This is a genomic window from Sinorhizobium sp. 22678, from assembly GCF_052044265.1.
GTDB classification, from domain to species: Bacteria; Pseudomonadota; Alphaproteobacteria; order Rhizobiales; family Rhizobiaceae; genus Sinorhizobium; species Sinorhizobium meliloti_A.
On the sequence record NZ_JBQEMS010000010.1, the window covers coordinates 225574 to 270912 of the forward strand.

Consider the following 45339-nt stretch of genomic DNA (forward strand, 5'->3'; position numbering starts at 1 on the left):
CGGATTGATCGAGGACGGCCTGGTTACGGCCGTGCACGACTGCTCCTCGGGCGGACTTGCGCTCGCCGTGGCCGAGATGGCCATCGCTTCCGGCATCGGCGCGACGATCGATACACCGCCGGAACACGACCCGATCCCGGTCTTCTACGGCGAAGACCAGGGGCGCTATGTCGTAACCGTCGCGGAGGGTTCGGCCGAGACGGTGGCCGCGCGGGCAAAAGCCGCCGGCGTTGCGCTGCCGGTGATCGGCAGGACAGGCGGAAATGCGGTGCAGCTCGGAAACGCCAGGCCCGTATCCGTCGACGAATTGCGTTCCGCACATGAGGCGTGGTTCCCCAATTACATGGGTGGCGATCTCGCACCGGACAATTGACCCGCCGGCCGGCAGACGGCCGAAACAGCATTTGCCTTCGGCCCCTGAATCGTGTTCCCTTTAGTTCATAGCGGGCGGCGGCAATGCCGCCGCGCCGCAAAATTACAAGGGAGTTGGCGTATCATGCCCATGGCACCAGGCGATATCGAAGACATGATCAAGGCCGGGATTCCCGGCGCAAAGGTCACGATTCGTGATCTGGCCGGTGACGGCGACCACTATGCCGCCGAAGTCGTGGCCGAAGCGTTTCGTGGCAAGACGCGCGTGCAGCAGCACCAGATGGTCTACAACGCCCTGAAGGGCAACATGGGCGGCATTCTGCATGCGCTCGCCCTTCAAACCAGCGCGCCGGAGTGAGGCGGAAATGGTCGACCTGATCAAGGAGCTCGTAAGCGGGGTCGTTGACAGCGCATTGAAAGAGATCCTCAAGAAAACCAGAGCGACCGGAACCGCGGCCAAACGGGCGAAACGGCGAAGCAGGAAAGCCAAGTCTGGCGGCACACTGGCTGACATCGTCGAGGCGGCCTTGCGTAAACCGGCAAAGAAGCAGGTGAGCCGTCGCCGGACCGCGGCTTCCCGGAGCAAACTGCGCCGCCGCTCGGCCTAGATCCCCTAGCCCTCGTGTCCCGCGGATAGTGGTGCGGAAGCCGAACTTTGAGGGACCATCAATAATTTTGCGATTGGGTGGTGAAAACCACGTCCATGCGTGCTATCTAGACCCCAATCGATATCCGGTCCTTGAAACCGGCGCAGGAAGGAAGACAAGATGAGCGGAATCAGCGATTTCATCGATAACGAGGTCAAGAGCAACGACGTCGTTCTTTTCATGAAGGGAACGCCGCAGTTTCCGCAGTGCGGTTTCTCCGGCCAGGTGGTGCAGATCCTGGATTACGTCGGCGTCGACTATAAGGGCATCAACGTGCTCGCCGATGCCGATCTGCGTCAGGGCATCAAGGATTATTCCAATTGGCCGACCATTCCGCAGCTTTACGTAAAGGGCGAGTTCGTCGGCGGTTGCGACATCGTGCGGGAGATGTTCCAGGCGGGCGAGTTGCAGACGCTTCTTCAGGGACAGGGTATTTCCGTCAAGGGCGCCGCCTAACACCCTCCGAACCGCATCTTTGCGATGATCGGAAAAGGCGGGTAACCGCCTTTTTTGATTCCGAAGCAATATGCCGCGCGCCTAATGTTCGATACGCTTCATGAGCGGGCGGCGAAATTCACGCCAGTCATGGGCGTCATGGACGACCGGCCGCGCGGTCTCGTACGCAGCCCTGCCCAAGGGTGCGGCCTCTTCCGCCGGCGAGTACTGCGTCCTTCTTCGATCCGACACAACAAAAGACTGAATTTATTCAGCAGATCCAAATCATTGCGAAACGTGCCACGCACTGGCTCGGCGTGGCAAAGAACCGGCTCCGGGAAAGCGGCAGCCGGCAGGATGTATGAAATGACAAGGCCCATAGACCAAGCCGCCACCCTCTCCGGGCTGACGAAAGTCCAGTTCATTGCATTGATGGCCATGCTGATGTCCATCAATGCGATCTCGATCGACATCATGTTGCCCGGGCTGCAGGAAATCGGCGCGAGCCTCGGCGTGGCCGATGAGAACCATCGGCAATACGTCATAACCGCCTACCTGCTCGGCATGGGGTTCGCGCAACTGTTCTTCGGCCCCCTGTCCGACCGCTTCGGGCGAAAGGCACCCTTGTTGGGCGGGCTGGCCCTTTACGGCGTCAGCGCTCTCGCGATCGTCTTCGTACCGACCTTCACGACACTCCTCTTCCTTCGGCTCGTCCAGGGCATAGGCGCGGCGGCAACCCGCGTCATCACCGTTTCCATCGTGCGCGATGTCTATGGCGGGCGGCAGATGGCCGAGATCATGTCGCTGGTAATGATGGTGTTCATGATCGTCCCGGTCATCGCGCCGAGCATCGGACAATTGATCATGCTCTTTTCCGAATGGCACATGATCTTCGTCGTGATCGCACTGTTCGCGGTTGCCGTAGCGCTTCCGGTCGCCTTGCGCCTTCGTGAGACTTTGGCCCCCGCCAACCGGCGCCCCTTCACGGCCTCGTCCATACTTGCGGGCTTCCGCATCGTGCTGACGAACCGGCTGGCGCTGTTCTATACGCTCGCGACGTCGGCTCTCCTTGGCGGTCTCTTCGGTTTCATCAACTCGGCGCAACAAATTCTCGTCGGCGTCTATGGCCTGGGCGTCTGGTTTCCGGCAGTATTCGCCGCTTTCGCCGGCATGATGGCGGTCGCCTCCTTTACCAATTCGCGACTTGTCCGGACGTTCGGCATGCGGGCATTGTCGCACGCCGCGCTTCTCGGCTTCACCCTGGCAAGTTTCATCTGGATGTCGGCTTCATTGATCGGGCCGCTGCCTTTGCCGGTCTTCATGCTCCTTCATGCCGCCACCATGTTCCAGTTCGGGCTGATCGCCGCCAACTTCAACGCCATGGCGATGGAACCGCTCGGCCACGTTGCCGGCACCGCCTCATCCGTTCTCGGCTTCACGCAGACGATCGGCGGCGGAATCATCGGCGCGTTCATCGGCCAGGCATTCGATAACAGCGTCACGCCCCTTGCGGTTGGCTTCTTCACGGTCGCACTCGTGGCGCTTGTCTGCGTGCTGATCGCAGAGGGCGGCAAGCTCTTCAAACCGCACAATCCGGCAGGCTAGCCGGATCGGCTCCAGGCCACCGATTTTTCCTCCCAGTCCATTTTGGATGTTTTGAACATGACTTCCGTTTCCCAACAATCTTCGCTTGGTGAACAATCATCGGGCCATGCCGATCAGGCTTCGGGCGCCGCGCGTCTCGGAATGGGCCTTGTCGAATTCATCGTCACCATTGCAGTCATGACCGCGAGCATTGCGCTCGCGATCGACAGCATGCTGCCGGCTCTGCCGAGCATCGGCCAGACGCTCAACGTTGCCAACGCCAACGATACGCAACTCGTGATCGGCGTCTTCTTCCTCGGCTTCGGCCTCTCCCAGATATTCTTCGGGAGCCTTTCGGATGCCTTCGGGCGCCGGTCCGTTCTCCTTTGCGGCCTTGCACTCTTCAGCGTGTCGATGTTCGCCGCCTCCTGGGTCGAAAGCATAGAGACGCTGCTCCTGCTCCGCTTCATCCAGGGGATCGGCGGTGCCGCCGTCCGCATCACGACCATGGCGATCGTCCGCGACTGTTTCGGCGGCCGCGACATGGCGCGCGTCATGTCCTATGTCATGATCGTCTTCATGATCGTGCCGATCGTCGCTCCGACACTTGGCCAAGTAGTGATCGCCTATGCCGACTGGCACTGGATCTTCATCCTGATCGGCGTCGTCGGCACCGCCCTGTTCGTCTGGGCGCTGACCCGGATGAAGGAGTCCCTGCCGAAGGAGGAACGTCTGCCGCTTTCGGTGGGAGCGGTCCTTTCCGGCTTCCGCACGGTGCTCACGAACCGCATCACCTGCGGCTATATGATCGGAATGACCCTGTTTACCGCCGTCATTTGCGCCTATGTCGTCAGCGTTCAGCAGGTCTTCGGCGAGGTCTACAACCTCAGTGACTGGATGCCGATCGCCTTTGCGGGCACCGCGGGCGGGATAGCGGTCGCGAACTTCGCCAACGGCTATTTCGTGCGCAGTTTCGGCATGCGACGCATCTCGCATGCCGCGATGATCCTCTTCACCCTCTTTGCTGCAACCGGTTACGTCCTGTCGCTCGCGGGCACTCCGGCCTTCGCCGTCAGCTATCTCCTGTTTTCGTTATTGCTGATGTTCTTCGCCGTCATCGCCACCAACTTCACGGCCATCAGCCTCGAGCCGATGGGACATCTGGCGGGCACGGCAACCGCCGTCACCGGTTTCGTCTCCACCACCGGCGGTGCGCTGATCGGCGGTGCCGTCGGCCAGCTCTTCAACGGCACGCTGCAGCCGCTCTTCGGCGGCTACGCCCTATTCGGCGTGCTGACCATCCTCGCAACGCTCTGGGCGGAAAATGGAAAGCTGTTCACCCATCCGGGCGACAGCGATGGGACGCACGAACACGGCGGCGGACACCTCTAGAGCACTTCCAGGAAACTGTGTAGCGGTCTTCCGTCCGGAAGTGCATCGGGTCTAACGACAGAGGCCGCCCGGAAAACCGGGCGGCCTCTGTCGTTCGAAAGCGCTTTTCAGATCAGACGGTGAAGACCTCCCGCCGCAACTCCTCCCAGCTCTCCTTGTCGGTCGCCAGAAGCAGCCCGCCGTTCGTGTGCGCGGGCAGATAACGCGAGCCGTCGAAACGGGCCGCATAGGCGCCGGCCTCTTCGGCGATCAGGGTGCCGGCAAGGTGGTCCCAAGGCATAAGCTTCTGATACATCAGGAAGTGCAGATGACCGCCGGCAAAGATTCGGTATTCATGCGCCGCGCAGCGATAGCTCGTGGCCATCCGGACCTTCGCCATATTGCCCATGACGATGCGGCGCTCGGCCTGCGCGTAAAACCCGGCCGATGCGACGCCCACCATGTTGTCGACGGTGACCCCGGCTGTGACCGACAGTCTCTCCTGCGTCCCGTCGGGCCGGCACATCCACGCGCCGGAGCCCCGCTCGGCGATGACCCAGTCGTTGCCGAGCGGATCGTAGATGATCCCTGCGACGGTCTCTCCCGCGGCAACGACGCTCGCCATCACACCGAAGAGCGGCAGGCCGGCTGCGAAATTGAAGGTGCCGTCGATCGGATCGACGACGATCGCGAGATCTGCACCGGCGAGCTTGTCGAGGAGCGCCGGATCGGCGGCGACGGATTCCTCGCCGATGAACACGGCCCCCGGCGCAATCGCGTCTATATTCGCCTTGATCAGCCTCTCGGCGGCCTCGTCGCCTTCCGTCACCAGGTCGATTGCTTCCGATTTCATCCGCACATCGCCGGAGCCAAGATTGCGAAAGCGCGGGAGGATTTCCTTTACCGCCGCTTCCTGCAGCAGGTTGGCAAGTGCGGCGATGTCGACGGAATGGCTCATTCTTTGGGCTCCGGAGAGAGGGATTGGAAGTCGAAAAGCTTGGGATCGAGCAGATGCGAGGCGTTCACGTGTCCGAGCGCGCGCAGCATCGTGTCCTTGCGGCCCGGCATGCGCCGCTCGATATCCGCAAGCATCGCCTTCATTGCGTTGCGCTCGAGCCCATCCTGCGAGCCACAGAGGTCGCAGGGAATGATCGGGAACTCCATGGCCGCGGCGAACTTCGCCAGATCGTCCTCCGCCGCATAGGCAAGCGGCCGCAGGACCATCAGATCGCCCTCGTCGTTGAGAAGCTTTGCCGGCATCGACGCCAGGCGCCCGCCATGGAAAAAGTTCATGAAAAAGGTTTCGAGGATGTCTTCCCGATGATGGCCAAGCACCAATGCGTCACAGCCCTCCTCCCGGGCGATGCGATAAAGATTGCCGCGCCGCAGCCGTGAACAGAGCGAACAATAGGTCGCGCCCGCCGGCACCTTCTCCTTCACTATGGAATAGGTGTCGCGGTATTCGATGCGGTGCTCGACGCCGATGGACCGGAGATAGTCGGGCAGGATATGCTTCGGAAAGTTCGGCTGCCCCTGATCCAGATTGCAGGCGACGATTTCGACGGGAAGCAGACCCCGCCACTGCAGGTCGATCAGCAGCGCCAGCAGGCTGTAGCTGTCCTTTCCACCCGACACGCCGACAAGCCAGCGTCTGGAGCCCTTGAGCATGCCGAAATCGTCGAGCGTCTGGCGCGCCTGCCTGAGCAGGCGCTTGCGCAGCTTGTTGAAGGAGACGGAGGACGGCATGCGCGAAAAAAGCGGATGGGCCGCACCTTCGAAGGCGGCATCATCGCCAATGACGCTGTCTGTCTCGTCCGGGGAGGATTGTGCGACTTCCATGGCGGCAATCTCGGATTGTGCAGAGCGCAGGTGGCGCTTCGTTTTCTGAAGCAGCACTTGCCCCGTCCGGCCGGGAAGATCAAGAAAAAACGGGCATGCCGGCCCCCGGCGTTTTGTGAAGGGTACAGGGGCGGCTACTTTCTGCGCGCTTACGGCCCGAACACCGACCAACCCGTACGCGCAGCCAGCATTTCGAGCGCCAGCGACCCCAGCAGCGAATTGCCGTATTCGTTGAGCCCGGGCGACCAGACGGCAATAGACGCCTTGCCCGGCGCCACCGCCATGATGCCGCCGCCGACGCCGCTCTTCCCCGGCAGACCGACGCGATAGGCAAAATCGCCGGAGCCGTCATAATGGCCGCAGGTGAGCATAAGCGCATTGATGCGCCGCGCGCGCTGGCGCGACACGACCGAGTGGCCGGTCAGCGGGTTGGTGCCGCCGGCTGCCAGAAACAGGCCGGCCTTGGCCAGCTGGCTACAGGTCATCGCGAGCGCGCAATGATGGAAATAGACGCCGAGCACGTGCTCGACCGGATGATCGAGCCGGCCGAAGGACCGCATGAAATTCGCAAGCGCGATGTTGCGGTAACCGGTCGCGGTCTCCGAGCGTGCGACTTCGTGGTCGATCACGATGTCCTCGTCATCCGCGAGATAACGAACGAAGCGAACGATCTCTCCGATCAGCTCCTTCGGCGTGTGGCCGGCGAGAATGAGGTCGCTTATCCTGATCGCGCCGGCATTGATGAAGGGGTTGCGCGGCTTACCACCCTCATGCTCGAGCTGCACGATCGAATTGAAGGCCGAGCCCGAAGGCTCGCGCCCCACCCGGTTCCAGATGTTTTCACCGTGTTTGCCCAACGCCAGCGTGAGCGTGAACACCTTGGAGATGCTCTGAATGGAGAACGGCATCTCCGCATCGCCGGCGCGATAGACCTTGCCGGCCGTTGTGACGATCGCCATGCCGAAGTGACGGGCATCGACGCGTGCCAGCTGCGGAATATAATCCGCAACCTTCCCTTCGCCGAGGCGCGGCGTCAGTTCCAGAAAGATGTCGTCGATGATCGCCTGGAGGTCTTCTTGCGGTTTCGGCTCGCGCATACGGCACTTCTCACTTCGGAAGCGGTCTCGTTCAGGACACTCCGTCCTGCGCCCGCCTCCAGTCTATGGATTCGTCCGGCAACTTCGTACAAAAAAACCGCCCGTCTCCGGGCGGCTTTCCAATTCGTTCAGGCGAGCCCTGATTAACGCGAATAAAATTCGACGACCAGGTGCGGCTCCATGACGACCGGGTACGGCACGTCCGAGAGCGCGGGAACGCGAACGAAGGTCGCGACCATCTTGTTGTGATCGGCTTCGATGTAATCAGGAACGTCACGCTCGGCGAGCTGTACGGCTTCGAGAACCGTAACGAGCTGCTTCGATTTTTCTTTGACTTCGATAACGTCGCCCGGCTTGCAGCGATAGGAACCGATGTTCACGCGAACGCCGTTGACCTTGACGTGGCCATGGTTGACGAACTGGCGCGCGGCGAAAACGGTCGGAACGAACTTGGCGCGGTAAACGATCGCGTCGAGGCGCGATTCGAGCAGGCCGACCAGGTTCTCCGGGGTGTCGCCCTTACGGCGCGATGCTTCGGCGAAGATCGCACGGAACTGCTTTTCACGGATATCGCCGTAGTAGCCCTTCAGCTTCTGCTTGGCGCGCAGCTGCACGCCGAAGTCGGAAAGCTTGGACTTGCGGCGCTGGCCGTGCTGGCCCGGGCCATATTCGCGACGGTTCACCGGGGACTTCGGACGGCCCCAGATATTTTCGCCCATACGGCGATCAATTTTGTACTTGGACGACTCGCGCTTGCTCATCGCATTTCCTTTCAAAGTGTTACACCGGTTTGCTGCCAAACCGGATCAAGGAAACACGCCCTCCTCTGAACCCATTTTAGGGGCTCTGACAGGCCTCTCACGATCACGCTGCCGGAGAAACCACGGGACATGTCAAATGAAACACCGGGCATCACTGCCCGGCGTTGAGCGGGTCTTTAAGCACTGGGCGGCGAATTGTCAACGGAATATGACAGGAACAATGGCAAATTCAGCCGCGCTTCCGAATGCAAATTCACTCGGCGGCCGCGCGCGTTGAATCGCCCGCGTCCGGGGCATTGGCGTCGCCCGGAGCCGTTTCCTTGCCGAGATCCGGGAAAGCGACGATGCGCTTGCCGGAGAAATCCGCATGCACCACGACAAGCCCCTGCTCTTCGAAATAACCGAGCAATCGCCGTGCGCGACGGGCCGAATGCGTTCCGTAGGCGCGGGCAATCATAGCGTCCGACGGACAAGGCAGCCCGCGCAGGGCCGCCTGTGCCAGCATCAGGAAGACTGCCTGCAGGTCTTCCGTCACCCGGTCGGCCAGCCCAAGCGCCGAGGCCCAATCCTCGCTTTCCGCCGTCTCGGCATCGATGCCCGATCGGGCGACGGCCATCTTGCGGCGGAATGCGCTCAAGGAGAGCGCGGGTCCGGGGACGCGGCGAATGCGGCAGCGAACGAGAAAGTCCTGGTAGAGCTCAGCATCGGGCCTGAACGCGGCTTCCGGATTTGCGACGATTTCGGCAAAGAGGCTGCCGATCAGCGCCTCCCGCTCCTCCGCCGAGATTTCCGGTTGCACCGGCTTGGCTTCCACGGGCGCTGCGGGCTCGGGCCTTGGCCGCGACAGCTCCGCGAGAATATCGCTCGCGGGGCGCGGCTGCGGCGCTGTGCGGCGGACAACCGGGCGGGTGAATTCCTCCGGGTCGGGCGTGAAGATCAGGTCCGCCACGTCCTGCGGCGCTTCGGGCAGCGGCATCAGCTTCGGGCTCATCGACCGTGCCGAGGTCTCGACCGAACCGATCGTCACCCTCAACGGCCGGCGGGAAAGCGCGGGACCGAGCGCCACGAATGAGCCGCGCTTCAGGTCGCGAAACATCTCGGCGGTGCGCCGGTCCATGCCGAGCAGATCGGCGGCGCGCAGCATATCGATGTCGAGGAAGGTGCGTCCCATCAGGAAGTTCGAGGCCTCTGCCGCCACGTTCTTGGCGAGCTTGGCGAGGCGCTGCGTGGCGATGACGCCGGCAAGCCCGCGCTTACGGCCGCGGCACATGAGATTGGTCATTGCGCCGAGCGAGACCTTGCGTATTTCCTCCGAAACGTCGCCGCCGACGGACGGTGCGAACATCTGCGCCTCGTCGACGACCACCAGAACGGGATACCAATATTCCCGGTCCGCATCGAACATTGCATTCAGAAACACGCCGGCGCTGCGCATCTGCTGCTCGACATCCAGCCCTTCGAGCGAAAGCACGCAGGAAACGCGGTACTGGCGGATGCGGGTGGCGATGCCGATGAGCTCCGCATCGGTACGCTCCCCCTCGATCACCACATGGCCGAACTTGTCGGCAAGCGTGACGAAATCGCCTTCCGGATCGATGATGCACTGCTGCACCCAAGGCGCGGATTGTTCCAGCAGACGGCGGAGCAGATGCGACTTGCCGGAGCCGGAATTGCCCTGCACGAGAAGACGCGTCGCCAGAAGCTCTTCGATATCGAGCGAGGCCGAAGTCCCTTCGGACGTCGTTCCCATGTCGATGCCGACTTTCATCCTTACCTCTTCGTGACGGGTTGATTCGCGGCCGCGGACGGGTCGCCAAAACGGGCAACACCTAGCATGGATCGCGCTCGAACGTGCCGCCGATTATGGAAACCCACAGGGAATAGTTGGCGCTCGAATGCCGCTCTCGGACATGCGCAGCAATGTCGTGCGCCGATTCAGGTGACCGCTTCGCGCCTGTCCGCAGTTGCGGCAGCGGCAACGCTCAAGCCGAAGCCTTGCATCAGACGGCGTGTCGCGAAATCGGGATTGCCCGATGTGAAGATCGCCGGGTCCTCGCCGTTCAATGGCTCGAACCCGTTCGGCAGCGGCACCAGCGAGCGAGCCCGCCTCGCGATCGCTTCGGCCGGATCCAGCCAGTCTACCGGCCAGGGCGCCAGCCGGCGGAAAACATTGGCCATGAAAGGATAGTGCGTGCAGGCCAGCACGACGATATCGGTTCTCTTTCCCTCCGCCTCCACGAAGCAGGGCGCGATCTCGGCGAGAACCGCCTCGTCACCCAATGCGTCGCCGCGAATATAGGCTTCCGCCATGCGCGCGAGGTTCTCCGAACCGACCAGTCTGACGTGACATTGCGAGGCGAAGGACTGGATGAGATCGCGGGTGTAGGCGCGCTTCACGGTTCCCGGAGTCGCAAGCACCGACACGAGGCCGGAACGGGTGCGCTCGGCCGCAGGCTTGATGGCCGGAACGGTGCCGACGAAGGTCATCTGCGGATAGGCGGCGCGCAGATCCGCGCCGACGAGCGTGAATGCCGTATTGCAGGCGATGATGCAGATTTCCGGATCATGCTCGGCAAGCAGCCCACCGAATAGAGCGATCACCCGCTCCTTCAGAGCGCCCTCCTCCCAGCCACCATAGGGAAAACCGGCATCGTCGGCGACGTAGATGAAATGCCGCTCCGGCATCAGCACGCGCGCCTCGCGCAGCACCGTCAGGCCACCGATCCCGCTGTCGAAGACGAGAATGGGCTTCAGCTCAGTCTTTGTCACCGCCGCTCTGTTCTTTCCTGCTATGCCCGGGCGGAGCTGCGGAGCCACGCGGATTTTCGCGCGTGAAACGGTCGAGCGAAGAAATGACGCCGCGCAGCACCTGGATTTCCGATTCGGTAAAGGATGGTCTGGTCAGAACCGCGCGCAGATTCTCGACCAATTTCGGCTTTTTGTCGGCGGAACGGAAATAGTTGCGCGCGTCGAGTGCCTCTTCCAGATGCTCGCAGAGCCCATGCAACTGCTCCTTCGTCGCCGGGCGCTGCTGGCTCGCCTGGAAAGATGTCTCGTCCTCGGAGGTCATGCCGGTCTTCAGCCACTCATAGGACATGAGCAGCACTGCCTGGGCGAGGTTCAGCGAAGCGAAGGCGGGATTGACCGGGAAGGTCACGATCTCGTCGGCAAGCGCGACCTCGGCATTGGTCAGTCCGGTGCGCTCGCGGCCGAAAATGATGCCGACCTTCTCGCCCTCCTTGAACCGGTGACGGAGTTCCCGGGCGGCGACGATCGGCGAGCGCACGGGTTTGAAGCCGTCGCGGTCGCGCGCGGTGGTCGCGTAGACGAAATTGAGGTCGGCGAGCGCCTCTTCGAGCGTTTCGTAAAGCTTGGCGCCGTCGATCACGTGATCGGCGCGGCTGGCGGCGGAGCGTGCCTTTTCACTCGGCCAGCCATCGCGCGGGCTGACGAGGCGCAGTTCGGACAGGCCGAAATTCGCCATGGCGCGCGCCACCATGCCGATATTCTCGCCGAGCTGGGGAAAGGCGAGAATGATCGCCGGACCTTCCGTCAAAAGTTCGCGTTCGCTGTTTGTGCCTGCCATCGCCTGTGTGCCTTCTGTTCGGCGCTTCCCTCGCATATATGGAGGCGGATTTAAAGCCCGCGCTCCTGCCCGGCGGGCCGCACGCGCGGCGAATGAAGACGCTCGAGCGAAACGGCAACCATCTCCAGTCCAAGGCCTGCGTCGTCGCGCGATACCGGCAGATGACGCTCGACCGGCGCAGCGACGCTCCGGGACCGGTAGAAATAGTCCGCTCCGGTTTCGCGCACCTTGCTTGCGAGCTTCAGATTTTCCGCGATCTGCGCCGCGAAGTCATCCGGGCTTTCCGCGGCCTGCGACATCTTTCGCGCGAATATGCGCGCCCAATAGGTGCAGCCCATGAACACCGCCAGGGTCTGGCGCACATGCCCCGGGCGGGTGACGAGCTGCCAGGAGACGCCGAGGGGTTTGGCGGCAGCGGCCAGGTCCCTGTAGGCGCGGTCGAGCGACTGTGACCGGCTGACGAGATCAAGGCCTGACGTTCCCCTCCTTGCCTCCTCCAGCAATTCGGCGAGCTTGTCGCACCAGTTTCTGATCGCCCCATCGAGCGTCGTGCGGGTCTTCGTCGGAAACACGACGAAAGCCACCGCCGCGCCGGCGATTGAGCCGACAAGGGTCTCCTCGAGACGTAGCTCCAGAAGCTGCGGCGTCAAAACGCCGAGCAGGCTGTAGGCGAGAGAGAGGACGACCGAGACGAAGAAAGTCATGCTCGCGTAGGAGACCGGGAGGAAATAGAAGGCCAGAAAGATGCAGGCCGCACCCAGGGGCAGGACTATATAGACAGTCCCGCCGATCGCGCTTGCCGCCGCAAGTCCGACGACGATGCCCGCCAATGTGCCGGCCGACCGCTGCAAAGCCTTCACTGCGGTATCACCCCGGGAGCGCGTATTGGTGAAGACGAGGAACGCAGCGAGAACCGCCCAGAACCAGCGCTCGCGTGAAAGCATCAGGCCGAACACCATTGCGATGCCCGAGGCGAGGGTAATCTGGATCGCGCTCCGTAAAGCCGGGTCGGCCATGGAAAAGCGAGCCACTGCCGCCAAGGGCACAGGAGATGGCACCGGATGCGGTTCATCGAGGTCGGCCTCCTTGAGGGCGCCCAGACTGCGATCGAGGCGATCTCGAACCGTATGAAGCCAAAGCAGAGCCCTTGCCGCCTCGAACTGCCTGACATTCGCCTCGCCCAGCGACTGCATTCCCCGTTCTATCTCGTCCGCATTTTTCGCCAGGGCTGCGTCGACAACTATCGCAGGCGGCATTGCCTGAAGGCTGAGCACGATCACGCTCTCGGCCGCAAGATGAATGTCGAAGAGCCCGATGGCGAGGTCCGCAGAGACGACGCCGGGTTCCGGCGCCGGGCGACGGTTGTCCGTCGCAATGAAGCTCTCCGCCATCAGCACGGCTTCCTTCAACCTCTCCTCCAGCGCGTGCAGCCTGCGGCGATCGGCAGCCTTGAGAATGGGCCTGCGCGCAGCCGCTGCGATCTCATGAAGGATTTCATCCACCCTCTGCTGGACGCTCGCGATCGCCCTCAGGAGATCACGGTAGCGGTCGTCCGGAAGAAGGACGGTTCGGACAAGATGCGCGGTCGCCGCCGAGATCCCGGCACCGAGAACCAGCGCCGGCAACTGATCCAGCGACGGGCGCAGATAGGCTCCGGTGAAATAGGACATGAAGGCGAACATGCCGACGGCGAACCACCGCTGACCGAAGGCGCGGCCATAGACGGCTACGAAGATGACTACGAGAAAAACGAGATCGGAAACGTGCCGGTAGCGCTCCAGCGTAGAGGCGAGCGTGACCATCGCAACGCCCGTGACGACCGCCAGAATACGCGTGACCAGTTGTTCCGAGGCCGTCCGGTCGCGAACCGCCAGACCGCCTTCGATCGAAAGCGTTATCGCAAGCCCATAGGCGGCCGGCGGCAGCGGTGTGGCGATGAAATGGAAGGCGATCAGCAGAGCGACCGAGATCACCACCGTCGCCGTTATGCGGGACGCCTGCCGCAGCCGGGAAAAGGCCGGATCATTGGCCAGCAGCCAGTCCCGGAAGCGAAGCCTGAACGTCATGGCGCCTCTGCCTGTCCGCACGCCCGCAGCGTGCAGCGTTTGTGGGATGACGACGCGCAAAAAACAGTTGAAGCACGCCGCCGCTCGATTTCTGAAATAGCCTTTCGCGCGGTCTTTTCAAAGCCGTGAGGTGACCGCCCCCCGGTCTGAAGACCGGGCGCGACCGGCCGATTCCGAGCTCGCCGCCTTGGTCCAAAGTTTCGGCCAAGCATGCTTTGCCTTGCTGGCTCACAGTGCTATAGGGCTCTGGATTTCTCCCACCGTCGGAATGCCGCACGCGGTGTTCCGCAAGCTACGAGGCATATCAATGGCAAAGATCAAGGTCGCCAATCCGGTCGTCGAACTCGACGGCGACGAGATGACCCGCATCATATGGCAGTTCATCAAGGACAAGCTGATCCATCCTTATCTCGACCTCGATCTCGAATATTACGACCTCGGCGTCGAAAACCGTGATGCAACTGACGACCAGGTGACGATCGACGCCGCAAACGCCATCAAGAAACACGGTGTCGGGGTCAAATGCGCCACGATCACGCCGGACGAAGGCCGCGTCGAGGAGTTCAAGCTGAAGAAGATGTGGAAGTCGCCGAACGGCACGATCCGCAACATCCTCGGCGGCGTCATCTTCCGCGAGCCGATCATCTGCAAGAACGTGCCGCGCCTCGTTCCCGGCTGGACCAAGCCGATCATCGTCGGCCGCCACGCCTTCGGCGATCAGTACCGCGCAACCGATTTCAAATTCCCGGGCAAGGGCAAGCTCTCGATCAAGTTCGTCGGCGAAGACGGCCAGACGATCGAGCATGACGTTTACGACGCGCCGGGCGCCGGCGTGGCACTCGCCATGTACAACCTGGACGAATCGATCACCGAATTCGCGCGCGCCTCGTTCAACTACGGCCTGCAGCGCAAGGTTCCGGTCTACCTTTCGACCAAGAACACGATCCTGAAGGCCTATGACGGCCGCTTCAAGGATATCTTCCAGAAGGTGTTCGACGAGGAATTCGCCGCCCAGTTCAAGGCCGAGAAGCTCTGGTACGAACACCGCCTGATCGACGACATGGTCGCCTCGGCGCTGAAGTGGTCCGGCGGCTATGTCTGGGCGTGCAAGAACTATGACGGCGACGTGCAGTCCGACATCGTCGCGCAGGGCTTCGGCTCGCTCGGCCTGATGACGTCGGTGCTGATGACGCCGGACGGAAAGACGGTCGAGGCGGAAGCCGCCCACGGCACGGTGACGCGCCACTACCGCCAGCACCAGAAAGGCGAAGAAACCTCGACCAACTCGATCGCCTCGATCTTCGCCTGGACCCGCGGCCTCGCCCACCGCGCCAAGCTCGACGGCAACGCCGAACTCGCGAAGTTTTCCGAAACGCTGGAGCGCGTCTGCGTCGATACGGTCGAATCGGGCTTCATGACCAAGGACTTGGCACTCCTCATCGGCCCCGACCAGCCCTGGCTGTCGACCACCGGATTCCTCGACAAGATCGACGAGAACCTCAGGAAGGCAATGGCCGCCTAAGCGGCCAGCCCGACAACCACAACTGCGAAACCCGGCCTTGTGCCGGGTTTCTTGCTTGAATGGTACGAGCAAAATGGAGCCGCATTACTTGAGCGGCAGATAGATTTCCGTAAGCAGCTCGGTCGGGGCCACCTCGCGCGGGTTGTTCAGATATTTCTCGAACATGACGCAGTCGCGGATTTCGCGGCCGGAGTTCGGAAGCCAGGTCCCATAAAGCCATCGATAGGCCTTCGGCATGTCGGCATAGGGGCCTTTGTGCCGCAGCACGGCATAGTGCCCGCCCTCGATTTTTTGGGCGTCAGCGGCGCCTCGGCCGCGTGCTCGCCGTTGACCGTCACGCAGGCGAAGGATCGGAGCTTATCCGTCTCCACGAGTTCCGGGTCATCCAGGTAGATTCCGACCATCTCCATGTCCGGCCGAAAGAGGCCGCGTGCAAAAAGGCTACCGTAAAGCGTTTCGAACGCCTCGCCGATACCCATGTAGGAACCGGAATGGGCGACACCCGCCAGGGTCAGAGGCTCTATCGTCCTCAAGTCAACATCGTACATGACAGCATTTCCTTCCGTAGAGGCGGCTTCAAAGGCCCTGTGGCTCCCCTCCTTCCTGTAGCGCGCCGGCGGAAGGCCATAGACGGCCTTGAAGGTGCGGTTGAAGGATTGAACATTCGGGTAGCCGGAGCGTCGCGCGATCGCTTCGACGGAAAGATCGGTCTGGACGAGCTCTGCCGCCGCGCGCTGCAGCCGCAATCTCTTGACGGTCGCCGCCAATGTCTCGCCATTTACCGCCCGGTAGATGCGATGCCAGTGGTGCGGCGAAAGACATGCGATCTCCGACAACCGGCCGAGATCCAGTTCTTCATCGAGATGCCCGTAGATATAGGCCGAGACGCGATGAAGCCGCCTCTCATATGTAGCCCATGCACCGCCCGTCATATCGAACCTTCCGCGCTTCGCTCGATCGCCTTCAAACCACGGATCGATTTGACAAATCCTGCTGACCTAAGTGCTGCCCGCTCCGCTTGTGCGGCAATGCGACTCAGATAGGCTGACAATGCCCGGCGCGCAGGATCCTGCAAACGTGGCGGATCTCGAAGGTTTCTCCGATGCCCGATTCTCTTATCCCGAAAACTGTCAGCGTGATCGCCGAGGGATACGGCCGCACCAGGCTGAAAGCGGACGCTCTGGCCGGCCTGACGGTCGCCATCGTCGCCTTGCCGCTTTCGATGGCCATCGCCATCGCCTCCGGCGTAACACCCGATCGCGGCCTCTATACCGCAATCGTCGGCGGCTTCCTCGTCTCACTCCTCGGCGGCAGCCGGGTCCAAATCGGCGGTCCGGCGGGTGCCTTCATCGTTCTCGTCGCCGCGACCGGTGCCCGGCACGGCATCGACGGCCTGCTGCTTGCGACTGCCATGGCTGGCATCATGCTCGTTGCGGCCGGCTACTTGCGCCTCGGACAGTACATCAAATTCATCCCCTACCCCGTCACAGTCGGCTTCACGGCAGGGATTGCCGTGATCATCTTCGCCAGCCAGTTGCGCGACCTTTTCGGCCTGACGCTTTCGGGTAGCGAACCCGGACCGATCGTCGAAAAGACCGTGGCACTCGGCCGGGCTGCCGACACGGTCAATTGGGCGGCAGTGGTGACCGCCACCCTCACGATCGGCATCATTCTCGCGCTGCGCCGATCGAGGCCGCATTGGCCCGGCATGCTGATTGCCGTTGGTGCCGCATCGGTGCTCGTCGCCGCCTTGTCTTTGCCGACGGACACGATCGGCAGCCGTTTCGGCGGTATTCCGCGCGGCCTCCCGCTTCCGACCTTGCCGCCGCTCTCCCTTGAGAAAGCCGTTGCGGTGTTTCCGGACGCGGTCTCGTTGGCTCTTCTCGGCGCGATCGAGTCACTGCTTTCGGCCGTGGTGGCCGATGGCATGACGGGACGCAGACATAGATCCAGCATGGAGTTGATTGCTCAGGGAGTCGCCAATTTAGGTTCGGCGCTCTTCGGCGGCATCTGCGTCACCGGCACCATTGCCCGCACGGCAACCAACGTTCGCGCCGGAGGCACCAGCCCCGTTTCTGGCATGCTGCATTCGGTCTTTCTCCTTCTCTTCATGCTGCTTGCCGCACCGCTCGCAAGCTATATCCCACTCGCTTCCCTCGCCGGCGTGCTTGCAGTCGTTGCCTGGAACATGATCGAGAAGCCGGCCTTCATGGCGCTCTTGCGGTCGTCCTACGGAGATGCCGTCGTGCTGCTCGCGACCTTTTTCATCGTTGTCTTTCGCGAATTGACAGAAGGGATAGTGATCGGAGTCGCGCTCGGCGCCCTCCTGTTCATCAATCGAATGGCGAAAAGCATTTCGGTCGGTGAAATGAAGTCGCTCGAGCTGCTGCAAGCGGGGAACGGCGACGAAGAGCACCCCGTCATCGGCGATGATCCCGAAACGGTGATCTATCGGATTGCAGGCGTCTTCTTCTTCGGATCGGCAGCCACCGTTGCCGCGGTGCTCGATCGGATCGCCGATCAGCGCCGCAACTTCATTCTCGATTGCTCGGAAATCCCCTTCATGGATTCTACCGCCGCGAACATCATCGAAGGGACGTTGCGCAAGGCGGAGAGGATCGGCGTGCGCGTCATTATCGTCGGTGCCAATACGCAGGTTCGTCGCGCCTTGTATCAACACCACGTGCGTCCACCGCGTGTCTTGATGCGCGCCTCGGTTCCGGCGGCACTCGACACAATCCGCAGCGAACGGCGCACATGAAAAAGGGCGCCGCAGCGCCCATTATTCGTCTTTTCGCACCACGCCGCTCACCCGGCCAACGCTACTGCGACCGCCTCGATCGCCTCCGCTGCACGTCCGCCGTCCGGACCGCCGGCCTGGGCCATGTCGGGCCGCCCGCCGCCGCCCTTGCCGCCGAGCGCAGCCGAAGCGACGCGCACCAGATCCACGGCGCTGACTTTCGAAGTGAGGTCGTCGGTGACCGCCACCACGGCGCTCGCCTTGCCGTCGCCGCTGACGCCCACGAAGGCGACCACGCCCGAACCGAGCGTCTTCTTGCCGTCGTCCGCAAGGCTCTTCAGGTCCTTCGGCTCGACGCCGGATACCACCCTGCCGAGGAACCGGACGCCGCCGATCTCGCGGGCGGCATCCCCGGAGCCGTTCTGACCGTCACCCGCGAGCGCGAGTTTCTTCTTCGCCTCGGTAAGTTCCCGTTCCAGCTTGCGGCGCTCGTCGAGCAGCGCCTCGACGCGCCCGAGGACATCCGAGGGCTGGACCTTCAGGGCAGATGCCAACGTCTTGACCCGCTCATCCTGTTCGTTGAGATAGGCTCGCGCGGCCTCACCGGTCAGCGCCTCCACCCGGCGCACGCCGGCGCCGACAGCGCTTTCCGAGACGACGCGAACGAGGCCGATATCGCCCGTAGCGGACACATGCGTACCGCCACAGAGCTCGACCGAATAGGGCCTGCCGGCTTTGGAGCCGCGAAGGCCCTGCCCCATGGACACGACCCGCACCTCGTCGCCGTATTTCTCGCCGAAGAGCGCCATGGCGCCCTCGGCGATCGCATCGTCGACGCTCATCAGCCGTGTGACGACCGGCGTGTTCTGGACGATGATCTCGTTCGCCATCTCCTCGACGATCTTCAGCTCCTCCGCCGTCATCGGCTTCGGATGCGAGACGTCGAAGCGCAAGCGCTCAGGCGCGACGAGCGAGCCCTTCTGGGCAACATGGGTACCGAGGACCTCGCGCAGCGCCTCGTGCAACAGATGCGTCGCGGAATGGTTGGCGCGCAGGCGCGCACGGCGCGCATGGTCGACCGTCAGGGCAGCCGCTTCGCCGGTCTTCACGCTGCCTTCCTCCACGGTGCAATAGTGGACGAAGAGCCCTTCGCCACGTTTCTGCGTGTCGGTCACAGTAAGCTTGCCGGTCTCGGTGGCGATGACGCCGGTGTCGCCCATCTGGCCGCCGGATTCGCCGTAGAAAGGCGTCTGGTTCAGAACCAGCTGTACGTTCTCGCCCTTGGTGGCCGCCTCGACGACGGCACCATCCCTGACGATCGCCTGAATGACCCCTTCAGCCGACTCGGTGTCGTAGCCGAGGAAGTCGGTCGCGCCGTGCTTATCCCTGAGCTCGAACCAGATGGTCTCGGTCGCGGCTTCGCCGGAGCCGGCCCAGTTGGCGCGGGCCTCGGCCTTCTGCCGCTGCATGGCGGCCGTAAATGCGTCCGTATCGACGCCGATGCCCTTGGCGCGCAGCGCGTCCTGGGTGAGGTCGAGCGGAAAACCGTAGGTGTCGTAGAGCTTGAACGCCGTCTCGCCGTTGAACTGGTCGCCTTCGGAAAGATCGGCCGAAGCCTCCGCCAAAAGGTTGAGGCCGCGCTCCAGGGTCTTGCGGAAGCGGGTTTCCTCCAGCTTCAGCGTTTCCGAGATTAGCGCTTCGGCGCGGACGAGTTCCGGGTAAGCGCGGCCCATCTGGCCCACGAGCGCCGGCAGGAGCTTCCACATCAGCGGATCCCGCGCGCCGAGCAACTGTGCGTGGCGCATGGCGCGGCGCATGATTCTGCGCAGAACGTAACCGCGGCCCTCGTTCGACGGCAGAACCCCATCGGCGATCAGGAACGCGGAGGAACGCAGATGATCGGCGATGACGCGATGGCTCGCGCGCCGGTCCCCCTCGGCCTTCACGCCGGTCGCCTCTTCGGAAGCCGCGATCAACGCGCGGAAAAGGTCGATGTCATAATTGTCGTGCTGGCCCTGGAGCACGGCGGCCACGCGCTCCAGCCCCATGCCCGTGTCGATCGAAGGCCGCGGCAGGTCGACGCGCTCTTCCTTGGTGATCTGCTCGTACTGCATGAAGACGAGGTTCCAGATCTCGATGAAGCGATCGCCGTCTTCCTCGGCCGAGCCGGGAGGTCCGCCCCAGATATGATCGCCGTGATCGTAGAATATTTCCGAGCACGGGCCGCATGGACCGGTGTCTCCCATGGCCCAGAAGTTGTCGCTCGTCGCGATGCGGATGATGCGATCGTCGCTCAGGCCGGCAATCTTCTTCCAAAGGCCGAATGCCTCGTCGTCGGTATGGTACACCGTGACGAGCAGACGCTTGGCATCGAGCCCGTATTCCTTGGTGATCAGGTTCCAGGCAAGCTCGATCGCGCGCTCCTTGAAATAGTCGCCGAAGGAGAAATTGCCGAGCATCTCGAAGAAGGTGTGGTGACGGGCGGTGTAGCCGACATTGTCGAGGTCGTTATGCTTGCCGCCGGCGCGCACGCATTTCTGCGCCGTCGCCGCGGTCGAATAGGGTCGCTGCTCGAGCCCGGTGAACACATTCTTGAACTGCACCATGCCCGCATTGGTGAACATCAATGTCGGGTCGTTGCGCGGCACGAGTGGGCTGGACGGCACGACCTCGTGACCGTACTTGCGGAAATAGTCGAGGAACATCGACCGGATTTCATTCACGCCGCTCATCTTGCGTCCTATCTGTGTACACTCCGGCGGCAACCCGATCTCTCCAGGCTGCAAGCCGCACTTTTCAACCCCGCGCTTAGGCGCGTCGCATTCAATTACGTCACGCCTCCCGCCGGCCGAGCCGTCGGAACCACAGGCTTTTATCGTCCGCATTTCATGCTGTCCAGCGGGCAGCAAAAAACCGGCCGCAGGTGACGACGGCCGGCTTCGCACGCTTGAACGAGACGGTTGCTGCCGATTACATATCGGCGGCTTCGTCGCCGTCGCTTTCCGGCCCGCCATTCTCCAGGAACCGGTCGGCTATGAGACCGGCATTCTGCCGCAGAGCCGTCTCGATTTCGCGCAACAGTTCGGGATTCTCCCGCAGGAAGAGCTTGGCGTTTTCCCGTCCCTGGCCGAGCCGCTGGCTGTTATAGGAAAACCAGGCGCCCGATTTCTCGACGATGCCCGCCTTGACGCCGAGATCGATCAATTCGCCCGTCTTCGAAACGCCTTCGCCATACATGATGTCGAACTCGACCTGCTTGAAGGGCGGTGCCATCTTGTTCTTGACGACCTTGACGCGGGTCTGGTTGCCGACGACTTCCTCGCGCTCCTTGACCGAGCCGATACGGCGAATGTCGAGGCGCACCGAGGCGTAGAACTTGAGCGCATTGCCGCCCGTCGTCGTTTCCGGCGAGCCGAACATCACGCCGATCTTCATGCGGATCTGGTTGATGAAGATCACCATGCAGTTTGACTTGGAGATCGATGCCGTAAGCTTGCGCAGCGCCTGGCTCATGAGGCGCGCCTGCATGCCCGGCAGACTGTCGCCCATCTCGCCCTCGATTTCGGCGCGCGGCACGAGTGCGGCCACCGAATCGATGACGAGAATGTCGATCGCACCCGAACGGACCAGCGTATCGGTGATTTCCAGCGCCTGCTCGCCCGTATCAGGCTGCGAAATCAGAAGATTTTCGAGATCCACCCCGAGCTTTCGCGCATAGACCGGATCGAGTGCGTGTTCGGCATCGACGAAGCCGCAGATGCCGCCCTTCTTCTGTGCCTCGGCAATGGTCTGCAGCGCCAGCGTGGTCTTGCCCGAGCTTTCCGGTCCATAGATCTCGATGATGCGGCCTTTCGGCAGGCCGCCGATGCCGAGCGCGATGTCGAGGCCGAGCGACCCGGTGGAGACGGTTTCGATCTCAACTACGCTGTCCTTCGCTCCGAGCTTCATGATCGATCCCTTACCGAACGAACGTTCGATCTGGGAAAGAGCCGCTTCAAGTGCCTTGCTTTTGTCCACCGATTTGTCCTCTACGAGCCGCAAAGAATTTTGTGCCATTGGTCCACCTTTAGGTTATTGGAGCTATCGAGGCAATGAAGCCGCCGCAAGCCTTTTTGTACATGTTTTGTTCCAACTTGGCAATGGCACGTCAAGCAATTGAAATTGCACGGAATATTTCACTACGTTCGATTCTTGTTCACGCCTTTCGTCCACAGTATCCACAAGTTGCGCGTCAACGCATGCCGGCTTTCACGCGCCGCCCCGATTCGCTTCGTGATTCACGATGGATCAAAGCCGGACAAAGCCCTAAAAGGTAGTACGAAACGATAGATCGGAATGCCGGCGGAAGAGAGACTTCGCCACCTTTTCTCCGCCGTTCATCGAGGACCAGATGCAAGCACAGGTGAAGTCGCAGAACATAGCCGTTTTTGGCGGCGCTCATATCGACCGGCGCGGCCGGATCAGCGGCGCGACGACACCGGGCGCGAGCAATCCGGGCACCTGGTTCGAGGAAGCCGGGGGCGGCGGCTTCAATGCAGCGAGAAATCTCGCGCGCCTCGGCCATCGCGTAACCATGATCAGCCCGCGGGGCGGCGATCCCGCCGGCGACACGGTGGCGGCCGCTGCGGAAGCTGCCGGTGTGATCGATCGCCCTTTTACCTTTCTCGATCGCAAGACGCCGAGCTATACGGCAATCCTGGAAAACGACGGCAACCTCGTCATCGCGCTCGCGGACATGGACCTCTATGCTTTGTTTACGCCGCGCCGGCTGCAGCAGCGGACCACGCGCGAGATTTTAGCGGCGAGCGAACTCGTGCTGATGGACGCCAATCTGCCGGAGGAGACGTTGACGGCGCTTGCCGGCACCGCCGCGAAGTTCAGCCCTCTCCGTGCCGGTATCGCCGTTTCTCCGGCAAAAGTGGTCCGCTACCGCGCGTGCCTCGACGGGCTCGATTTCCTGTTCATGAACGAGGCGGAGGCGCGCGCGCTGACCGGAACCGAGGCCGCAACCGCCGCGGAATGGCCGTTGCTGCTGCGCTCCGCCGGTCTTTCCGGCGGTGTCGTGACGCGCGGAGGCCGGGCCGCGGTCGCCTTCGACGGCAAGGGTGCCTGCCTCGCTACGCCGCCGGCTCTTTCAGCACTTGCCGACGTCACCGGCGCCGGCGATGCGCTCGCCTCGGGCTTTCTCGCCGCCCGGCTTGCCGGTGCGGATCTTGCCGCCTGCCTGCGCCGGGGCATGGCGGCCGCCGTCATAACGCTGCATTCGCCCTACGCTGCCTCCGAAGAGATGCTGCCTGACAAGCTGGAGCAAGTGCTGCGCCTTGTGCCGGAAGCGGAAATGCTGGCATGAGAATTGGCAGCTGAATGGGAGCCGGGTAGCGCGGAATGCGGGCGGTTCTTCCGCACCCTCTGCTCCAGGCACCGGAATCGATCAGGCACCCCCGATGCAATTTGCCGTCGGATGTCATCAATCAAGGAAACGATCATGACCAAACCCTCCTCCCCGTCCCTGCCGATGGAATATTCAGATGAAGTCGCGGCCGCCAAGCAACGAGGTGCGCCGATCGTCGCGCTGGAATCCACGATCATCACGCATGGCATGCCCTATCCCGGCAACCTCGACATGGCCCGCAGCGTCGAGACGATCATCCGCGAACAGGGTGCCGTGCCCGCGACCATCGCCGTAATCCATGGGGTCCTCCATATCGGTCTGGACGATGCCAAACTGGAGGCGCTGTCGAAGACGCAGGGCGCGATGAAACTTTCGCGCGCCGACCTCGCCTTCGCGATCGCCGAACGCCGCACCGGCGCCACGACCGTTGCCGCAACGATGATCGCCGCTGCCCGTGCCGGCATCCGGGTTTTTGCGACCGGCGGCATCGGCGGTGTTCACCGCGGAGCGGAGCAGAGCTTCGACATATCGGCGGACCTGGACGAACTCGCACGTACCGGCGTCATTGTCGTCTGTGCCGGCGCCAAGGCCATTCTGGACATTCCCAAGACGCTCGAAGTGCTCGAAACCCGCGGTGTCCCTGTCGTGACCTATGACAGCGAGAACTTCCCGGCCTTCTGGTCGCGTGAATCCGGCCTCAAGAGCCCGCTGATGCTGAACAGTCCGGCGGCAATCGCCAGTTTCCAGCGGACGCGCGAGTTGCTCGGGATCGACGGCGGAATGCTTGTCGCCAATCCGGTGCCGGAACAAAGCGAAATCCCGCGCGAGGAGATGGAGATCTATATCACCCGCGCACTCGACAATGCGGCGAGCGAGGGCATTTCCGGCAAGGCGGTCACACCGTATCTGCTCGACAACCTCTTCCGTTTGACGGACGGGCGCAGCCTGGAAACCAATATCGCGCTGGTCGAGAACAATGCGCGCCTTGCCGCCGGGATCGCTGTCGCACTCGCTGCGAAGTAACCGCAGAAATGGAATAGGAAGGCGAAGGGGATCTGCCGCGCCGCCGTTTGCCCTTCTCCCTATCGAAATGGGGAAGATGCCGGCAAACGGCGAAGAGCACAGGTTCGGAGGAGAAACCTCGTCAGCTGTCGAGCATCTCGCGCACGGCGACGGCAAGTTGCTTCAGCGAGAAGGGCTTCGGCAGGAAGCCGAACTTCGCGTCGGCCGGCAGATTTCGCGCAAAAGCATCTTCGGCATAGCCGGATACGAAGATGAACTTCAGGTCCGGATATGTCTTGCGCAGCTCGCGCAGCAGCGTCGGCCCGTCCATCTCCGGCATCACGACGTCGGAGACGACGATATCGACGGCGCCTTCGAGTTCGTCCATGATCTCCAGCGCTTCGATACCCGATCCCGCTTCGTGAACCGTATAGCCGCGCGTCTCCAGCATGCGCTTGCCGCCGCGCCGGACCGCTTCCTCGTCCTCGACGAGCAGCACGACCGCCGAATCCCCGGTCAGGTCGGCAGGCTCGGCCCGAGGCATCGGCACCGCAACCGGTTCGCTCCTCGCCGGCGCCGCGGATTGCGCTGCGGACGCGTCCTCATCCTGGATTTCGGGCACGTCGACATGCCGCGGCAGCAGGATGCGGAAGGTCGTACCGCTGCCGATCTCCGACTCGGGATAGATATAGCCGCCGGACTGCTTCACGATGCCGTAAACCATCGACAGTCCGAGCCCTGTGCCCTTACCGACATCCTTCGTGGTGAAGAAGGGCTCGAAGATCTTGTCCATGATTTCCGGCGGAATGCCGGTGCCCTGGTCGGACACCTCGACCATGACGAAGTCTTCCTCGGGCAGTTCGCGCCGTCCAAGCGCCGACACTTCGCTCGCCGGCAGATTGCGCGTCCTGAGCGTGATGATCCCGCCCGCAGGCATGGCGTCGCGGGCATTGACGGCGAGGTTCAGGAGCACCTGCTCGAACTGGCCGAGGTCGGTCTTCACCGGCCAGAGATCGCGGCCATAGTCGACCTCCACCTTGACGTTGGTGCCGGTCATGCGGTCGACGAGCATCCTGAGATCGCCGATGACGTCGGTGAGATTGAGCACCGTCGGACGCATCGTCTGCTTGCGCGAGAAGGCGAGCAGCTGCCGCACAAGCACGGCTGCCCGGTTGGCGTTACGCTTGATCTCCATCAGGTCCGCGAAGGTCGCATCCGCCGGCCGCGCCGATAGCAGCAGATGGTCGGCGGAAAGCAGGATGGCGGTCAGGACGTTGTTGAAATCATGGGCGATGCCGCCGGCGAGCGTTCCCACGGCATTCATCTTCTGCGTCTGCGCCATCTGGTTTTCGAGCGCCTTCTGCTCGGTGATCTCCAGAGCATAGATGATCGCAGCCTCCTCGGGCGCCTGATCGCTCTGGTCGATGACGGCATTGACGTAGAAGCGGAAGTGACGCCCATCATCCTTGGGATGAAGCGCGTCGATCGGGGCAATATCGCTCTGCCGGTCCTTCGCGGCAGCCAGCGACTCCTGCAGACGCCCTCTCTCGGATTGGTGCACCACGGCGTCGATCAGGGCCCCACGCTCGACCTCGTCCTGCGAAACGAGCCCGGCGAAGAGCTTCATGAACGGAGCGTTGGTTCGGAGAATGCGGCCGTCTCCATCCACCGAGGCGATCGCCATGGGCGTGTTGTTGAAGAAGCGGGTGAACCGCATCGCGGCATTCGACGCCGACTGATCGCCGTCGTCGCCTTCCCGCGACATCACGATCGTCCGGCTTTCGCCGGGCGCACCGTCCCGTGCCGAGGAAACGCGATGAATCAGGCGTACCGGCAGGCTCTGGCCGTTGGTCTTTCTGAGATCGAGGTCCAGGATCTTGGTTTTCTTGAGACCGGGCTCCGCCTGTACCGATTGTACCAGCGCCAGCCCCTCGCCCGCGACGAGATCGGCAATGCTGACGGAGCCAGGCTGGAACTTGGTCAGGTCTATTCCGAGCCAATCGGCGAGCGTCGCGTTGATATAGAAGATCTCGCCCTTGCGCCCGGCGGAGAAGAAGCCCGCGGGTGCGTGGTCGAGATAGTCGATCGCGTTCTGCAGTTCCTTGAAGAAGCGCTCCTGCTCGTCGCGCTCCGCGGTAATATCCGCGATCTGCCACAAGTAGAGCGGATTGCTGTCGGCATCCTCGAGCGGCAATACCCGCGCCTTCAGCCGATACCAATGGGCGCCGGAACCGGCCACCTTGCCGTTTGCCAGAGGTTTCAGCAGCCGGAACTCCTCATGTCCCTGCTTGCCCTCATGCAGACCGTTGGTCAGGCGATAGATCGCTTCGGTGGCCTCGCGGTTGCGCGACAGGATCGTTTCGAGCGACTGGATGCCTGCCGCACTCTTGGTGCCCGTCAGGGCACCATAGGCTGCGTTGGCATAGATGATGCGCCCCTTGCGGTCGGTCACGATCGTCCCGTCTTCATGCGCGTCGAGGAAGGCGCGCGCCAGTTCGTCCGGCCGCGATTGCGGCATCACTTCGATAAAACCGATGACGGAAGAAACGAGGAAGAATATGCCCACCATGGCCAGCACGCCGAGAATGCCGAGCACGATCTCGTTTTCGAGCTGGTCCTTGAAGACGACGAAAGCGGCAGCCGACGCGGTGAGGACGATCGCAAGCAGGATGATCCTGAGGATGGTTCCCGGACGAACGCCCCGGTCAACGACCGGCATCTGGTAGTCACCTGCCTGCCGCAATTTCGTCATCGGGTCCTCACCTGCTGCCGGGTCGCATCGAACGCGATCCCGAGCGCTTGCAGTGCCGTACATCCCCGTGGATGCACAAGGGCCGCTGCAATACTTTGAATTGCCGCATGATTATCCCCAATCCGTTTCCGGCTTGAGGAACCATGCGGTGGCCGGGTCCGAAGGCATCGTCGCGAATCGATGGCCGCCCTCCGCGCTTTCGCGCATCGACCTGGAATCATCTTTAACAATCAGAGATAACAGCAAAAAGCGTCTCTGCGGAAGCGCTGCGGTCAATTCACAGGGAATGTCGGGCCGAAGCTTGTCCAAGCCCGAAAAAAGCCGTCAAATATTGACATGCGAAGCGGCAGTAAGGAGTTCAGCCTATGTTGGAAACAATCCTCGGGGACAACGCCAGCCGGTTCATGATCGCCGCCGGAGCGGTTGCGATCGGTCTCTTGTGCCTCGTCGCCGTGCTTCGGCTCATGCGCAACAAGCCCTCCTCTCCCTTCGTCCGCGGCGGCAAGAACAGGCAGCCGCGGCTCGCGGTGCTCGATGCCGCCGCAGTCGACACGCGTCGGCGGCTGGTGCTCGTCCGCCGCGACGACGTCGAGCACCTGATCATGATCGGCGGCCCGACGGACATCGTGATCGAAAGCCGCATCGCGCCCGAGGGAGAAGTTCCGGTTCCGGCCGCACTTCAGGCGGAGCCGGAAGAAAAGACGACCCGCGCCCCGATTGCGGAAACCCGGCCTCAGCCGGTTCCTTCCCCTGTCCCGCCCGAACGCCCTCTCCCGACGGAAGCTGCCGCCGATCCCGTTCGGCAACCGGCGCGCCCGAGCGAGCCGCCGCGGGTCGCCGCGCGCCCGGAGCCTCCGGTGCGGGTGGTTCCGGATCAGCAAGGCCCCGCACTCGGCTCACCGCAGCCGCAGCAGGTCTCCAGGCCTTTACCTGCGCCTCACATTCCGCCGGTATCAGCCATCGAGCCGTCGCACACCGATTTCAGCGCGGTGCGTGACCGCTCGCTTCCGGTGGAGCCCGCTGCTCGCGAAGAGCGCCCCGTCCCGCTTACGGCGCTCGAGCCGGTAAAGGGCATGCCGGGCCAATCTCTCCCGCCTCGGCCCGCAGCGCCGGAAGCGGCCGCGGAATTCGAGCGCATGCTCGATGCGGAAATCAGCGGCGATCTCCAGCGCTTCTCACCTTCAGGGCCGCCGCGTCCGAAGATCAGGCCCGCCGGTCGCCAGGAACCGGTACTCGGATCGCCTTCGCAGGAGACCCGCAAGGAGCCGACGATCGAAGAAGAAATGGAAAGGATGCTCGCCGATATCTCCGTGAGCCGCAAATTGTAACTCGTACGCCGCGGAACAACGCATCGGTGCACAAATGAAAACGGCGCGGTCGAACCGCGCCGTTTTCGATAGTCCCAACGGTGTCCCGGGACTTATTCGTCCCGGTAGACCTTCTCGCGACGCTCGTGACGTTCCTGCGCCTCGATCGAGAGAGTTGCGATCGGCCGGGCGTCCAGGCGCTTCAGTCCGATCGGCTCCCCGGTTTCCTCGCAGTAGCCGTAGGTGCCTTCATCGAGCCGCTGCAACGCGGCATCGATTTTGGCAATCAACTTCCGCTGACGGTCCCGAGCGCGCAACTCGATCGCCCGGTCCGTTTCGGACGAGGCGCGGTCCGCAAGATCAGGATGATTGGCGCTCTCCTCCGCCAGGTGATCCAGTGTCTCGCGGGCCTCGCGAAGGATGTCGTTTCTCCAGGCATTCAGCTTCGCACGAAAGTATGCCCGGTGGTTCGCATTCATAAAATCCTCGTCCTCCGACAGGACATAGGTACTAAGATCGATCTTCTCACTCAACGCGATTCTCCTGAAGAACATCTCATTGCGGCGGTGTATAGACCTATGGAAGCTCTGATTCAAGCCTTGTAATCAGTGCTTAACTGCATTTTAACACTGCCCGCATCGCAGGCTAACCGGCTAATATTTCATCACAATTACACGTAAAGTCTTGAACGCCGAAATACCGCTCACCGCCGACGGCATCGGCCGCTTGACGTTCCACGGGCGAGCACGGCGGCATTTCGGATTGCGACATTTGGTGCGCGACCCGCATCGGTTCAATGGGCGCACCGGATCAAAAAACCGCGAAACGCGGCTTGATCTTTACGCCGACCGGCGGGACAACGGAGCATCCGCAAGGCGTTTCCAGCCGTCGGCACCACGGGCGCCTCCATCCTGGGGATTTCCAACACCGGGTGAATACATGCAAGACAGCGTCGTCCCGGCCTTCCAGCTTCTGCTTCTTCGCCACGCCCGATCGGGCTGGGCTCTGCCCGGCCAGAGCGATTTCGATCGCGCGCTCGACGATGTCGGCTTTGCGGAGGCGGAACTCACGGCACAGTCCGCAGCCGACCATCGCATCAGGCCGGACCTGATTCTTTGTTCGACGGCTGTCCGCTGCCGGCAGACGGCCGAACCGCTATACCGCGCATTTGGCGAAGATATCGACATTCGGTACCTCGACCCACTCTATACCGGTCCCACGACCGTCTATGCCGACCTTGTCGAGGCGCATGCGAGCCGACCCTCGCTGATGATCATCGGACACAATCCGATGATGGAGGAGCTCTTTCGACGAATTCTGGGCGAAGAACGGGCGGCTGCGGCACTCGCTGACGGATATCCGCCGGCCGGAATGGCGGTGATCGATTTTGCGGCGCCGCCGAAAGCCGGAAGGGCATGGACAGCGACACTTTCGAAGTTCCTCGTTCCCGCCCTTGAAGAAGCCGCGAAAGGATGAAGCCCTGCCAGCCGCTTCCGCCTGCGGAAACGGCGAATTCGCTTCGCCTTGTTGCGCTGACGGAAACATTTCCTATATCGCTCCAGACGCTACGCGGATGCCCGCGACCCGGTTGGGATATCGGCAAATCAAACGTACCGCTCATCATTCCCGAAGGGACGAAACAATTTGGCGCCCATTCTCACCAGTTTCAAAGACGACGCGCTGATCGCCCTGGACAATCTCGCCGACCGCGCCGCGGGTCTCGTTACCCCGTCCGTCAGGCTCGGTGTCACCGGCCTTTCGCGGGCCGGCAAGACCGTTTTCATCTCTTCGCTCGTCCACAACCTGCTGAACGGAGGGAGGCTGCCGGTATTCGAACCGGTCCGGTCGGGCCGGGTATCCAAGATCCGGCTCGAACCGCAGCCCGACGACGCGGTGCCGCGCTTTCAATATGAGGATCACATTGCGGCGCTGGTCCGGGATCGGTCCTGGCCGGATTCGACCAGGGCCATATCGCAGCTGCGGATCACCCTCGATTACGAAAGCGCCAGCGGCTGGAACCGTCTGTTCTCTCCCGGGCGGCTGTCGATCGACATCGTCGATTATCCCGGCGAATGGCTGCTCGATCTGCCGCTGCTCGGCCAGGATTTCCGGCAGTTCAGCGACGCAACGGTTCAACGCGCACGCACCGGCATGCGCGCCGACCTGTCGAGCGAGTGGTTGGGACTTGCCGTCGCGCTCGGAGCCTCGGCGCCGGCCGACGAAGGCAGCGCCCGCCGGCTTGCCGAGAGTTTCACCGCCTATCTCAAGGCCTGCAAGGACGACGACCGGTCCCTCTCCACCCTGCCACCTGGCCGCTTCCTGATGCCGGGGGACCTCGAAGGGTCGCCGGCGCTTACCTTCTCGCCGCTCCCCGACCTGCCTGCGGGCCGCGCCCCAAAGGGTTCGCTCTGGGCGATGATGGAGCGCCGCTACGAAGCCTACAAGACGCATGTGGTAAAACCGTTCTTCCGCGAACATTTTGCCCGCCTCGACCGCCAGATCGTGCTTGTCGACGCGCTTCAGGCGGTCAACCGCGGCACAGAGGCGCTGAAGGATCTGGAACAGGCTCTGGCAGACGTGCTTGCCTGCTTCCGGCCCGGCGTCAACTCCTGGCTGACTTCGTTCGTCACGCGCAAGATCGACCGCGTACTGATCGCCGCCACCAAGGCCGATCACCTGCACCACGAAAGTCACGACCGGCTCGAGCGCATCACGGCTCGCCTCGTCAGCCGGGCGACCGAGCGAATAGGAATGAGCGGGGCGGGCCTTGAGGTCATGGCGCTCGCATCTGTCAGAGCGACGCGCGAAGCCACCGTAGACCACGATGGCCATCGTTTGCCCGTGATCGTCGGAACGCCGATCGCCGGTGAAAAGATCAACGGCGAGATATTCGACGGCGAAAAGAAAACAGCGATATTTCCTGGAGACTTGCCGGAAGATCCTGAACTTCTTTTTGAAGCCGTCGACCGCGTCTCCGCATCGGCCCTATCCGCCTCCGCCCCGGAGCAAGCAATGCCGGAACTGAATTTCGTCCGCTTCCGGCCGCCGCATCTCGAGGAGACGCGCGGCGGTTTGAAACTCTCCGTGCCGCATATCCGGCTCGACAGGGCCATGCAGTTCCTACTCGGAGATCGCCTGGCATGAGTGATGACTTCAACGACCGTCGACGCAGGCCGGCCGCCTTTTCCGTCGAGGCCGAGGAGGCCACCAAACGCGAGATGGAACAGACGCCGCGGCGCCCACCGGGGAGTTTCAGCGAAAAGATCGTCATGACGCCCGATGCCGAGGACCCGTTCATCGGGACCACCGCGGCGATCGAATCGCTCAACCTGCCGGAAGCAAAGCCGCAACGGCGCCGGCTCTCCTTCGGCAAGATCGCCGGGGGGGCTTTCGGCATCCTCATTTCGCTCGCGGTCGGGCTTTGGATCGACCGGCTTGTGCGCGACCTCTTTTCGCGCGCCGACTGGCTTGGCTACGGGGCCGTCGCAGTCGTGGCGATCGGCGTCGTCGCTTTCCTGATCGTGGTCGCGCGCGAAGTCTTCGGCATGATGCAACTGACTGCCGTCCAGACGCTGAAAGCCGATCTGGCCGCGGCCGCCGCGGCCGGAAAGACGCAAGCCGCACGTGCTGCGACCGCGAGGCTCGTTCACCTGCTCGCCGGCAATCCCCGGACGGCCAAGGGCCGTGCCCGCCTGACGGAGACCGAGGGCGATATCATCGATGCACCCCATCTCATCGAACTGACGGAGCGTGAATTGCTGGCGCCGCTCGACCGCGAGGCGCGGCGGATCATTCTTGGCGCCGCGAAGCGGGTGTCGATCGTGACTGCCGTCAGTCCGCGCGCACTCGTGGACCTCGGCTACGTGATCTACGAATCCGCGCGGTTGATCCGTGCCATGGCCGAACTCTACGGCAGCCGCCCGGGCACGCTCGGCCTGCTGCGCCTGATGCGCGACGTCATCGCGCATCTCGCCGTCACCGGCTCGATCGCCGTCGGCGACAGCCTCATCCAGCAGATCCTCGGCCACGGCCTGGCATCCAAGCTGTCCGCCCGCCTCGGCGAGGGCGTGATCAACGGGCTGATGACGGCGCGCATAGGGATCGCGGCGATGGATCTCTGCAGGCCGATGCCGTTTCGCGCGCTGAAGCGCCCCAGTATCGGCGACTTTCTGGGCGACCTGGCGCCCGGCGCCGCACGGTCCGAGGACGCAGCCGGCTGATCGTCGATCGATCGCCGGCGCGCCCTGCCCTCTACGCAAGATAAGCGGCCCAGAAGCCGGGCTGAAACCATCCGTTAACCATTTTCACGGCAATGTAGACGTCAGTTTCCAGCTTGATCCATCAAGGACTGCTCATGCTCTCGCGCCCTTCTCCGATTGTTCGCGGCATTGCCGTTATCGCGCTCGTCGCCGCCGCGGGCCTTGCGACACCCGCGTTCTCCGGCGCCCGTGACAAGGCGTTCTTCGACAGGATTGCCGGGCAATGGAAAGGCCCGGGCGAAATCGTTGCCGGCAAGTACAAGGGCACGAAGTTTACCTGCGATCTTACCGGTGAAGCGGCACCCGGCAACGAAGCCGGCCTGAAACTGGACGGCTTCTGCCGCGTCGGGGTATTCAAGCAGCCGATGTCGGCGACGATCGTCCGGAAGGGCAACAGCTACACCGGAAAGTTCCTGGACGGTGCCGAGGGCAAGGGTCTCGACGTCGTGTCCGGCAGCGTTGCCAAGGACAAGGTGGTCGTCGGGATCAACCGCAAAAAGCTCAATGGCGCGATGATCGCGCGCCTGCACGGCGAAGAAACAATGAACATCACGATCTCGGTGAAGGTCGAGGACACCATGGTTCCGGTCATCGGTGTGAGCCTCAACCGGCAGATGGACGATATCGCCGTCGGTTCGATCGAGTAACCACCCTTCCCGACAGACCTGTACGAGCACGGCTTCTCCGCTTATTGCTCCGCGCGCCACCATTCGACGTTTTCGTCGGCCACTTCGATACCCTTCACATCCGCCTGGCCCAGCCATTCTCTGACTGTCCGTCCGTCGACGGCAAGGTCTGCGGCAAAGTCGGCGAGCGGCTTCAGCACGAAGCCGCGTTCGGTCATGCGCGGATGAGGCAGCGTGAGCGTCGCGCTCGCCCTGTTGAGGTCACCGAAGGTCAGGAGATCGATGTCGATGGTGCGGGGACCCCAGCGCTCCATTCTCACACGCTTCATGGCTCGTTCGATCTCGAGACAGGCGGCAAGCAATGCCTCTGGTTCCAGCGTCGTTTCGACTTCCGCACAGGCGTTGAAGAACCAATCCTGATCCGTCTTGCCCCATGGCGGCGTGCGGTAGAGCCGCGAAACCGCGACGATCCGGCAATCCGACCGCGCATCGAGCGCCCGCAGGGCTTCTGCCATCGACCGGCGCGGATCGCCGAGATTGCCGCCGAGACCGAGTATCGCGTGCCGCCAGCTCCTATTCGGCGACATGCTCGACCGTGACTTCCACGTAGTCCAGGATGCCCGGAACCGGCGCGTTCGGCTTGCGGATGGAGACCTTTGCCCGGCGAATCTGGCGAAAACGGGCGCAAAGCGTCTTGGCGACCTCAAGCGCCAGCGCTTCGATCAGGTAACGCCGGCGTCCAGTGACGATCCTCTCGATCTCGGCGAAGGCGATGCCGTAATGCACGGTGTCGTCGATGCAGTCCTCGGCAAGCGCCGTCCCCTGGTCGACGACCAGTTCCGCATCGACGAAGAAACGCTGCCCGAGAAACTCCTCTTCGTCGAGCACGCCATGGCGGGCAAAGAACGCGCAGTTCTTCAGTGTGATCGTGTAGGTCGCAGTCATGGCTTCATGTCCCGTCAGCTGATCTTTGCGGCCAGCATAGCATCGGCCACCGCTAACGCATCCCTGTTGATTGCGACATCGTGTACCCGAAAAATCGCAGCGCCGGCAGTTCTGAGGAGCGCCGTCGTCGCGGCGGTACCGACGTCGCGGTCTTCCGCCTCTCGGCCCGTCACCGCACCGACGAAGCGCTTGCGCGAAGTTCCGACAAGAAGCGGCCGTCGAAACCCATGCAACGCCCTGAAGCGCGCCATCAGTTCGAGGTTCTCGTTCGTGTCCTTCGCGAATCCAAAGCCCGGATCGAGCACGACCCGTTCCCGCGCCACGCCGGCGTCGGCGGCGATCCGCAGAGACCGTTCCAGGAAATGGAACTGATCCTCGATCACATCGCTCAGTTTCTCCCGATCGCGTCCGGTATGCATGATGCAGAGCCCCGCACCCGTCTCGGCCGCCACGGCCGCGATCGCCGGCTCGCGCTGCAACCCGTGCACGTCGTTGACGATGTGGGCGCCGGCGTGAACCGCCAAACGCGCGGTTTCCGCGCGGTAGGTATCGACCGAGATGACGGCCCGGGACTGCCGCGCGATCGCGGCGATAACGGGCAGAACGCGGGCCTGTTCCTCGTCGGCGCTGACCGGTTTGGCGTCCGGTCGCGTGGATTCGCCGCCGATATCCAGGATTTCCGCACCCGCCTCCAATGCGCGCAGCGCAGCTCTGACAGCAGCGTCGGGATCAGCGAAGCGCCCGCCGTCGGAAAATGAATCCGGTGTAACATTGATGATCGCCATCAAAACGCCACGCGGGCCCAGTTCGAGATCGCGTCCATGCGCCAATTGCCAGCGCCAGGGCTGAAATGGATCGTATGTCATTGTTCCGGTCCGCAGCTGAACGGTTTGAATTCACCGCCCGTCATGGTGCAAATATATCATTCGAAAGCAACATGTTATGACGCCTTCCTCACGCACCTTGCAAGCTTGTCGACGTCGGTTGGGGCCGATTTGTGTTGCGCTGGCTTTGGCTATGCCCCAAGCTTCAATGAAGTTCAACCGGCGAGAACGCGCTTCCATGCCCCGACTACACATCCCGCTGCGTGCAGCCCTGGTCGCATTGCTCGTCGGAGTCCCGTTCGGCAACGCCTCAGGCGAAACACTGATCAGCAAGAGAATCTCCTACTTCTCGATCGGCGGGCGCACGGCCGCAGAACTCGACAAGGCGCTTTCGGCGTCCGGCCCTATGATGAAGAGCACCGGAACGCGGCATCCGGGCGCCACCCGGATCAAGTTCGGCGGCACGGTCACCTATGTTAGTCGCGACGACCGCTGCGCGGTGGGCTCGGCCAAAGTCACGCTCAACACGCGCATCATTCTGCCACGCTGGAAGCATCGTCGACAGGCGGGCCGCGATCTGGCCCTGGTCTGGGACACGCTGGCGAGCGACATCAAGCGCCACGAGGAACGCCATGCGGAGATCGCGCGCATCCATGCGCGCCAGATGGAAAAGGCACTGCTTTCACTGAAAGCCGAGGACAGTTGCGAGCGCATGCAGGCCCGGGTAGCGGAAGTAAGCGCCGAAGAAGTCGAGCGGCACGACAAGGACCAGGCGCGCTTCGACCGCACCGAGGCGGCGAATTTCGACCGGCGGATGATCCGGTTGCTGCAATACCGCCTCGAAAGCCTGAAGAAGAACGCCAAGGCCCGCTGATGGCGTGAGGCAGGCCGTGCATCGCCGCGGCGCGAAGCGCGGGACCGTGTCTGCGCTTTCGATCGGAATACCCCAAAGAAACGGGGGGATATAGTTTCCGCTTCAGAAGAAAACGACGGGAACCCACAGTATTTTACTGGCAGAATCTAGCGATAGCGGGGCGCAGCCGACTCAGCTATATTAAAATCATGCAACGAGCGGAGGAACCGAAGTTCAACTGCTCGATGAAGTTGACATTGGATTGCGGATCAATACCGAGATCTCGCGTTTTAGTGGCAACCGGCGTGAGTTTGGCTTCGTCGTCTTCGGCTATTGCAGCATTATCCGGACGATGAGGCAGCACAGGTTCTCCTGGCGTGTCCTGGTGCGGCAGATGTTCCCTCCCTCATCTGCATGCGATGCGCCCTCCTAGCCTCGCTTGTCGATTGACCGGCGAGGCTTTTTTTTTGCAACGACGGCCGTTCGAGCCGATCAGGCCTGGCGCTCGGGGACATGAACGACAAGCCCGTCCAGAGCTTCGCTCATCTTGATCTGACAGGAGAGACGCGAGGTCGGACGCACGTCGTAGGCGAAGTCCAGCATATCCTCTTCCATCGCTTCCGGCGTGCCGACCTGCGCCGCCCAGGCCTCGTCGACATAGACATGACAGGTGGCGCAGGCACAGGCCCCGCCGCACTCCGCCTCGATCCCGGGGACCGAATTGCGGACCGCATTCTCCATGACCGTGGAGCCGTTCTCGACATCGAGTTCGTGGCGCGCGCCGTCAAAGGCTACGATCGTAAGTTTTGTCATTTTTCTTTCCGGAACGAATTGAGGGGCCGGCCGGCTGGCACAGGGCTTGTCAGGACTAGGCGGTGCCCCGGCTTTGAATTCAGGGCACGTTCTTCCAACAAATCAACCGGCCAGTCAACACGATGCGGCCGGTCCGCACAGCCTCAAATTGCCGCGGCGGTCGGGCAGATCGCGTTTAATGATAGGTTTTAAGCCATCCCGCCCAAAAGTGCGCAGCGGTTTTGGGACAACGACATGCACAATAACGACAAGCTGCAGCCAGATCACGTTCATGTTTCTAGGTCGGGGTCGACCGACATGAGCGTGACCGGCCCCAAAAAGTTAGAGCGGGATGCGAGCGGAAAACCGCGCCCGCTTTCCTCACCCCGCTCTTGCGCCCGATAGGTGCGCGCGCTTCAGGTCAACGGCAGAGTTTCAAAACGAAGAGCTCAGCCTCGAGAACGGCAGCGCCGAGAGCGCTCCGCAGAGCAGCATCGGCGGGACATTTCTCGATGGCGGCTGCAGCCTCGGCGACCGCGACCGCACCGACCGCGAGAGCCGCCCCCTTCAGACGGTGGGCCTCCTGGCTGCAGGCCTCTGCGTCACGTTCCGCCATCTCGGCCATCGCCTGGCGTGCCTGACGCGCAAAGAGCTTCAGAACCTCGGTCTCGAGCGCCGTGTCCCCCATCGTCTGTTTGTAGAGATGCGCAAGGTCGATGGGATTCCTGCTCGAGGGAGTGGAACTTGCGGGGATGTCCGGTGCCTCGAAGGCTATCTTGAGTGCCGCCATGGGCTCGCTTCCTACAATCGATTTCGCGTAAACAATCGCACCGTTTTCAAACAGGATTATCGGTGCGCGGCACTGCCATTGACCTAAAACGCGGCGCAATGGAGGCAGAAAAATTGAGGAAATGGTTAACGACCATTAAACCGGCTGATTCCCTTGGCTTTTCGGGTCCCGAGGGCTCGCTTCCGTTAAGAAATCATTAGGATTTTAATGAATGGGGAACGCTCATAATTGTAAGAGCCCGGCTAATGTGTCACTACGATACGATTAGGAACGGGTCCGTATATGAAAATGGCAACTGTTCCGGTGGATAAGCTGCGTCCCAAGGTGTCGCAGGACATAGGCTGCGGCTATCCATCGAGGCGATGTAATGGGTGATCAGTCAATCTGTGGCTTCGTTGCGAAGCTTGGACCTTGCGGTCACCGCCCTGGTTCGGATGTTCTGCTGGGCACCTGGCGGCACAGGAAGACGGCCATCATCGGGCAATAGTAGTGAGGCGTATCCGTATGGCGACGAAGAAGACCAACGAGTCGATCGACGAAAAGGCGTTCCAGGCGCTGGAAGCTGCCCTGAAGATCGACTTTGACGACCTGAAGTCGGCCTTGAACGACGAGACTTCCCTGGACGGGCCGGTGCCGGAAAGTGTGTCCGAGAGCGCCCGCCAGGCCGCCGGTTCCGGTGAGGCCCGCGCCGCACGAACGCAACAGGAAGCTGCGAAGCCCGCGCGCGGCGCCGAAGCACCGCGCAGTTTTGCGAGCGAAATGGCTCCGAAGCAGCCCCCCCTGGCGCCGGCCAACGATGACACGCGCAAATCCCCGGCCGCCATGCTGCGATCGCTGGAGGTCCGCTCGAGCCGCGCGGCAATCCGCGTCGCTGCGATCGTCTCGCTGGTCTGGACAGTGGCCGGACTCGGCGTCGCCCACCTTCTTTATGCGCCCGGGATCTGGCAGATCCGCTCTCTCGGGGATCTCGCGGCAATGCCTGGAGCGATCGGCATCCTGCTCGGCATCGCCCTGCCCGTCATGCTCTTCTTCTCCTTCGCGATCATGATCTCGCGTGCTCAGGAACTGCGCAGCGCCGCGCGTTCGATGGCCGAGGTCGCGATGCGCCTCGCCGAGCCGGAAACCAATGCCGCCGACCGCGTCATGACGGTCGGTCAGGCCGTGCGCCGCGAAGTCTCGGCGATGAACGAGGGCATCGAGCGCACCATCGCCCGGGCAACCGAGCTCGAAGCGCTCGTGCATTCGGAAGTCAGCGCACTCGAGCGCAGCTACAGCGAAAACGAACTGCGTGTCCGCACGCTCGTCCAGGAGCTCGGTCTCGAACGCGAGGCGATCATCGGTCATTCGGATCGGATCCGCACGGCTATCGCTGGCGCGCATACCAAGCTGAAGGACGATCTCGAAACTGCAAGCGAGGACATTGCGTCGCGCATCGCCGTTTCCGGGGAGGCCTTCGCTTCGCTCATCGATACCCGGGCCGCGGCACTTACCGACAAATCGGACCATGCGCTCGAAAATCTGAGCACCATGCTGACCACGCGGACCGACGCATTGCTTTCGGGCCTTACGACCGCCGGAGTGGCGCTCAGCAACGAGTTCGACGCGCGTCTCGATGCACTCAGCGATAACCTGACGCAGCGTGGCGAGCAGTTGCTCAGCCAGTTCGAAACCCGTGCCTCGACGCTCGACGCCAATACCGAGAAGCTCAACGCCGCCCTGAACGAACGCGCCCGTCAGCTCAACGAGACGCTGATCGCCCGCACACGTGACCTCAATGAGAGCCTCAGGATAGGCCAGCAGGCGATTTCCGGCGGTCTCGACGACGTGCTTTCCTCGCTCAACTCGGCCCTTGACGAAAAAGGAGCGAGCTTCCGCCAGAGCCTCAAGTCGAGCGCCGACGACGCCATCATGGATCTCGATCTGCGCGGCGGCTTTTTCGAGGAAAAGCTGCAGACGACGGTCGGCCAACTGGCAAGCGCCTTCGACGAACGCTTCCACGAATTTGCAAGCGCCTTCGACAAGCGGGCCAGCCAGCTCGACACCAAGCTCATGGAAAGCCTCCACCGGATCAACGAGACCGTTTCCGGCGGCTCGGAGGCGATCGGCGGCGCCCTTGACAGCAGCGTGGACAAGATCAATTCGGCGCTGTCCGACCAGTCGCTCACCCTGGCAACGGCGCTCGGCGCGACGCAGGACTTCATCGAGGAGACGATCGGCAGCCGCACCTCCGAGCTCAGCAGCCTGATCGGCAACGCGCACAACCGCATCGAGAGCGTGCTTTCGGACAAGACCGGCTCGCTGATGGGCGCGCTGACCGAAGCGCAGGAGCGCATCGAAAACGGCTTCGGCCAGCGTGCCGATGCGCTTGCCAACGCGCTGACGGCGAGCGAGCGAAGCCTGACGGACGGACTAGACTCCCGTACATCGGCCTTCATCGAGGGCTTGCAGTCTGCTCATGCCCGCATCGAGCAGACTCTTACCGGCTCCACCGACGAGATCACGAGCGCGATCGCCGCAAGCCAGCATCGGCTCGACAACACGCTTTCGGAACGGACCGCCGCGCTGTCGACCGCCCTCGCCTCAGGAACAAGCGTCATCGAAAGCGCCGTCGGCGGCACAGCAGACCGGCTTGAGCGTGTCCTTTCCGAGCGCGGGCAGTCGATCACCGATGCACTGTCCCACCAGACAGCGGCGCTCGACGGCGTGCTCGCCGAGCGCGCGACGCAAATCAATTCCACCATGTCGGCCCGCGCCAGCGAAATGGCTGACTCGCTCAGCCGTCATGCCGAGGACGTCGCCGACAGCTTGACTTTCCGCGCCATGGCGGTCGCCGAGACCATGACCGACCGCGTCGGCGAGATCGAAAACAAGCTTTCGCAGAGCGTCTCCGAAGTCGCCGAAAACCTGGGCGGCCGCGTCAGCCTGATCGCCGATACGCTCACCGATACCAGCGCCCGCATTGCCGAGGACCTGAGCAGCCGAGTCGGAAAGATTTCCGAGACGCTGGCCGGTACCAGCGCCGAAATCGCGGAAGCGCTTACCGCCCGCACGTCGGAAGCAACGGCTTCGCTTGCAGGAAAAGCGGCCGAGATCGAACAGACGCTCACCGGCAGGGCCTCGCACCTTCGCGATACGCTGACGACGACGCACGACGAGATCCGTTCGACGCTCGACGACCGGATCACGGCGATCAACCTTGCCGTCGGCCAGGGCCGCGAGCAGCTGGAAGAACTGCTCTCGGATCAGTCCATGGCGATGGCAACCACCCTGGCGACCAGCGCCAGCATGCTCGAAATGTCGCTGGAAGAGCGCCAGGCATCGATCGCCGGTGCGATCGAGCGCAGCACCGAGGCGCTCGCCGCCCGCACGTCGGAAGCAACCGCATCGCTTGCCGACAAGGCCACCGAGATCGATCGGACGCTCTCCGGCAAGGCCGCGCAGCTGCGCGACACGCTGGCGACCACCCATGAGCAATTGCGCACGACCCTCGACGAGCGGATCAACACCATCAACCTCTCGGTTGGCCAGGGACGCGAGCGGCTCGAAGAGTTGCTGTCCGACCAGTCGATGGCGATGGCCACCACACTGGCGACCAGCGCCAGCATGCTCGAAATGTCGCTGGAAGAGCGCCAGGCATCGATCGCCGGAGCGATCGATCGCAGCGCCGAGGCGCTCGACTCCCGTATGCGCTCGACGACGGGCGAGATTGCGGAACGTCTGGCCGAAACAGCCGGTCAGATCAGTCTGGCGGCCGACACGCTCACCAATCGCGTCGACATTTCGATCAGCGGCGTCAATAGCCGCCTCGACGAAACCGGCGCGCGCATCGAGACAAGCCTCGGTTCGCTCGAAGAACGCATCCGCGGCAGCGTCGGCGACGTCGACGCCATTCTCGGCGAAACCGGCGCACGCATCGAAACGAGCCTCGGCTCCCTCGAAGAGCGCATCCGCGGCAGCGTGGGCGATGTCGACGCCATTCTCGGTGATACCGGCGCACGCATCGAAACGAGCCTCGGCTCCCTCGAGGAGCGCATCCGCGACAGCGTCGGCAGCGTCAATGCGATCGTCGACAATGCCGGCCAGCGGATCGCCGACAGCCTCGGTGAGCGCGCAGGCGAAATCGACCGGATCAGCGAGGCTGCGGCAACGCGCATATCGACTGCCATCGAAGCCGGCACGGGCCGGATCGAGGAGCGGCTCGGCACGATGGATCGGGCCCTCAATATCGGCCTCGACAACGTAAACCGCACGATCGAAGGGAAAGCTGCGGCGCTCGTAACCAGCCTGCGTGGTGCCGTCAGCGACGCCACCCAGGAGATCGACGCGGAAGCCGCCCGGTCGGCCGGGCTCCTGTCCAAGGCCGGCGCCGACTTCGCGGGTGCGCTCGCCGCGAGCAACGCCGAATTTGCATCGTCGATCGAGCAAACCGCATCGGCCACGGCCGCACGCCACGCCGATCTCGCCCGCTCGGTCGCGGAAGCCGCGGACACGGCGACCGCCCGTTTGGCTTCGACCAACAGCCAGATCGCGACCCATGCCAAGAGCATTCAGCAGAGCCTGACCGAGGCGGAGAAAGCGCTCGATGCGCGCGGCCAGTCCATCCGCAGCACGCTCGACGAAAGCACCCGCGAACTCAACTCGATGCTTGCCGGACGCTCGATGGAACTGTCGCGTCTTCTCGACGAGCAGGCTCGCCCTGTCATCGAACAATACGCCGCCACCGGCAAGGAGGCCGCCGAACGCATCGCTTCCCTCACCCAGGAAAGCGCCGACCGCCTGCGTGCCGAAAACGCCGCGCTCATCAACGCCATTACCGAACGGACCGGCGAGACGCTCGACGCCATCTCGTTGCGTGCGGAAGAGACCGCCAAGGCGATGAAAATGGTCGAGAACCGGCTGCAGTCGACGGCCATGGGCCTGATCGATCAGCTTGCGTCGAGCAATTCGGCGATCGCCACGGTCATCGACCAGGCGAGCGGCAATCTCGGAGACATGGACCAGCGGCTCGAGGCGACCGCCGCAAAGGTCTCGGAAACGGCGCGGCAAGCCTCCGACATGCTCTCCACCTCGACCCGCCTGATCGAAGGCAAAGTCGACAAGCTGTCGGACATTTCCTCCTCGACATTGTCGCAGATCGGCGGCATCGTCGGCCGCTTCGAAGACCATTCGAAGGTACTCGGACAGGCTTCCGACCTCCTGGCGGCCGCCCAGTCGAACCTGGTGAGCACGCTCGAAGAGCGCCAGGACGCGCTTCGGACACTCTCGGTCGGCCTCGTCCAGCGTTCGGAGGAGATCGAGCGGACCATGCGCGCTCTCGAGGGCTTCGTCGACGGCGCCTTCCAGCGCGCCGAGGAACGCTCCGGTCAGGTTGCCGGCAATCTGCGCAGCGGGATCCAAACCTCCTTCGCCGATGTGGGCCGACTGCTGTCGAACACCGAACAGCGGGCAACCGAGGCTGCAGAGGCCCTGCGCGATACGCTTGTGAAGGCGAGCGATGAAGCCGCCGCTTCGGTCGAAGGGGTCTTCTCGCAGGCCGAGGAACGTTCACGCCAGATCGCCGACAGACTGCGCTCCGGCGTCGAGACGTCCTTCGCCGACGCAAACAAGACGCTTTCGCAGGTCGAAGGACGTGCACTCAGCGCCTCCGAGGCCCTGCGGCAGGTCATGGCAAAGACCGGCGAGGAAGCCGGCCAGGCGCTCGAAGGCGCGTTCGCCACCGTGGAAGAGCGTGCCAAGGACGCGGCCTCGCGGCTGCGCGGCAGTATCGGTGCGTCGGTCTCCGACGTCGAGCGTATGCTGGCCGAGAGCGGCAAGAAGTCCGATGGCGTCGCAGCACAGTTGCGCGAAGCCGTCCGCCAGGCGATCGAGGATGCGATCGGCCGTTTCAACGGCGCAACCGACGACATCCGTCGTTCCGCCGGCGAAATCCGCAAGGAACTCGACATGACGCGCGAAGAATTGAAGCGCGGCGCCTTCGACCTTCCGGAAGAGGCCAAGGAAAATGCCGCGCTGATGCGGCGCGCCGTCGGCGAACAGATCAAGGCGCTGCAGGAATTGTCCGAGATCATCGGCAAGTCTTCCTCGCAGCTCGAAGTCGCCCAGCCGGTTCGCCAGCAGGAAGCCCCCGCTGCCCCGGCCGCCCGCGTCGTCGCACCGCAAGCCGTCGTACCGCAGTCATCGCTGCCGCAAGCCGCCGTGCCGCAGCCTGCCGCACCTCAGCCGGCTCCGAATGCCGCTCTGCGCGGAAGCCTGGGCATAGAGCAGGCCACCCGCCCGCTGCAACCTGCCCGGCCGCCGGCAACGGAGGAACGCGCCGAAGAGGGCGGCGGCTGGATGCGCGATCTCCTGCGCGCGGCTTCCCGCGAGGAAGAGCCTGCAGCAGCGCGGCCGCGCTCGGCGGAAAGCCAACCGGTGGCAAAAGCCGGCGACAGCCGCAACCCTCGCCATGTGGTCGAGTCGCTGAATTCGCTCTCGGTGGACATCGCGCGTGCAATCGACCACGACGCCTCCGTCGAGCTTTGGCGTCGCTATCAGCGCGGCGAACGGGACGTCTTCACCCGCCGCCTCTACACGCTGAAGGGGCAGCAGACCTTCGACGAAATCAAGCGCAAATACGATCGCGAACCGGAGTTCCGCACCGCCGTCGACCGCTATATCGCCGACTTCGAGAAGCTGCTCGCCGATGTGGCGCGCAACGATCCCGACAAGCGCATCACCCAGACCTACCTGACGTCCGATACGGGCAAGGTCTACACCATGCTTGCCCACGCGGCAGGGCGCTTCAGCTGACACGGACAGCAATCGGTCTCTCGGGAACGGCCTCGTCGCAAGACGGGGCCGTTTCTATTCATCTCTCCTCTTCCTCATCTCTCTCTGTGCTCGTCACGGAGATGAGAGCAGCGCCGCGCCTGCGGCGCGGAAGAGCCTTTCCAGCCCAACGACTTGGTCTGGCTGGATTCCTGTGACAAGCACAGGAATGAGGGACCGGGATGTCCCGCTACTACATCGAAGCGGAGCGAGACGCTGTAAACGGGCCTGGCCCGCGACCTTTCCGCGCCGCCTCGCTATCTTCACGGTTTATGAAACGCGCCGAGGGGTCGCACCCTCTCGACCCTCATCCCTGTGCTTGTCACAGGGATCCAGCAGCGCCGCGTCTGCGGCGCGGGAAGCGTTCTTTCAGCCCAAGGACTTGGGCTGGCTGGATTCCTGTGACGAGCACAGGAATGAGGGACCGGGAAGTGCGGCCACTACATCGAAGCGAAGCGGGACACTGTACCCGGGCCTGGCCCGCGACCTTTCCGCGCCGCCTCGCTATCTTCACGGTTCATGAACCGCGCCGAGGGGTCGCACCCTCTCGACCCTCATCCCTGTGCTTGTCACAGGGATCCAGCAGCGCCGCGTCTGCGGCGCGGGAAGCGTTCTTTCAGCCCGAGGACTTGGGCTGGCTGGATTCCTGTGACAAGCACAGGAATGAGGGACCGAGATGTGCGACTACTACAACTATCGCTTGCGAATATGCGAGGGAATGGTCAGCCTATGACGCAATGAAAGGTTACGTCTACATTCTCGCATCGAGACGCTGTATACGGGCGTGACCCGGGACCTTCCGCGCCGCCTCACGATCTTCACGGTATAGGACGCGCCGAGGGGCCGCACCCTCTCCGCCCTCATCCCTTATGTGGACGGCTCCCCTTTGCAAGTGTTTTTTGCAGATTTTTTGATCGGATCGCTTGCTTCCATATGTTCGGCCTTTCGGTGTGGCCGCACAGGGCCACTG

Annotated in this window: 34 protein-coding genes and 2 pseudogenes (1 of these 36 only partly in view); 17 read left to right on the plus strand and 19 right to left on the minus strand. The window is 63.0% G+C overall.

Going from position 1 to position 45339, the window contains the following annotated elements; genetic code table 11:
• The 6 genes from purL to ACTJKL_RS17295 form a co-directional block, all read left to right on the plus strand.
• On the plus strand, positions 1 to 373 hold the final stretch of the coding sequence (gene purL, locus ACTJKL_RS17270; protein WP_440853396.1) for a phosphoribosylformylglycinamidine synthase subunit PurL. The gene continues 1859 nt to the left of window position 1, outside the view; 373 of the gene's 2232 nt are visible here — the last part of the coding sequence; its start codon lies beyond the left edge, outside the window; its stop codon occupies positions 371 to 373.
• A gap of 123 nt (positions 374 to 496) precedes the next feature.
• Positions 497 to 730 (plus strand): BolA/IbaG family iron-sulfur metabolism protein, encoded by a 234-nt coding sequence (locus ACTJKL_RS17275; protein ID WP_003531391.1) that lies wholly within the window; start codon positions 497 to 499, stop codon positions 728 to 730.
• A gap of 7 nt (positions 731 to 737) precedes the next feature.
• Positions 738 to 980 (plus strand): hypothetical protein, encoded by a 243-nt coding sequence (locus ACTJKL_RS17280; protein ID WP_440853397.1) that lies wholly within the window; start codon positions 738 to 740, stop codon positions 978 to 980.
• A 159-nt stretch (positions 981 to 1139) separates the two neighbouring features.
• Positions 1140 to 1475, plus strand: coding sequence for a Grx4 family monothiol glutaredoxin (grxD, locus tag ACTJKL_RS17285; protein WP_100673141.1), 336 nt, complete (start codon positions 1140 to 1142; stop codon positions 1473 to 1475).
• Between the two features lie 336 nt (positions 1476 to 1811).
• Entirely contained in the window at positions 1812 to 3059 is a 1248-nt protein-coding gene (locus tag ACTJKL_RS17290; protein ID WP_275597850.1) for a multidrug effflux MFS transporter, read from the plus strand.
• A gap of 57 nt (positions 3060 to 3116) precedes the next feature.
• Entirely contained in the window at positions 3117 to 4430 is a 1314-nt protein-coding gene (locus tag ACTJKL_RS17295) for a multidrug effflux MFS transporter (protein ID WP_440853398.1), read from the plus strand.
• Between the two features lie 112 nt (positions 4431 to 4542).
• Here the strand turns inward: ACTJKL_RS17295 and ACTJKL_RS17300 are convergent, their stop codons facing one another.
• From ACTJKL_RS17300 to ACTJKL_RS17335, 8 genes are all read right to left on the minus strand, one after another.
• Positions 4543 to 5367, minus strand: a complete 825-nt coding sequence (locus ACTJKL_RS17300; protein WP_324761831.1) for an inositol monophosphatase family protein — start codon at positions 5365 to 5367, stop codon at positions 4543 to 4545.
• Positions 5364 to 6248, minus strand: coding sequence for a tRNA 2-thiocytidine(32) synthetase TtcA (ttcA, locus tag ACTJKL_RS17305; protein WP_440853412.1), 885 nt, complete (start codon positions 6246 to 6248; stop codon positions 5364 to 5366). Before ttcA ends, ACTJKL_RS17300 begins: the two co-directional genes overlap by 4 nt.
• Positions 6249 to 6397: 149 nt before the next feature.
• Positions 6398 to 7345 carry a glutaminase gene (locus ACTJKL_RS17310; RefSeq protein ID WP_324761832.1) on the minus strand — a complete coding sequence of 316 codons (948 nt, stop codon included), beginning with the start codon at positions 7343 to 7345 and terminating at the stop codon, positions 6398 to 6400.
• A gap of 143 nt (positions 7346 to 7488) precedes the next feature.
• Positions 7489 to 8106 carry a 30S ribosomal protein S4 gene (rpsD, locus tag ACTJKL_RS17315; protein ID WP_003533017.1) on the minus strand — a complete coding sequence of 206 codons (618 nt, stop codon included), beginning with the start codon at positions 8104 to 8106 and terminating at the stop codon, positions 7489 to 7491.
• Between the two features lie 253 nt (positions 8107 to 8359).
• Positions 8360 to 9874 carry a helicase HerA domain-containing protein gene (locus tag ACTJKL_RS17320; RefSeq protein ID WP_379943530.1) on the minus strand — a complete coding sequence of 505 codons (1515 nt, stop codon included), beginning with the start codon at positions 9872 to 9874 and terminating at the stop codon, positions 8360 to 8362.
• Between the two features lie 167 nt (positions 9875 to 10041).
• Entirely contained in the window at positions 10042 to 10875 is an 834-nt protein-coding gene (gene murI, locus ACTJKL_RS17325) for a glutamate racemase (protein WP_379943532.1), read from the minus strand.
• Positions 10862 to 11692, minus strand: coding sequence for an RNA methyltransferase (locus ACTJKL_RS17330; RefSeq protein WP_018095098.1), 831 nt, complete (start codon positions 11690 to 11692; stop codon positions 10862 to 10864). Before ACTJKL_RS17330 ends, murI begins: the two co-directional genes overlap by 14 nt.
• 50 nt (positions 11693 to 11742) lie before the next feature.
• Complete coding sequence (locus tag ACTJKL_RS17335) at positions 11743 to 13758, minus strand: FUSC family protein (protein ID WP_440853399.1); 2016 nt, start codon at positions 13756 to 13758, stop codon at positions 11743 to 11745.
• A 307-nt stretch (positions 13759 to 14065) separates the two neighbouring features.
• Between ACTJKL_RS17335 and ACTJKL_RS17340 the strand changes: the two genes are divergently transcribed.
• Positions 14066 to 15280, plus strand: coding sequence for an NADP-dependent isocitrate dehydrogenase (locus ACTJKL_RS17340; RefSeq protein WP_010969471.1), 1215 nt, complete (start codon positions 14066 to 14068; stop codon positions 15278 to 15280).
• An 84-nt stretch (positions 15281 to 15364) separates the two neighbouring features.
• On the opposite strand, the pseudogene ACTJKL_RS17345 reads toward ACTJKL_RS17340, so the two are convergent.
• Together ACTJKL_RS17345 and ACTJKL_RS17350 are read right to left on the minus strand one after the other, a co-directional pair.
• Positions 15365 to 15828 (minus strand): annotated as a pseudogene (locus ACTJKL_RS17345) (AraC family transcriptional regulator).
• Positions 15829 to 15930: 102 nt separating this feature from the next.
• Positions 15931 to 16212 (minus strand): annotated as a pseudogene (locus ACTJKL_RS17350) (helix-turn-helix domain-containing protein); the annotation flags it as partial.
• Positions 16213 to 16382: 170 nt separating this feature from the next.
• On the opposite strand from ACTJKL_RS17350, the gene ACTJKL_RS17355 reads away from it, so the two are divergent.
• Positions 16383 to 18041, plus strand: coding sequence for a SulP family inorganic anion transporter (locus ACTJKL_RS17355; protein ID WP_440853400.1), 1659 nt, complete (start codon positions 16383 to 16385; stop codon positions 18039 to 18041).
• Positions 18042 to 18088: 47 nt separating this feature from the next.
• Here the strand turns inward: ACTJKL_RS17355 and alaS are convergent, their stop codons facing one another.
• Positions 18089 to 20752 (minus strand): alanine--tRNA ligase, encoded by a 2664-nt coding sequence (gene alaS, locus ACTJKL_RS17360; protein WP_440853401.1) that lies wholly within the window; start codon positions 20750 to 20752, stop codon positions 18089 to 18091.
• Between the two features lie 238 nt (positions 20753 to 20990).
• Positions 20991 to 22076, minus strand: a complete 1086-nt coding sequence (gene recA / locus ACTJKL_RS17365; RefSeq protein ID WP_010969478.1) for a recombinase RecA — start codon at positions 22074 to 22076, stop codon at positions 20991 to 20993.
• Between the two features lie 334 nt (positions 22077 to 22410).
• Here recA and ACTJKL_RS17370 point away from each other — a divergent pair, with 334 nt between their 5' ends.
• Together ACTJKL_RS17370 and ACTJKL_RS17375 are read left to right on the plus strand one after the other, a co-directional pair.
• Positions 22411 to 23370 (plus strand): carbohydrate kinase family protein, encoded by a 960-nt coding sequence (locus ACTJKL_RS17370; RefSeq protein WP_379943542.1) that lies wholly within the window; start codon positions 22411 to 22413, stop codon positions 23368 to 23370.
• 135 nt (positions 23371 to 23505) lie between these two features.
• The gene (locus ACTJKL_RS17375) at positions 23506 to 24435 is read left to right on the plus strand and encodes a pseudouridine-5'-phosphate glycosidase (protein ID WP_100673131.1); all 930 of its coding nucleotides are present in this window, start codon (positions 23506 to 23508) and stop codon (positions 24433 to 24435) included.
• 121 nt (positions 24436 to 24556) lie between these two features.
• On the opposite strand, the gene cckA is transcribed toward ACTJKL_RS17375, so the two are convergent.
• On the minus strand, positions 24557 to 27166 hold the full coding sequence (cckA, locus tag ACTJKL_RS17380) for a cell cycle histidine kinase CckA (RefSeq protein ID WP_338282907.1): 2610 nt from the start codon (positions 27164 to 27166) through the stop codon (positions 24557 to 24559).
• A 365-nt stretch (positions 27167 to 27531) separates the two neighbouring features.
• Between cckA and ACTJKL_RS17385 the strand changes: the two genes are divergently transcribed.
• Positions 27532 to 28494, plus strand: a complete 963-nt coding sequence (locus tag ACTJKL_RS17385; RefSeq protein WP_440853402.1) for a flagellar biosynthetic protein FliO — start codon at positions 27532 to 27534, stop codon at positions 28492 to 28494.
• A 92-nt stretch (positions 28495 to 28586) separates the two neighbouring features.
• Here the strand turns inward: ACTJKL_RS17385 and dksA are convergent, their stop codons facing one another.
• Positions 28587 to 29006: an RNA polymerase-binding protein DksA gene (dksA, locus tag ACTJKL_RS17390; protein WP_003532995.1), complete on the minus strand. Its 420-nt coding sequence runs from the start codon at positions 29004 to 29006 to the stop codon at positions 28587 to 28589.
• Between the two features lie 406 nt (positions 29007 to 29412).
• Here dksA and ACTJKL_RS17395 point away from each other — a divergent pair, with 406 nt between their 5' ends.
• The 4 genes from ACTJKL_RS17395 to ACTJKL_RS17410 all read left to right on the plus strand — a co-directional run bounded on the left by ACTJKL_RS17395 (position 29413) and on the right by ACTJKL_RS17410 (position 33379).
• Complete coding sequence (locus tag ACTJKL_RS17395; protein ID WP_275599841.1) at positions 29413 to 29949, plus strand: SixA phosphatase family protein; 537 nt, start codon at positions 29413 to 29415, stop codon at positions 29947 to 29949.
• Positions 29950 to 30117: 168 nt separating this feature from the next.
• Positions 30118 to 31617 carry a YcjX family GTP-binding protein gene (locus ACTJKL_RS17400; protein ID WP_275597840.1) on the plus strand — a complete coding sequence of 500 codons (1500 nt, stop codon included), beginning with the start codon at positions 30118 to 30120 and terminating at the stop codon, positions 31615 to 31617.
• On the plus strand, positions 31614 to 32693 hold the full coding sequence (locus ACTJKL_RS17405; RefSeq protein ID WP_379943553.1) for a YcjF family protein: 1080 nt from the start codon (positions 31614 to 31616) through the stop codon (positions 32691 to 32693). The genes ACTJKL_RS17400 and ACTJKL_RS17405 overlap by 4 nt, the downstream gene beginning before the upstream one ends.
• 134 nt (positions 32694 to 32827) lie before the next feature.
• Positions 32828 to 33379, plus strand: coding sequence for a hypothetical protein (locus tag ACTJKL_RS17410; RefSeq protein WP_018095108.1), 552 nt, complete (start codon positions 32828 to 32830; stop codon positions 33377 to 33379).
• Between the two features lie 41 nt (positions 33380 to 33420).
• Here the strand turns inward: ACTJKL_RS17410 and folK are convergent, their stop codons facing one another.
• From folK to folP, 3 genes are read right to left on the minus strand one after another with little or no spacing between them, the layout of a single operon-like run.
• Positions 33421 to 33945: a 2-amino-4-hydroxy-6-hydroxymethyldihydropteridine diphosphokinase gene (gene folK, locus ACTJKL_RS17415; RefSeq protein ID WP_440853403.1), complete on the minus strand. Its 525-nt coding sequence runs from the start codon at positions 33943 to 33945 to the stop codon at positions 33421 to 33423.
• A complete protein-coding gene (folB, locus tag ACTJKL_RS17420) occupies positions 33932 to 34303 on the minus strand; it encodes a dihydroneopterin aldolase (protein WP_018095110.1) in 372 nt (123 codons plus the stop codon). The genes folK and folB overlap by 14 nt, the downstream gene beginning before the upstream one ends.
• Before the next feature lie 14 nt (positions 34304 to 34317).
• Positions 34318 to 35169: a dihydropteroate synthase gene (gene folP / locus ACTJKL_RS17425; RefSeq protein ID WP_275597839.1), complete on the minus strand. Its 852-nt coding sequence runs from the start codon at positions 35167 to 35169 to the stop codon at positions 34318 to 34320.
• A gap of 196 nt (positions 35170 to 35365) precedes the next feature.
• Here folP and ACTJKL_RS17430 point away from each other — a divergent pair, with 196 nt between their 5' ends.
• Positions 35366 to 36001, plus strand: coding sequence for a DUF922 domain-containing Zn-dependent protease (locus ACTJKL_RS17430; RefSeq protein WP_275597838.1), 636 nt, complete (start codon positions 35366 to 35368; stop codon positions 35999 to 36001).
• Between the two features lie 471 nt (positions 36002 to 36472).
• Here ACTJKL_RS17430 and ACTJKL_RS17435 read toward each other — a convergent pair whose 3' ends face one another.
• Together ACTJKL_RS17435 and ACTJKL_RS17440 are read right to left on the minus strand one after the other, a co-directional pair.
• Positions 36473 to 36793: a 2Fe-2S iron-sulfur cluster-binding protein gene (locus ACTJKL_RS17435; protein ID WP_029957011.1), complete on the minus strand. Its 321-nt coding sequence runs from the start codon at positions 36791 to 36793 to the stop codon at positions 36473 to 36475.
• Positions 36794 to 37193: 400 nt separating this feature from the next.
• Entirely contained in the window at positions 37194 to 37562 is a 369-nt protein-coding gene (locus ACTJKL_RS17440; protein ID WP_440853404.1) for an Hpt domain-containing protein, read from the minus strand.
• Positions 37563 to 38066: 504 nt separating this feature from the next.
• On the opposite strand from ACTJKL_RS17440, the gene ACTJKL_RS17445 reads away from it, so the two are divergent.
• Positions 38067 to 44351: an apolipoprotein A-IV repeat region-like domain-containing protein gene (locus ACTJKL_RS17445; RefSeq protein WP_440853405.1), complete on the plus strand. Its 6285-nt coding sequence runs from the start codon at positions 38067 to 38069 to the stop codon at positions 44349 to 44351.
• The last annotated feature ends 988 nt before the right edge of the window (positions 44352 to 45339 follow it).

Excerpts from the sequence above, each read along its gene's own strand:
- ttcA (WP_440853412.1), bottom strand. The coding sequence starts at position 6,248 with ATGGAAGTCGCACAATCCTCCCCGGACGAGACAGACAGCGTCATTGGC.
- ACTJKL_RS17275 (WP_003531391.1), top strand. The coding sequence starts at position 497 with ATGCCCATGGCACCAGGCGATATCGAAGACATGATCAAGGCCGGGATT.
- ACTJKL_RS17445 (WP_440853405.1), top strand. The coding sequence starts at position 38,067 with ATGGCGACGAAGAAGACCAACGAGTCGATCGACGAAAAGGCGTTCCAG.
- ACTJKL_RS17320 (WP_379943530.1), bottom strand. The coding sequence starts at position 9,874 with ATGAAAGTCGGCATCGACATGGGAACGACGTCCGAAGGGACTTCGGCC.
- recA (WP_010969478.1), bottom strand. The coding sequence starts at position 22,076 with ATGGCACAAAATTCTTTGCGGCTCGTAGAGGACAAATCGGTGGACAAA.
- ACTJKL_RS17300 (WP_324761831.1), bottom strand. The coding sequence starts at position 5,367 with ATGAGCCATTCCGTCGACATCGCCGCACTTGCCAACCTGCTGCAGGAA.
- ACTJKL_RS17355 (WP_440853400.1), top strand. The coding sequence starts at position 16,383 with ATGCCCGATTCTCTTATCCCGAAAACTGTCAGCGTGATCGCCGAGGGA.
- ACTJKL_RS17385 (WP_440853402.1), top strand. The coding sequence starts at position 27,532 with ATGTTGGAAACAATCCTCGGGGACAACGCCAGCCGGTTCATGATCGCC.
- folK (WP_440853403.1), bottom strand. The coding sequence starts at position 33,945 with ATGTCGCCGAATAGGAGCTGGCGGCACGCGATACTCGGTCTCGGCGGC.
- cckA (WP_338282907.1), bottom strand. The coding sequence starts at position 27,166 with ATGACGAAATTGCGGCAGGCAGGTGACTACCAGATGCCGGTCGTTGAC.
- ACTJKL_RS17280 (WP_440853397.1), top strand. The coding sequence starts at position 738 with ATGGTCGACCTGATCAAGGAGCTCGTAAGCGGGGTCGTTGACAGCGCA.
- ACTJKL_RS17335 (WP_440853399.1), bottom strand. The coding sequence starts at position 13,758 with ATGACGTTCAGGCTTCGCTTCCGGGACTGGCTGCTGGCCAATGATCCG.
- ACTJKL_RS17330 (WP_018095098.1), bottom strand. The coding sequence starts at position 11,692 with ATGGCAGGCACAAACAGCGAACGCGAACTTTTGACGGAAGGTCCGGCG.
- ACTJKL_RS17410 (WP_018095108.1), top strand. The coding sequence starts at position 32,828 with ATGCTCTCGCGCCCTTCTCCGATTGTTCGCGGCATTGCCGTTATCGCG.
- alaS (WP_440853401.1), bottom strand. The coding sequence starts at position 20,752 with ATGAGCGGCGTGAATGAAATCCGGTCGATGTTCCTCGACTATTTCCGC.
- ACTJKL_RS17290 (WP_275597850.1), top strand. The coding sequence starts at position 1,812 with ATGTATGAAATGACAAGGCCCATAGACCAAGCCGCCACCCTCTCCGGG.
- folB (WP_018095110.1), bottom strand. The coding sequence starts at position 34,303 with ATGACTGCGACCTACACGATCACACTGAAGAACTGCGCGTTCTTTGCC.
- ACTJKL_RS17405 (WP_379943553.1), top strand. The coding sequence starts at position 31,614 with ATGAGTGATGACTTCAACGACCGTCGACGCAGGCCGGCCGCCTTTTCC.
- ACTJKL_RS17395 (WP_275599841.1), top strand. The coding sequence starts at position 29,413 with ATGCAAGACAGCGTCGTCCCGGCCTTCCAGCTTCTGCTTCTTCGCCAC.
- grxD (WP_100673141.1), top strand. The coding sequence starts at position 1,140 with ATGAGCGGAATCAGCGATTTCATCGATAACGAGGTCAAGAGCAACGAC.
- ACTJKL_RS17430 (WP_275597838.1), top strand. The coding sequence starts at position 35,366 with ATGCCCCGACTACACATCCCGCTGCGTGCAGCCCTGGTCGCATTGCTC.
- rpsD (WP_003533017.1), bottom strand. The coding sequence starts at position 8,106 with ATGAGCAAGCGCGAGTCGTCCAAGTACAAAATTGATCGCCGTATGGGC.
- ACTJKL_RS17440 (WP_440853404.1), bottom strand. The coding sequence starts at position 37,562 with ATGGCGGCACTCAAGATAGCCTTCGAGGCACCGGACATCCCCGCAAGT.
- ACTJKL_RS17375 (WP_100673131.1), top strand. The coding sequence starts at position 23,506 with ATGACCAAACCCTCCTCCCCGTCCCTGCCGATGGAATATTCAGATGAA.
- ACTJKL_RS17340 (WP_010969471.1), top strand. The coding sequence starts at position 14,066 with ATGGCAAAGATCAAGGTCGCCAATCCGGTCGTCGAACTCGACGGCGAC.
- ACTJKL_RS17310 (WP_324761832.1), bottom strand. The coding sequence starts at position 7,345 with ATGCGCGAGCCGAAACCGCAAGAAGACCTCCAGGCGATCATCGACGAC.
- ACTJKL_RS17295 (WP_440853398.1), top strand. The coding sequence starts at position 3,117 with ATGACTTCCGTTTCCCAACAATCTTCGCTTGGTGAACAATCATCGGGC.
- ACTJKL_RS17370 (WP_379943542.1), top strand. The coding sequence starts at position 22,411 with ATGCAAGCACAGGTGAAGTCGCAGAACATAGCCGTTTTTGGCGGCGCT.
- folP (WP_275597839.1), bottom strand. The coding sequence starts at position 35,169 with ATGACATACGATCCATTTCAGCCCTGGCGCTGGCAATTGGCGCATGGA.
- ACTJKL_RS17435 (WP_029957011.1), bottom strand. The coding sequence starts at position 36,793 with ATGACAAAACTTACGATCGTAGCCTTTGACGGCGCGCGCCACGAACTC.